Source organism: Nocardiopsis sp. NPDC049922, assembly GCF_040660275.1.
GTDB lineage: Bacteria > Actinomycetota > Actinomycetes > Streptosporangiales > Streptosporangiaceae > Nocardiopsis.
In genome coordinates this window covers 1-57,671 of sequence record NZ_JBFAME010000018.1, presented here as the reverse complement: position 1 = coordinate 57,671, position 57,671 = coordinate 1, and the positions used below count along the sequence as shown (strand labels likewise).

Here is a 57,671-nt window from a genome sequence, read left to right as displayed (position 1 = left end):
GGTGCCGAGAGTGACCCGCGTCACCCCTGTGTGACCTGCACTGGTGGCGTGCTTCTCGGGTCCTTCAACCGGGACTTAGGTCCTGATTTTCGTCTCTGCCCGCAGCGGGACCGTCACTCCAGGTAGTTCCTTCGATGAAATAGCCGCTGAAAGGCCACTTTGCGTTGCCTAAGGGGGGTCAGACCTACTAACTTGCGCAGGCGTCCGCCCTCTGCAAACGAGTAGAAATCCGAGGTGACCCGGCGTGGCCCTTCCTCCCCTCACACCCGAGCAGCGCAGTGCGGCTCTTGAGAAGGCCGCCAAGGCCAGAAAAGAGCGCGCTGAGGTCAAGAACAAGCTCAAGAACGGCGGCATCTCGCTGTCCGAGGTCCTCGCCGACGGGCTCAAGGACGACGTCATCGGCAAGATGAAGGTTTCGGCTCTGCTGGAATCCCTGCCCGGCGTCGGCAAGGTCCGTGCCAAGCAGATCATGGAGCGGCTCAACATCGCTGAGTCCCGCCGCGTCCGTGGCCTGGGCACGAACCAGCGTGCCGCCCTCGAGAGCGAGTTCGGGGACCTGACCAAGTAGGTCGTCCCCCGAGTAACACCGGCCCGTCCGCGTCCCCCACAGTCGCGGCGGAGACCGTTCCTCGCTCGCGCGGGAACGGCCGCGTGCCACAGCGGTGGCCGAACCCCCGGTGAGTCTTCGTCCGCGCCGCGGTCGGCGGACGCTCGACCCCAGGTCGACGCGTCCGCCGCGCCGCGGCGCGGTGGTATAAATGGAGCTTCCCGCGACCGCGGAGACCTCGAAGGGAAGCCCGATCCACCCATGCCAGACGCGCCCGGAGCCCAGTCCAGCCCGCAGGAGAAACGGCTGACCGTCCTGTCCGGCCCCTCCGGTGTGGGAAAGAGCACGGTGGTCGACGCAATCCGCCGCGACCACCCCGACGTCTGGCTCTCGGTGTCGGTGACCACCCGCGCGCCCCGGCCCGGTGAGCGCGAGGGCGTGCAGTACCGCTTCGTCTCCGACGCGGAGTTCGACCGCCTCGTCGCCGACGACGAACTGCTGGAGTGGGCCGAGTTCGCGGGCAACCGCTACGGCACCCCCCGCACCCCCGTGACCGAGCGGCTGGGCGCCGGGACCCCGGTCCTGCTGGAGATCGAGCTCCAGGGCGCCCGCCAGGTGCGCGCGTCCATGCCCGACTCCCTGCACGTCTTCCTCGCGCCGCCCTCCTGGGAGGAGCTCGTCCGCCGGCTGACCGGCCGCGGCACCGAGTCCGAGGAGGTCGTCCAGCGCAGGCTGGACGCGGCCCGGGTCGAACTCGCCGCGGAGAAGGAGTTCGACACCACACTCGTCAACACGTCCGTACGGGACGTATGCGACGAGCTGCTAGCGTTGATCAGAGCGCCCAAGGTGTGATACCGCCGCCCGCGGGCGCCCACCTGTCAATCACGTCACGGCTTTCGACGAGCCGGAGACCGTCCCTGGGGGTATACGAAGTGGCTGGTACCGAGCCCGTCGCCGAAGGCATCACCAACCCGCCGATCGACGACCTGCTGGAGTGCGTCGACAGCAAGTACAGCCTGGTGACGATGGCCTCCAAGCGGGCCCGCCAGATCAACGCCTACTACGCCCAGCTCGGCGAGGGCCTGCTGGAGTACGTCGGACCGCTCGTGGAGACCCACGTCCAGGAGAAGTCCCTGTCCATCGCCCTGCGCGAGGTCAAGTCCGGCCTGCTCACCGCCGAGCCCTACGAGGGCAACTGAGCGCAGCGGCGGCGCGCCTGGTAGAACTCGTTCCGTGAGTGAGAGAGAACCCGACCGCGCGCCCCAGGTGGTCCTCGGCGTCGGCGGCGGCATCGCCGCGTACAAGGTCTGCGAGCTGCTCCGACGACTGACCGAGTCCGGTCACCGGGTCCGGGTCGTGCCCACCGCCGACGCGTTGCGCTTCGTCGGCGAACCGACCTGGGCGGCCCTGTCCGGCCAGCCCGTCGCGACCGCGGTCTGGGACGGCGTGCACGAGGTGCCGCACGTGCGCATCGGCCAGTCGGCCGACCTCGTGTTCGTCGCCCCGGCCACCGCCAACATCCTGGCCAAGGCCGCCGCCGGTCTGGCGGACGACCTGCTGACCAACACCCTCCTGACCGCCCGGTGTCCGGTCGTGTTCGCCCCGGCGATGCACACCGAGATGTGGGAGCACCCCGCCACCCAGGCCAACGTGGCCACGCTCCGCTCGCGCGGGGCGATCGTGCTCGACCCGGCCGAGGGGCGCCTGACCGGCGCCGACACCGGCAAGGGCCGTCTGCCCGAGCCCGCCGAGCTGTTCGACGCGGCCCGCGCGGCCCTGCGCGGGGGCGCCGCCGACCTCGCGGGTCGGCGCGTGGTGATCTCCGCCGGGGGCACGCGCGAGGCGATCGACCCGGTGCGCTTCATCGGCAACCACTCCTCCGGCAAGCAGGGGTACGCCCTGGCCCGGACCGCCGCCGCCCGCGGCGCCGAGGTGACGCTCATCGCGGCCAACGTCGCCCTGCCCGACCCGGCCGGGGTCCGCGTCGTCCGCGTCGGGTCCGCGCTCGACCTGGCCGAGGCCGTGGCCGCCGAGCGGGCCGGGGCCGACGTCGTGGTCATGGCCTCGGCGGTGGCCGACTTCCGCCCCGTCACCAGCGCCGGGAGCAAGATCAAGAAGTCCGGCGGCCGGCCCGCGCCGATCGAGCTCACCGAGAACCCCGACATCCTCGCCGGGCTGGTCGCCTCCCGCGACGAGGAGGGGCTGGCGCAGACCATCGTCGGGTTCGCCGCCGAGACCGACGACGTCCTCGCCCACGGCCGCGCCAAGCTGGAGCGCAAGGGCTGCGACCTGCTCGTGGTCAACCAGGTCGGCGGCGGTCGCGCGTTCGGCACCGAGGACAACCAGGCGGTCGTCCTCGGCTCCGACGGCACCGCCGTGGAGGTCCCGTTCGGCCCCAAGGAGGACCTGGCCGACCGTGTGTGGGACCTCGTCGTCGCACGTCTGACATAAATCACCACGGCCCGGGACTGGATTCCTACCTCTGAGTACGCCACACTTCCTTCGGGAACCCGTGATCACGCGACCACGGGATTTCCACCCTCACCAGTCCCGTTACAGTGGAGCAACAACAACCTCGCCGGTCGGCCCCCGAGTCACCGGTCCATGTCAGCCAGCAGCCGCTGCAAGGAGTCAGGCAACGTGTCCCGCCGCCTTTTCACCTCCGAGTCGGTCACCGAAGGCCATCCCGACAAGATGGCCGACCAGATCAGTGACTCGATCCTCGACGCGATGCTCGCCAACGACCCCAGGAGCCGGGTCGCGGTCGAGACGCTGATCACCACCGGTCAGGTCCACATCGCGGGTGAGGTCACCACCCAGACCTACGTCGACATCCCCGCCATCGTGCGCGAGCGGATCCTCCGGATCGGGTACGACTCGTCCGCCAAGGGGTTCGACGGTGACTCCTGCGGGGTCAACGTCTCCATCGACGCCCAGTCCCCCGACATCGCCCAGGGCGTCGACACGGCCTACGAGGCGCGCGTCGAGAACGAGGACGACGACCTCAACCGGCAGGGCGCCGGCGACCAGGGCCTGATGTTCGGCTACGCCAACCGTGAGACCCCCGAGCTCATGCCGCTGCCGATCAAGCTGGCGCACGCCCTCGCGGAGCGCCTCGCCGAGGTCCGCCGCAACGGGACCGTCCCCTACCTGCGTCCGGACGGCAAGACCCAGGTCACCGTCGAGTACGAGGGCCAGACCCCCGTCCGCCTCGACACCGTCGTGGTCTCCAGCCAGCACTCCGCCGACATCAACCTCGACGAGATGCTCGCCCCCGACGTGCGCGAGCACGTCATCGAGCCGGTCGTGGCCTCCTACGGCCTGGACGCCGACGACTACCGGCTGCTGGTCAACCCCACCGGCCGCTTCGAGATCGGCGGCCCGATGGGCGACGCCGGTCTGACCGGCCGCAAGATCATCGTCGACACCTACGGCGGCTACGCCCGCCACGGCGGCGGCGCCTTCTCCGGCAAGGACCCGTCGAAGGTCGACCGCTCGGCCGCCTACGCCACCCGCTGGGTCGCCAAGAACATCGTCGCCGCGGAGCTCGCCGAGCGCGCCGAGGTCCAGGTCGCCTACGCCATCGGCAAGGCGCACCCGGTCGGTGTGTTCATCGAGACGTTCGGCACCGAGAAGGTGGCCCCCGAACTGATCGAGAAGGCGGTCAAGGAGGTCTTCGACCTGCGGCCCGCCGCGATCGTGCGCGACCTCGACCTGCTGCGCCCGATCTACTCCAAGACGGCCGCCTACGGTCACTTCGGCCGCGAGCTGCCGGAGTTCACCTGGGAGCAGACCGACCGCGCCGCCGCGCTCCGGTCGGCCGTCGGCGCCTGAGAGTCACCGAGAAGGACCCCCTCCGACCTGGAAATATAACACATTGCCACATATGATGTGCGCACAGTGATTCTGGTCGTCGGAGGGGGTCCGTCATGTCCGCGTTCACGGCGCTGTCCGCCGGAGGACTGGCGGCCCTGCTGATGGCCCCCGTCCCGGGCGCCGACTCCCTGCACGTCGTCCTGGAGTCCTCGGTCGAGGAGGCCCCCCTGCGCCCGGGGGGACACGTCGACTTCACCATCCGGGTCCGCAACTCCGGCGGCGAGAGCCTCCCGGAGGCCCAGGTGGTGCAGTTCCTCCCGTCGAGCATGACGATCCGGCCCACCTCGCCCGAGGCCGTCGCCGAGGGCGACCGGATCGTCTGGACCGGCGCGCTGGAACCCGGCGAACGCGCGGTCCTGCACGCCGTCGGCGAGGTCACGGGCGCCCCCGACGGAGCGCGCGCGGTCACCACCGTGTGCGTGCGGCCCGATCCCGACGCCGCGCTGGCGTCGTGCGCGTCGTCGGCCCAGAGCGTCCGCGGCCCGGTGCTCGCCCCGTGGATCATCGGCGGCGCGAGCCTGCTGGTGCTGCTGGCGACGGGTGCGATCGCCCTGTACCGGCGGCTGCGGCGACCCTCGACCGCCACGGAGGAGGAGTCGGGACCCCGGGAGCGCGGATCGGAGACGGCGCCCGGGGAGGAGGGACCGGAGACGGCGGCGGAGGCGGAGCGGAGGGCGGGGTCGGACGAGGAGCCCGCGCCCGCGAACGTCTACCACCTGGACTCACGCCGCTGAGCGCCGCAGGGGCGCGGGCCCGGCGGCACGGACCCGGAGTCCCTCCGTTCCCGCCCATGCCGACGGGCCGCACTCCCACCCACCACCGGGGAGCGCGGCCCGTCGTCGGGGTCGGATCAGCTCAGCTCGTTGAGCGCCTTCTCCGCCTCGGCCAGCCAGGCACGGCGCGCCTGCAGCGCGTCCTCGTGCTCCTTGATCCGCCGGGCGTCGCCGCGCTCGCGCGCCTTCTCCAGCTTCGCCTCCAGGGCGCTGATCGCGGACGCCAGCTGCTCGACCGTGGCCTGGGCGCGGGCCCGGGCCTCCGGGTTCGTGCGCTCCCACTCGGCGTCCTCGGCGCGCCGGACGCCGTCCTCGATCTGCCGGAAGGCGCCCTCCAGCTGGTCGCGCACGTCGCGCGGCAGCTCACCGGCCTCCTCCCAGGCCTCCTGGAAGTCGCGCAGACGCGCACGGGCACGGCGCGGGTCGGAGATCTGGGCGATCTCGTCCTTGGCCTCCGCCAGGATCCGCTCCTTGGCCTCGGCGTTGACCCGCAGCTCGGCGTCGCGTTCGGCGAAGACCGCGTTGCGCGCGTCGAAGAACTGGTCCTGCGCCGCCTTGAAGCGCGCCCACAGGCGGTCCTCACTGGCCCGGTCGGCGCGCCCGCTGCTCTTCCACTGCTGCATCAGGTCGCGGTAGGCGCGGGCCGTGGGCCCCCAGTCCTCCGAGGTCGCCAACGCCTCGGCCTCGGCGACGATGCGCTCCTTGGCCGCGCGCACCTCCTCGCGCTGCTGGTCGAGGCTGGCGAAGTAGGCCTTGCGCCGCTTGGAGAAGGAGTTGCGCGCCGCCGACATGCGCTTCCACAGGGCCTGCTCGGTCGGGCGGTCGGCGCGCGGGGCCTTCTTCCACTCCTCGATGAGCTGGAGCATCCGCTCGCCGCCGGACTTCCAGTGCGTGGTCTCCACCGCGACCCGCTCGGCCTCGGCGACGATCCGCTCCTTGATCTCGCGGGCGTGGCCGCGCGCCTGCTCCTGGGCGTGCTTCTGCTCGACCTTGCGCTCCTCGGCGCGCCCGGCGAGGGCGTCGAGACGTCGCGCCAGGGAATCGAGGTCGCCGACCGCGTGCGCCTCCCTCACCTGGGTGCGCAGCTTGTCGACGCTGGACATCGCCGAGGCGGCGGACAGGTCGGTGCTGCGCAGCCGCTTCTCCAACAGCTCCACCTGGGTGACCAGGGCGTCGTACTTCTGGCGGAAGAAGGCCAGGGCCTCCTCCGGGGCCCCCGCCTGCCACGATCCGACGACCCGCTCGCCTTCACTCGTGCGCACGTAGACCGTGCCGTCGTCGTCTACGCGGCCCCAAGGGTCCGTGGTCACCGTGTCCTCCTGCTGTCATGAGCCCGGCCGTAGGCGGGTTCGGGTCGTCGCGGCGTACCGCACCGGATCGTGATGGGAACCACCGTGCTCAGCACGATATCCATCAGTTGGGGCGGCATCGACGCGCCGTGATGCACTCTCGCGCGGATCACCGTGTCCGCGGCGGCGCCCTCGTGCGTCTGGCCGGGCCGGGGACCCGCCGTGGAGAGGCGCTGGTCGGCGGACGCGGCGCACACGGCACCGGTGACCAATATGGCATTACCACGCGGTTTGGCAAAGAGGCCGGACGCGTGCGGTGATCGAATGGTGATCAAAGCCGCGCACCCCCTCCGATGTCGGTTCGCCGCCCCTCCGAGGCGTCGGTAGGCTCTGGATACTCGTAGGGTACGTCCGCCCGGCCCGCCGGGACGGACCCGCGACGCGGCGTCGGCGGTCCCAGCGCCCTCCCGCCCCCGCAGCCCGACACACCCCGACCGAGGAACAGGACGACCCGCCGTGCTCATCGCCGCACTCGCCACCGGGCCCCTCGCCGCGAACTGCTACGTGCTCGCTCCGGCCCCGGGCGGTGACTGCGTCCTCGTCGATCCGGGCCAGGACGCCACCGGGCAGGTGGACGAGGCCCTCGCCGAGCACGGCCTGACCCCGACCGCCGTCCTGCTCACACACGGCCACTTCGACCACGTGTGGTCGGCCGCCGAGCTGGCCGACCGCGCGGGGCTTCCGGTCCACCTGCACGCGGCCGACCGCCGCCTGCTCACCGAACCCGGCGCGGGGGTCGACCCCGGCTTCGCCGCACAGCTGTCGGCGCTGCTCGGCCCGGGCCCGTTCCGCGAGCCGGAGCGCCTCGTGGAGGTCGACGGCGCTGACACCCTGACCCTGGCCGGGCTGGAGTTCACCGTCGAGCACACCCCGGGACACACGCCGGGGTCGGTGGTCTACCACCTGGCCGCGGGGGACGGCCGTCCGCCGGTCATGCTCGCGGGCGACCTGGTCTTCGCCGGGTCCATCGGCCGGACCGACTTCCCGGGCGGGGATCCCGCGGCCATGAACGCCAGCCTCGCGTCGGCCGTCCTGTCGCGCGGCGACGACACCCGGATCCTGCCCGGCCACGGCCCCGCCACCACCGTCGGACGCGAGCGGGCCACCAACCCGTACCTGCGCGCCCTCTGACCGAACGCCGACCGGTCACCGACCGGCGATCCCCCGCGCGGACGGGGGCCGCCGAGGCCCGGCGACCGGGCGGTCGGGTCACGGTCTTGGCGGTAGGATTCCAGAAGTCAAGGGGCATGCCGTGCCTCCGGCCGGACCCGCTACCGGGATCCCCGGCCTCCTCGCCCAGCCGTGTAGTTAGTGGACTTGGTAACTCATGCATCGTTACAGGACTCATTCGTGTGGTCAGCTCCGGAAGGAGCACGTCGGGCAGCAGGTGCGCCTTTCGGGCTGGGTGCACAACCGCCGTGATCTCGGTGGTCTGCTCTTCGTCGACCTGCGCGACCACTACGGCATCACACAGCTCATGGCGCGTCCCGAGTCCCCGGTGTTCGAGCAGCTCAGCCGCATCTCCAAGGAGTCGGTGATCCAGGTCACCGGCCACGTCTCCGCCCGCAGCGACGAGAACGTCAACCCCGGGCTGCCCACGGGCGAGATCGAGATCGAGGCCACGGAGATGGAGGTCCTGGGCACCACCGAGGAGCTTCCCCTCACCGTCTTCCCGGAGGACAACACCTCCGAGGAGCGCCGCCTCACCTACCGCTTCCTCGACCTGCGGCGCGAGCGGATGCACCGCAACATCATGCTCCGCTCCCAGGTGATCGCGTCGATCCGCGAGAAGATGACGAACCTGGGCTTCAACGAGTTCCAGACCCCCATCCTGACCAGCTCCAGCCCCGAGGGCGCCCGCGACTTCCTGGTGCCCTCCAGGCTCCACCCGGGGCAGTTCTTCGCCCTTCCCCAGGCGCCGCAGCAGTTCAAGCAGCTCCTGATGGTCTCCGGGTTCGACCGCTACTTCCAGATCGCGCCGTGCTTCCGCGACGAGGACAGCCGCGCGGACCGCTCGCCCGGCGAGTTCTACCAGCTCGACGTGGAAATGAGCTTCGTCGAGCAGGAGGACGTCTTCGAGGTCATCGAGAAGGTGATGACCGAGGTCTTCCGGGAGTTCTCCGACGGCTGGGAGATCACCTCGCCCTATCCCCGTATCGCCTACCGGGACGCCCTCGAGTGGTACGGGACCGACAAGCCCGACCTGCGCGTGCCGATGCGGATGCTCGACGTCACCGCGCTGTTCGAGAAGACCGACTTCCGCGCCTTCGAGGGCAAGAAGGTGCGCGCTCTCGCGGTGCCGGGGGTGGGCGACAAGCCCCGGAAGTTCTTCGACGGCATCGGCGACTTCGCCGTGGAGCAGGGCGCCAAGGGGCTGGCCTGGCTCAAGGTCGGCCCGGAGGGCGAACTCACCGGTCCCATCGCCAAGTTCGTCACCGACATCGGCGACGAGCTCCTGTCGACCCTGGGCGCCGGTCCCGGCTACGGCCTGTTCTTCTGCGCGAGCGAGGACGAGGCGGAGATCAACCGCATCATGGCGCCGGTGCGCGTCGAGGCGGGCAGGCGCGCGGACCTGTTCGAGGAGAAGGTCTACCGCTTCTGCTGGATCGTCGACTTCCCGATGTTCGAGATCAACGAGCAGGGCGACGTCGCGTTCAGCCACAACCCCTTCTCCATGCCGCAGGGCGGGATGAAGGCGCTGGAGACCCAGGACCCCCTGGACATCCTCGCGTGGCAGTACGACATCGTCTGCAACGGCGTCGAGCTGTCCTCCGGAGCGATCCGGAACCACTCGCCCGAGATCATGTACAGGGCCTTCGACATCGCCGGTTACGACAAGGAGGCCGTCGAGGCCGAGTTCGGCGGCATGCTCAGGGCCCTGAAGTTCGGTGCCCCCCCGCACGGCGGCATCGCGCCGGGCGTGGACCGGATCGTCATGCTCCTCGCGGACGAGCCCAACATTCGCGAGACCATCGCCTTCCCCCTGAACCAGAACGCGCAGGACCTGATGATGGGGGCGCCTTCCGAGGTCTCCGACCAGCAGTTGCACGAGGTGCACATCCGCACGGTCCTCCCCCCGACGGGGAAGTAGCCGCGGCGGCGTCGGCGGAGGGACCCGGCGGGGGCGGTGCGCGACGCGCGTGCCGCCCCCCTCGTGTGGCGGGGCCGCCGGACGCCGCGCGGTGGTGTGTCGTCAGCGCTTCATCGCTCCGCAGCGCTGGCAGCAGATGTCCTCGTCGTCCGGGTTGCTGTGGCTGCACAGTCGACAGGTCCAGTTCCAGGTGGTGCCGTGGGCGGTCGGGTCCACCGCGGCGGCCTCGCGTACCAGGTACATGAATGCGTCCTTGGGGCTTCGGCGAGTTTTCGAACCTGACATGTGGGGTGCCCGGATTCCTGGGACTTTGAACCTGCCACATTCGGCCACTTTCCGGTATTCGGGGATTATGGGGAGTGGCTCGCGCGCGGGAATTGCGGTCGGACTCGGTCGCGGACGACCTCCGCTTCCCCGTCACGGATGCGGATAGGCCCGTCATCCCCTACGGTTGGGGGCGAATCACCCTTTCCGAACCACGGTTCGCCCGTGCCAGGGAGTGAACACGGGCGTCGGCGGGTTCACCCGCTTTCGTGGTCGGATCGGTGGCCGAGTGCATTGTGTGCCAATGAGTCACACGAGCGTAACGATTTGCGCCCTGAGGTCGGTCAAAGTCCCACCTCAAGCGGGGTCGGCCGCTCACCCCCGCCCCAGGCCCCTTCTCCGCGGCCCGTGTCGCCCCAGGTCACACGGGTGGAGAAGGCACCGGTCGGCGGGCACGGCCGTAGGATCCCCGCCCGAGGCGGCTGGCCCCCGACACTAGAATGGCCCGAATCGGAACGTTCCGGGGGTACCGCGTCCGGGCGCGGGTGTGACGTCCGAGACGACATGAGGATGAGTCATACGTGAACGGAAAACGCGCCTCAGGCGACGGCTCCGAGAACGCGCTCGCCGGGGCGTTCTCCCACGCCCCCGAGCCCATGGTGCTGACCCGGGACGACGGCGCGATCCTGCACGCCAACCTGGCCTTCGCCGAACTGGTCGGCCTCGACGCCGAGGGTCTGGCCGGCCGCGTCTGGTACGACCTCCTCGACGGTGACGACGCCGCCCGGGGCGCCCGGATCCACGGCGTGGCCGCGGCCGGCCACCGCGCGGAGCGCACCCACCTGCGCCTGGCGCCCACGACCGCTCGCCCCGGTGTCGTCGAGGCCGAGCTGCGCCCGGTCCCCGGCCCCAACGGCGACCGGCCCGGCGCCCAGGTGGTCGTGCTTCTGCACGTGCTGTCCGCCAACGAGGCGGACCTGCGGGTCGTGGGCGAGCTGCGCACGGACAGCTCCGACTCCGTGCTCTGGAGCCTGGACCTGAGCACCGGGCGCCTGCGCGAACTGTTCGGCCCCACACCCCTGGGCGACCTCCTCGCGGGAGGGGAACGCCAGCTCGAGACCATCCTGGAGCGCGTGCACCCCGACGACATCGCCCGCGTGCGCGACGCGATGTCGGCCGCCTTCACCGGCCGCGACTACGAACAGCGCTTCCGCGTCTTCGACCGGCTCGGCGACGAGCGCTCCCTGCACGTGCGGGCCCGTTTCGTCCCCGGGCAGCCCGACCGCCTCGTCGGCATCGTCGACGACGTCACCGAACACGTGCAGCTGGTCCGCCGCCTGGCCGACCGCCGCCGCACCGAGGCCGAGCACGGCCGCCTGGTCACCGAGCTGTCCTCCAAACTCGTGTCGGCCACCACCGTCGACGACGTCATGGACCTGCTCAGCGAGGAGTTCCTGCCGATCTTCGGCGGCATGAACGCCGCCGCCCTCTACGTCCAGGACGGCCTGCTGCGCACCTCGCCCAGCGCGCGCTCGCGCGGCGGCAACATCGAGCAGCTCGACGGCCGCCGGGCCGACGACACCGACTTCCCCATGGGCGCCGTCATCCAGGACCGGCAGCCCCGCTTCTTCGAGAGCCGCGCCGAGATCATCAGCCGCTTCCCCGCCGCCGTCGGCCTCATGCGCAACGTGAGCGGACAGGCCTGGGCGACCGTCCCGATCTTCGGCGACGGCAAGGTCGCCCTCGGCGTGTGGCAGATGACCTGGGACCGGCCCCACCACGCCAGCCGCGACGAGCGCGCCCTCATGCTCACCTTCGCCGGTCTGGCCGGACAGGCGCTCCAGCGGATCAAGGCCCAACAGGCCGAACTCGAACTCGCCGACGCCGTCCAGCGCCGCATGCTGCCCCGCCAGGTCCCCAGCTTCCCCGACATGGCCATCGCCACCAAGTACCTTCCCTCCCGCGCCGACTGGCGGATCTGCGGCGACTTCTACGACGTCATCGAACTCCCCGACAACCGCGTCGGGCTGCTCGTCGGCGACGTGCAGGGCCACGGCGTCGAGGCGGCCGCCGCGATGGGGCAGATCCGCGTGGCCTTCCGCGCCTACGCCACCAACCAGTCCGACCCCGGCGTGGTCCTCGGCGAGACCAACCGGCTGCTCACCGAGACCGGCGAGATCGTCTTCGCCACCTGCGGCTACCTGGTCCTGGACCGGGAGACCGGCGTCATGCAGGCCGCCTGGGCCGGACAGCCGCCCGTCGTGCTGGCGTCCAAGGGCAGCTACGAGCTCTGGGAGCCCGAGACCGGCCCTCCGCTGGGCGTCCTGCCCGACACCGAGTACGACGTCACCACGCGCTCCCTCCCGCCCGGCGGCACCCTGTTGCTGTGCTCGGACGGTCTCGTGGAGAGCTCCGACCTGCCGATGGCGGACGGACTCGCCCTCGTGGGAGAGGCGCTGGCCGAGCACGGCGAGGACCCCGAGGCGGCCGCGGACCTCCTGGCCGAGATGGCGCCCGCCGGTCGCGGGGACGACATCGCCCTGCTCATCACGCGCATGACCGACGACGAGGACGCCGAGGGCGAACCCGGGAACTGACCGGCGCCCCGACGCGCGTGCCCTACCCTGGGTGGGTGTCCGAAACACTGTTCGACGACGCCGGAGCCGAGGCCGCCAAGGGGCAGGAACCACTCGCCGTGCGCATGCGTCCGCGCACCCTGGACGAGGTCGTGGGCCAGCGCCACCTGCTCGGTGAGGGCAGCCCGCTGCGCCGCCTCGTGGAGGACGACGCGCCCATGTCCGTCTTCCTGTGGGGGCCGCCCGGCACCGGCAAGACCACCCTGGCCACCGTGGTCAGCCACGTCACCAAGCGCCGCTTCGTGGAGCTGTCGGCGGTCAACGCCGGGGTGAAGGACGTGCGCACGGTCGTCGAGGAGGCGCGGCGACGGCTGGGCATGCACGGAACGCGGACGCTGCTGTTCGTCGACGAGGTGCACCGCTTCAACAAGACCCAGCAGGACGCCCTCCTGCCCGCCGTCGAGAACCGGTGGGTCAGCTTCATCGGCGCCACCACGGAGAACCCCTTCTTCTCGGTGGTCAGCCCCCTGCTCTCCCGCTCCCTGCTGCTGTCGCTGGAGTCCCTGGACGACGCCGACGTGCGCGTCCTGCTCGACCGGGCGCTGGCCGACGAGCGCGGGCTGGACGGCCGCTACGCGCTCGCCGACGACGCGGTCGAGCACCTCGTCCGCCTCGCCGGGGGCGACGGACGCCGCTCCCTGACCTACCTGGAGGCCGCGGCCCTCGTCGCCGGAGCCCCGGGGCCCGAGCCCGTCACCGTCACCGCCGCCCACGTCGAACGCGCCGTGGACCGGCACGCCGTCCGCTACGACCGCTCCGGCGACCAGCACTACGACGTCATCAGCGCGTTCATCAAGAGCATGCGCGGCAGCGATCCCGACGCGGCCCTGCACTACCTCGCCCGGATGATCGAGGCGGGGGAGGACCCCCGGTTCATCGCACGCCGCCTCGTCGTGCACGCCAGCGAGGACGTGGGCATGGCCGACCCCACCGCCCTCCAGACCGCGGTGGCCGCCGCCCAGGCCGTCGACCTGGTCGGTCTGCCCGAGGCGCGGATCAACCTCGCCCAGGCGGTCATCCACATCAGCCTCGCGCCCAAGTCGAACGCCGTGATCACCGCCGTCGACGAGGCCATCGGCGACGTGCGCGCGGGCCACGCGGGACCGGTTCCCGTCCACCTGCGCGACGGCCACTACAAGGGCGCGGCCGAGCTGGGCCACGGCGAGGGCTACCGGTACGCGCACGACTACCCGGGCGGGGTCGCGCCCCAGCGGCACGCGCCCGACGGGCTGGCCGACCGCGAGTACTACCGGCCCACCGGGCACGGCGCCGAACGCCGCTTCGGCGAGGTCCTGCGGCGGATCAAGGACGTCCTGCGCGGCGTCAGTCCGTGAACAGCTCCGTGACCGCCACGATCTCCCGGGGGCCGTCCTCCTCGGAGGACCCCTCCGCGAAGGTGACCTCCACGATCATCACCGGGCCCCACGACAGGTAGTCGATGAAGTCGGAGCCCGTCAGCTCCCACGTGCCGCGCCCGTCCACGTCGATGAACAGGTGGTCCGGCGCGGCGCAGAACTTCGCGCACAGCACCGCGGCGTCCTCCCGGACGACCGCCTCCTGGGGCTCGCCGCGCACGTCCCACTGCTCGGCCCACTCGTCGTGGGTCGGCACGCCCTGGCCGCGCACGGGTTCGTCCTCGCGGTCGACGGGGGTGAACACCCACGGCCCCTCCACCGGGTCCTCCTGCTCGGCGGGGTCGAACCGGACCACCATGGTCAGCGGTTCCTCCTCCTCGCTGGGCTCCGGCGAGACCTCCTCGGTCACCTCCGAGACCAGGGCGTCCTCCTCCTCGTCCTGGCCGAAGACCCCGAAGAGGAACCACCCGCCGCCGCCGATCATCCCGATCGCGAGCGCGGCGGTCCCGGCCATGACCAGGGCCTTGCGCGGTCGGTGGCGGGCCAGGCGGCCCTCCAACCGCACCACCTCGGGCACGCGCGCGGGGGGTTCGACGCCCTCCCACTCGTGCTCCAGCAGGCGCAGGAGCTCCGCGCGGTCGGGGACGGCGGAGGCGCCCTCCCCCGACACGTCCTCCTCCGTCTCCTCACCTGCCGCGCACTCGGCCGCCCAGACGGCGAGGACCGCCTCGACCGCCTCCGCCACGGTGGGTCGGCGGACGGGGTCCGGGTCCAGCGTCCGGGACACGACCGGGCGCAGGCCCGCGTGCAGGCCGCCGAGGTCGAACGCCCCGCGCGCGACGCGTTCGACGATCTCCTCCGGCTCGCCCGAGCCGAACGGCAGGCGTCCCGTTCCGGCGAACGCGACCAGGGCGCCCCAGGCGAACACGTCCGCCGCCGGAGTCGCCGCGCCGCCCCGCGCGCGCTCCGGGCTCGTCCAACTGGCCGCGGTGGCGCGCAGGCGCTCCGCGGAGGCCACCACCGCGCACTCCATCACGTGCGGCCCGTGCGGTCCCACCACCACGTCGCTGGGGCGCAGCGATCCGTGGGCGACGCCGCGCGCGTGCAGCGCGGACAGGGCCTCGGCCAGCCCGACGGCCAGGGCGACCACCTTGCCGCTGGCGAGCCCGCCCCTCGTCGAGACGTAGTGCGACAGGCGCGGCCCGGCGACGTAGGACAGGGCCACCCACGGCGGGTTGGCGTCGGAGTCGAAGGTCAGGGGCGTGACCACGCGCGTCGAGTCGACACCGGCCAGCGCGCGCAGACGCCGCTCGAGCGCGGGGTAGGCCTCGGGCGGATCGAGTTCCGGACAGACCAGCGTCTTCACCGCGAGCAGGCGGTCCCCGGGCGACGGCGCGCGCACGTCCACGGCCGCGTAGACCGTGCCGGTGGCGCCGTGGCCGAGTCGGCCCAGGACCAGGTAGGGGCCGATCCGCGCGGGGTCGGCGGGGTACAGGGGAGACAGGTCCGCGGGTACCAGTACGGAGATCTCTCGGGGAGGACGAGCGCTCATCAAGGGTCCTGTCGGTGCGTCCCGGGCGGTGGGGGCGGAGTGTCGGGACTTCATGGGGAAGATCCCACTCGGTGCAGATTCTTCCGGAATGCTGCCCGGCCGTCGATCCCTCGGACCGCTCACCAGCGCATTGGTGATGGACCCGTGACCGTTTCCTCCCGGGGCGCGCCGAGGTGCGCCCGGTCGAACGGTGTCCGGACGCGATAGGGTCAGCCGAAACCGGCGCGCCCCGACCCACCCCGGGGCCGCCCGGCACGGCTCCGGCGGCCCGACCCGGCGCAGTCGACGCCCGCACCCGGGAGCCTCCCTCGACGCCCGTGCGCGAGGGATCGTTCACACACCCTCGATTCATCCTCGATCTGCTCACGGAGCCCGCATGCTTACCGGAGGAGAGGTCGCCGCGCTCGTCGCCGCGGTGGTCTGGGCGGTGCTGGCCACGTTCATGTGCGTGGCACTCGTCAAACTCATCAAGCTCATCAACGCGGCCACGGCGGTGGTCTCGGACCTCGGGGAACGGACCCCGCCCCTGCTGGAGGACGTCGCCTCCACGGTGGAACGCACCAACACCTCGCTGGAACGGGTCGAGGAGATCACCGCCAACGTGCAGGCCACCTCCGAGGACGTGTCCACGATCACCGCGCTGACCCGCGCGGTGGTCACCGGTCCGCTCGTGCGCGTGGCGTCGTTCACCTACGCGGTGCGCCGGGTCGCGGGCCAGCGCCGGGCCCTGGCGGTCGTGCGTTCGCGCAGGCGGAAGGAGAGCCGGTGATCGGCAGACTGTTCTACCTCGCGGCCGGGGCCGCCCTGGGCGGGTACGTCGTCCACCGGGTCCACCGGGCGCGCCGCGCGCTCACCCCCGGCGGCCTCGCCGAACGGGTCGAGGGACAGGTCACGCAGTACAAGGGGGCCCTGCGCGAACTCAACGAGGACCTGGCCGAGGAGGTGCGCGCCCAGGAGGCCGAACTCCTCGCGCGGTACGCGCCGAGACGGGGCCGGTCCGCGCTGACCGCGCCGGGGGACGTCCCGGAGCGCCTTCCCGGCCGGTGACGGGGTCGCGCGGTGGTCGGCGGCGATAGCCTTGGACCAACACCCAAAGCCTCGGAACAACCAGGCTGCCGCCGTTGTCGTCATCAGCACGGGCCCCGGCGGCCACCGCAAACCACGTGCGCCGGCGGCGCGGTCCGCTCTACGATGGGCCGGTCACCAGGTCATCGCGTCACGACGGTCCCGAGGGACCCCCACGTCGCCCAGGGCGGCGCAGGCAAGCACAGGAGGGCATCCATGGAGACGGCAGAGATCGCGCGCCGCTTCCTCAGTTTCTTCGAGAAGAACGGACACACCGTCGTGCCCTCGGCAAGCCTGATCGCCGAGGACCCGACCCTGCTCCTGGTGCCCGCGGGCATGGTCCCCTTCAAGCCCTACTTCCTGGGTCAGCGCACCCCCCCGTACACCACCGCCACCAGCGTCCAGAAGTGCATCCGGACCAAGGACATCGAGGAGGTCGGCAAGACCTCCCGGCACGCGACCTTCTTCCAGATGCTCGGCAACTTCTCCTTCGGCGACTACTTCAAGGAGAAGGCGATCCCGCTCGCGTGGGAGCTGGTCACCACACCCGTCGAGGACGGCGGCTTCGGGATCGACCCCGAGAGGCTGTGGGTGACCGTCTACCTCGACGACGACGAGGCCGAGGCGATCTGGCGCGACGGGGTCGGCGTCCGTCCCGAGCGCATCCAGCGCATGGGCATGGAGGAGAACTACTGGTCCATGGGGGTCCCCGGCCCCTGCGGCCCCTGCTCCGAGATCTTCTACGACCGCGGCCCCGAGTACGGGGTCGAGGGCGGCCCGGCGGCGGACGACAACCGCTACATCGAGATCTGGAACCTCGTCTTCATGCAGTACGAGCGGGGTGAGGGCGGGGACAAGGGCGGCTTCCCGATCCTCGGCGAACTGCCCAAGAAGAACATCGACACCGGCCTCGGCCTCGAACGCCTCGCGGCCGTCCTCCAGGGCGTCGACAACATCTACGAGACCGACATCATCGGCCGCGTCCTGCACCGTGCCGCCGAGCTCACCGGCACCCGCTACGGCGACAGCCACGAGGACGACGTCAAGCTCCGCGTGGTCGCCGACCACGTCCGCAGCGCCGTCATGCTCGTCGGCGACGGCGTCAAGCCGGGCAACGAGAAGGCGGGCTACGTCCTGCGCCGCATCCTGCGCCGCTCCGTCCGCAACCTGCGGCTGCTGTCCGGGGAGAGCGACACGCTCTTCCTGCACGAGCTGACCGACGTCAGCATCGACGCGATGAAGGACATCTACCCCGACCTGCTGGACAAGGCGGAGGTCATCCACGGCGTCATCGACACCGAGGAGAAGAACTTCGCCGACACCCTGCGCGCGGGCACCGCCCTGTTCGGCCGGGCGGCCGAGCGCACCCGCGCGGCGGGCGGCGTCTTCTCCGGCGCCGACGCCTTCCAGCTGCACGACACCTACGGCTTCCCCATCGACCTCACCCTGGAGATGGCGGCCGAGCAGGGCCTGAGCGTCGACGAGGGCCAGTTCCGCGAGCTCATGCAGCGCCAGCGCGACACCGCCAAGGCCGACGCGCGCGCCAAGAAGCTCGGCAACGCCGACATCTCGCTGTACGCGCGACTGCACGAGAACGCGGGGGACACCGACTTCCTCGGCTACACCGAGTCCGAGACCGACGCGCGCGTGCGCGGGATCGTGGTCGACGGCGAGGGCGCGCCCGTGGCGCGCGCGGGGCAGAAGGTCGAGATCGTCCTGGACCGCACCCCGTTCTACGCCGAGAGCGGCGGCCAGCTCGCCGACAAGGGCACGCTCACCGTCGACGGTCGCGGCGTGGTGGACGTCGAGGATGTCCAGAAGCCGCTGCCGGGCCTGTTCGTGCACCGGGGCACCGTGCGCTCCGGCGAGGTCGTCCTGGACGACTCCGTGCACGCGGCCATCGACACCGGCCGCCGCCACGCGATCGAGCGCTCCCACTCGGCGACCCACCTCATCCACTCCGCCCTGCGCAACGCGCTGGGCCCCTCCGCGGGCCAGGCGGGCTCGGAGAACCGCCCCGGCCACCTGCGCTTCGACTTCACCGCCGACAACCCGCTCGGCGGCGAGCGCCTGGCGGGCGTCGAGGAGGAGGTCAACCACGTCCTCTCCGGCGACATCGACGTCCAGACCGAGGAGAAGAGCCTGGACGAGGCGCTGCGGATGGGCGCCCTGGCCATGTTCGGCGAGAAGTACGGCGACCGCGTCCGCGTGGTCGAGATGAGCGACTACTCCGTCGAACTGTGCGGCGGCACCCACGTCGCCTCCACCGGCAAGCTGGGCATCGTCAAGCTGCTCGGCGAGTCCTCCGTCGGCTCGGGCGTGCGCCGTGTCGAGGCCGCCGTCGGCGTTGACGCCTTCCGCCGCCTGACCAAGGAGTCGGCTCTGGTCGGCCAGCTCTCCGAGCAGCTCAAGACGCCGCGCGAGGAGCTGCCCGAGCGGATCGACGCCATGGTCTCCCGGCTGCGCGCCGCGGAGAAGGAGATCGAGCGGCTCCGCGCCGCCCAGGTCCTCCAGGCCGCGGGCTCCATCGCCGACGGCGCGCGCCGCCACGGCTCCGCGCTCGTGGTCGCCACCCCGGCGCCCGACGGCGCCGGTGCCGACGACCTGCGCAAGCTCGTCCTGGACGTGCGCGGCCGACTCGGCGAGGACGAGCCCGTCGTCGTCGCCATGACCTCCGTCCCCAAGGACCGCCCGGTCGTGGTGATCGCGGCGAACAAGGCCGCGCAGAAGGCCGGGATCAAGGCGGGCGAGCTGGTCGGCGTCGCGGCGCGCGCGCTCGGCGGCGGTGGCGGCGGCAAGCCGGACATCGCCCAGGGCGGCGGCAGCGACCCGAGCAAGGTCGACGAGGCGCTGCGCGCGGTCGAGGCGCGCGTGGCCGCCGTCTAGGACACCACCGCCCTGAGGAGCGCTGACGGCGACCTCGCGGCGCACGACACGCCAGGCGGGTGCGGGGGCCGACCCCGTACCCGCCTTCGCGTTCTCGCCCATCTGGGGGCGTGTCCATCCACGACGGTACGTAGTGGTACACGCCTACGGAAACCGGCCTGCCCGGACATCCCACGCGGGTGGCTTACACTCGGACGGTACGTCCGGGCCCCGGAACCGCCGCCCGTGTGGGTGACACCGTGTTCTCCGGTCCGCGACGGGCCGCTGCCCGGTCGTCGTTCGCGAGGCTGCGCACGGTCACCGAATCGGGCATACTGTGGCGCGTCACAGCCGATCACGCGGCTGTCCATGCGACGTTTCCCGCGATCCAGCTGACGAACAGGACCACCGTGTTGAGGATTTCCCAGCAGCGGTGCCGCGCCGTCAACGGCACGGCCCGCCCGCACGCCGTCCCCGGTCCCGGGGAGACACGTCCTTGAGGCACGGTGTGCGCCTGGCGATCGACCCCGGTAACGCCCGCATCGGGGTCGCGGTCAGCGATCCGAGCGGCGTGCTCGCCAGCCCGGTGGAGACCGTGCGGCGCGGCAAGGGTGACGTCCACCGCATCGCCGAGCTCGTCGTGGAGCGCGGGGCACGCGAGGTCGTCGTGGGCTACCCCGCCTCGCTGTCCGGCGAGGAGGGCCCCGCCGCCCGGTCCGCGCGCGAGTTCGCGACCGCCCTCGCCCGAACCCTCCACCCCGTCCCCGTCCGCCTGGTCGACGAGCGCCTCACCACGGTGACGGCCCAGTCACAACTGCTCTCGGGAGCCTCCTTCGCCAAGAAGGGCGCCAAGGGGGGCAGGGCGCGCCGGTCGGTGATCGACCAGGCGGCCGCCACCGTGCTCCTCCAGAGCACCTTGGACCAGGAACGGGCAACAGGCCACCCCCCGGGCGAGATCGTCCGCCCCAGCCAGGGAGAATCATGAACGACAGGGATGCCTACCCCGACGATCCCTCCCGTGGACGCGTCGACCGCGGTGACGACTACGACCCGCTCACCGACCCCTTCCCCAGCCAGCCGCGACCGCGCGGCCGCAGGGCCCGCCCCGAGCCCTCCCCGTCGGGCGAGCGGGCCGACCTCGGCGGGCGCCCCCAGTCACGCCGTGCCGCGGGTGATCCCCGCACTCCCGGCCGCGCCCCCCGCGCCGACGCGGGTGAGGACTCCCTGAGCGCGGACGCCCCCGCTCCGGGACGACGCCGCAAGCCCGGCCCTCCCGCCGAACCGCCGCGCCGCGGCGGTGCCGCCGACGCCCTGCGCGGCGGACGCGCCGCGCGGTCCGCCGCCAACCGCGGCCCGTCGCCCGACGGCGGGCAGCGTCCGCCAGCCGACCCGGGCCGTCGCACCGGGCCCGACGGGGGACGCCGCCAGGGCTCGGACGCCGGCCGTGGTGAGGCCCCCGGCACGGGACGTGCCCCGACCCACGAGGGCGCGGCGCCCCGACGCCGTGCCGCCGACCCCACCCAGGACGCGCTGGCCGCCCTCGCCGACCTCGGCGGTCAGGGCGCCGCCCCGACGACCCCCGCCGCCCCGCCCGAGGAGCCGTCCCGGCGCGGGCGTCGGGCCCGTCCCGGCCCGGAGGAGCCGGAGTCGCCGTCGCCGCTGTGGGATGAGGACGACGGCCCCATGCTGTCCTTCCTCGAGGAAGACCCCGAGCCGGAGCCCCGTCCCCGGCGCGGCCGTCGCAAGCGCGAGGCGCCGGCCGAACCCGCCGCCGGCCGCCGGGGCCGTCGGCGCCCCCCCGAGCCCGCCGCGGACGAGACCGACGCGATGTCCGGGGGGCCCGGCGACGCCGCGACCACCGGTTCCACGCCGGTGGTCGACGAACCCCGCCGCGGCCGCCGCAGGCGCGGCCGCGAGGAGGAACCGCCCCCCGCGCCGCCGGCCGACGAACCCACCGGTCGCCGGGGCCGCCGCCGTGCCTCCCACGGCGGCGCTCCGGAGGCCGCCGACAGCGGTTTCCTCGCAGACGTTCCGGCCGACACCGCCGCCCTGGCCGCGCTCGGCGGGCAGGGCGCGCGGGACGCGCACGACGGCCCCCGCCACGACGACGGCCACGCCGATGACGCGTACGGCGACGGCGCCTACGCCGACGACGGCTACGACACCGCCGACGCGGACGAGCCGCCCGCCGAGGAGCCCGCCGGTCGTCGCGGTCGCCGTCGGCGCGGCCGCGGGGACGAGGAGCCCGCCGGCCGCCGGGGCCGCCGCAGGCGCGGCAGGCGTACGGCCGCCGCCGACCCCGAGCCCGAGACGGTCGACGACGACCCGGTGGACGACGACGAGGACGACGGCTACGAGGAGCCCGACCTCAACGACATCGCCGAGGCCTACGGCGGCAGCCGCAGCAGCCGCAGGAAGCTCAAGCAGGCGCAGAAGGCCAAACGCGCGGGCGGGGCCAAGGCCCGCAAGCGCAAGGGCGGGAACAAGAGCCGGAAGACGACGGCCGCGGCCGCCGTCGCACTCGTCCTGGTCCTCGGCGCGGGCGGCTACGGCGCGTTCCGCTACGTCATGCCCGCCGACTACGGCGGGGAGGGCACCGGCGAGGTCGTCTTCGTCATCGAGGACGGTGACTCCGGAAGCGCCGTCGGGGAGCGACTGGTCGAGGCCGGTGTGGTCGCCAGCGTCCGGGCCTTCACCGCCGCCCTCGGCGCCGCGGAGCGCGAGGGCGGGGGCGGACTGGTGCCCGGCACCTACTCCCTGGCGCAGGAGATGAGCGGGGAGAGCGCCGTGGCCCACCTGCTCGACCCCGAGAACCGCCTCGGCGGACGGGTGACCGTCCCGGAGGGGCTGCGCGCCCAAGGCGTCGAGGGCCGCCCGGGGATCCTCGACACACTCTCGACGGACCTCGGGATCCCGTTGGCCGACCTCGAGGAGGCCTACGCCGACGCCGACTCCCTGGGACTGCCCGAGTACGCGACCCAGGGCCCCGAAGGGTACCTGTTTCCCGAGACCTACCGGTTCGACCCCGGCGCCGAGCCGGGTGCGGTGCTGCGCACCATGGTCACCGAGTTCCGCCGGGTCGCCGAGGAGACCGATCTGGAGGAGCGGGCCGCGGAACTCGACCTCACCCCCAACGAGGTCATGGCGATCGCCGCCATCATCCAGGCCGAGACCGGCAGGCAGGAGGACATGGCCAACATCTCGGCGGTCGTCCACAACCGTCTGGAGCAGGGCATGCAGCTCCAGATGGACAGCACGTGCTTCTACGTCCTCGACACGGAGGGCACGTTCCTCGACGACGAGCAGCGCTCGGCCTGCGAGGCCGATCCGCGGGGCTACGGCACCTACGGCACGACCGGGCTGCCCGCCGGGCCGTACGTGGCTCCCGGGCAGGATGCCATCGAGGCCGCTCTGGCGCCGTCCGGCGAGGACTACCTCTACTTCGCGCTCATCGACCCCGAGAGCGGCGAGACCGGCTTCTCCAGGACCCTGGACGAGCACAACCAGATGGTGGCCGAGAACCAGGCCGAGTGGTAGGGAAGGGGAGGGGTGCCGTGCGCGCCGCGGTCCTGGGCTCGCCGGTGGCCCATTCGCTCTCACCGGTCCTGCACACCGCCGCCTACGCGGCGTTGGGCCTGGACGACTGGTCCTACGGGCTGCACGAGTGCGACGAGGAGGGCCTGGCGCCCTTCCTCGACGGCCTCGGCCCCGAGTGGGCGGGCCTGTCGCTGACCATGCCGCTCAAGCGCCGCGCGCTGGACCTGGCCGTGGGCGTCACCGACCTGGCGCGTCAGGTCGGCGGGGCGAACACCCTCGTCCGCGCCGACGGCGGGTGGCACGCCCACAACACGGACGTCGAGGGCGTCGCGGTGGCGCTCACCGAGGCAGGGATCGGCGCCCCGCGCGACGCCGTCGTCCTGGGCGCGGGCGCCACGGCCGCCTCCGCGCTCGCCGCGCTGCGCCGCCTGGGCCTCACCTCGCCCGTCACGGTCCTGGCCCGGGACACCGCCCGCACCGGCGAGGTCACCGCCGCCGCCGAGCGGCTCGGGCACCCGGTCCGGGTGGCCCCGCTCGCGGAGATCGGCGACCACCTGGACGTGGACCTGGTCGTGTCGTCCCTGCCCTCGGGGGCGTCCGACCGGTACGCGGAGCTCCTGGCCACCGCACGCGCCGACCTGTTCGACGTCGTCTACGCGCCGTGGCCCACCGCCGCCGCGCGGGCGGTGTCCGCACGCGGCGGTCGTGTGGTCGGCGGCTTCCCGATGCTCCTGCACCAGGCGGTCGCCCAGGTCCGACTGATGACCGGGGTGGAGGACGTCCCGGTCGAGGCCATGCGCGCGGCCGGGGAGACGGAGCTGGCCCGGCGCGCGGCCGCCGCCACGTGACCGGAGCAGGTCACCGGTCCTGCTACAGTAGTTCCGTATCGACTTGGTCCGGTGTGCGCGCACACCGGAGCCGCAAGCGGAGAAGATCCTCCCACCTGCCGGGTGCAGCCCGCGTGGGTCCGGTTCGATGAACGGGCGAAGCGTGTCGTGCCCGCCAGGGGTCCCTCGGGGCTCCGGCGCACCCGCGTGCCCGTCATCGGGAACATCGGTCGGATCACCCCGCTTGCACATGCTGGCGGGGTTTTCGCTTTTCGAGGACCCCGACGCGGCCGGAGCGCCCGACGGTTCGGGATCCCCGGTCGAGCAGGCCGTCCTCCGCCCGGCGGACGGCCGGTCCCAGGTAATCGAGAAAGCTAGGGAGGGGTCTCATCAGCGCCGAGCCCCGCATCAATGACCGCATCCGGGTGCCCGAGGTCCGTCTTGTCGGACCCAACGGTGAGCAGGTCGGCATCGTCTCCGTGCAGGACGCGCTGCGTCTGGCGCAGGAGTCCGACCTCGATCTCGTCGAGGTCGCGCCGACCGCCCGCCCGCCGGTCGCCAAGCTGATGGACTACGGCAAGTTCAAGTACGAGTCCGCGGTGAAGGCGCGCGAGTCGCGCAAGAACCAGTCGAACACGATCATCAAGGAGATCAAGCTCCGCCCGAAGATCGATCCGCACGACTACGAGACCAAGAAGGGTCACGTCGTCCGGTTCCTCAAGAGCGGGGACAAGGTCAAGGTGACGATCATGTTCCGCGGGCGCGAGCAGTCCCGGCCCGAACTCGGGCGCCGGCTGCTGGCGCGACTGGCCGAGGACGTCCAGGATCTTGGCACGGTCGAGTCCCAGCCCAAGCAGGACGGCCGCAACATGGTCATGGTGATCGGCCCGCACAAGCGGCGGTCCGAGCACAAGGCCGAGGCCCGGGCAGCGGCGGGGGACAGGACCCGCCGCCAGCAGCGCGAACAGGCGTAGCGGCGTCAGGGGAAGTCCCCCACCGCCCGGTCGCCGTGTGAACGGAAGCCGGGTGGTGGGGTGGGCTGTGCGCGAACGGCCCGCGAGCGTCGGTCCGACGGCGCGCTGGGGCCCGCCATAGCAGCGGAAGAATCGCGTCACCAGCCCATCGCTGGTGGCGCGCCGACGGAGTAGGAGACGACGGCGACATGCCGAAGAACAAGTCCCACAGTGGAGCCAAGGACCGTTTCAAGGTCACCGGTTCCGGCAAGATCATGCGCCGCCGTGCCAACAAGAACCACATCCTTGAGCACAAGACCTCCAAGCGCAAGCGCAAGCTGAGCAACGAGGCCGTGCTTGCTCCGGCCGACACCAAGAGCATCAAGAAGCTCCTCGGCAAGTAGGCCGAACCCCTTCTCCTCCCGTCTGGGAGTGCCCGCGCGCCCGACGCGTTCGGCGCGGTGACGGCACCCGGAGGAGAACCACCTGAAGCGACCACGGCCGCCGGGCTCGTCCGAGCCGGGCCGGTCGGCGCGCCGTGCGCGCCGGAAGAGACAACGAGGGAGTCACAGTGGCACGCGTGAAGCGGGCTCTCAACGCCAAGAAGAAGCGCAAGGTCGTCCTCGACCGCGCCAGTGGTTACCGCGGTCAGCGTTCGCGCCTGTACCGCAAGGCCAAGGAGCAGATGCTCCACTCGATGACCTACTCCTACCGGGACCGCAAGGACCGCAAGGGGCAGTTCCGTCGTCTGTGGATCCAGCGCATCAACGCCGCCTCCCGCGCCAACGGCCTGACCTACAACCGTCTCATGCAGGGCCTGAAGCTGGCCGGCATCGAGGTCGACCGTCGCATGCTGGCCGAGCTGGCCGTCAACGACGAGGCCGCGTTCGCCGCCCTGGTGGAGAAGGCCAAGCAGGCCCTCCCCGCCACCGCCGCGGCCTGACGCCCTCGGGAGACGACGCGATGGCGAGCCACGAGTTCACGAGCATCCGTTCACCCAGGATCAAGGGGGTTCGGCGGCTCGCCAAGCGCACCTTCCGCCAGCGTGAGCGACGCTTCCTGGCGGAGGGGCCGCAGGCGGTCCGGGAGGCCCTGGCCGCGGCGGCCGACGACGGCCGGTCCCACGCGGGGACCGGCGCCGGTGTGGTCGAGGTCTTCGCCACGGCGGAGGCCATGCAGCGCCACATCGATCTGGTGGACGCGGCCCGCGCGGCCGACGTCCCCACCCACCAGGTCAGTCTCGACGTGATGTCCGAGCTGGCCCAGACCGTGACCCCCCAGGGGATCCTCGCGGTCTGCGAGTTCGTCGACGTGCCCCTCGACCGGGTCGGCGACGTCCGGCTGGCGGTCGTGCTCTCCCATGTGCGCGATCCCGGCAACGCGGGCACCGTCCTGCGGACCGCCGACGCGGCCGGGGCCGACGTCGTCGTCTTCACCGACGCCTCCGTCGACCCCTACAACGGCAAGTGCGTGCGCGCCTCCGCGGGAAGCCTCTTCCACCTGCCGGTGGTCGTCGGCGTTCCGGTCTCCCGGGCCGTGGACTTCCTGCGCGAACGCGGCGCCGCCGTGTGGGCCGCCGACGGCGGCGGCCCGCGCGACCTGCACGGGGTCGCCGACGGGGGCGATCTCGACGGCCCGGTGGGCTGGGTCTTCGGCAACGAGGCCTGGGGGCTGCCCGAGGAGACCGTCGCCCTCACCGACGGAGCGGTCAGCGTCCCGATCTACGGCGGGGCCGAAAGCCTGAATCTGGCCACGGCCGCCGCGGTCTGCCTCTACACCACCGCCCGCCAGCAGCGACGCTCCCGGAGCGCCGGAGACTGACCCCGGTCGCCCGAGGCCGACGGGGTCCGCGCTCACTCTCCGTGACGCCCCACCGCGTCCGCGATGTACCGGTGGCGTCCGATCCCACGTCATCGCGTCGGAACACGCCTGCGCGTGCGGCGGGTACCGATAGGGTCGTGCCGAAGCCACCGCGGCCTATGCGGATTCCGCGTAGCCGCCCGTTCGCCGACCCGCGTGACGGGTGAGGTGGTGCGGTGGACCGCCGTCGCCGGGCAGGCTTGACGACACCGTGTGAGCACGCGTCGCGCCGCCCGGGGAGGAGCCCGGCTCGCGGGACGCTCGGGAAGTGCTTGTACGCTCGTCTACCGTCGAACGTCCCGAACCCGGTCCACCAGGCGTACCAGGTCGGAGTGCAGGGTAGACAACCTGCGGTGGCGCTCGCGGACGTGGGCCGCGCGCCACCGACTCGCGGTCCTCGGCCCGGAGGCGTACGGTCGTGGATCTTCAAGGGGAGCGGGGAGAGGCGTGGGCATCGGCCGGCAGGCGGATCACCCGGCGGAGGAGTCAGGCGACGGGACCGGGCGCTCCACGGGGGACCCCGGGCGGGGGGCCGATCCAGCTACCGACATTCCCCATGAATCGGAGAATACGCACGATCCGGGCGTTCGTTTCGCGCGTGCGACGGGCGCCGACGCCACCGACCTGTGGGAGGTCGACGGCGCGTCCGGCGGGCCCGGCGGAGCGCCCCTCCACGCGGACGACCTCCCCGACGGGGTGGTGGCCGCCGACGCGCGCGGCCGCGTCGTCCTGTTCAACGCGCAGGCGGCGCACCTGACCGGCACCCTCGCCCGCGCCGCCCTGGGCCGGGACTTCCGCGAGGTCCTTCCCCTCGTCGGCCCCGACGGCCACGACTGGTGGGAGGCCAGCGACCCCTACGGCGGCGACCGCGACCGCGTCCGCCAGACCGAGCGCGCCCTCTACCTGCCCGACGACCGCGAGATCCTCGTCGCGGCCCGCTACGTCCGCGCCCGCCCGGGCGGGGACCTCATCCGCCTCGTCATCACCCTCAGGGACGCCGCCACCAGCGCCGACCGCAGCCGCGCCGACCTCGTCTCGGAGGTCGCCCACGAACTCCGCTCCCCCCTGACCAGCGTCAAGGGCTTCACCTCCACCCTGCTGACGAAGTGGGAACGGCTCACCGACAAGCAGAAGCTGTTCATGCTGGAGACGGTCAACGCCGACGCCGACCGCGTCACACGCCTGATCCACGACCTGCTCGACGTCTCCCGGATCGAGTCCGGCCGCCTGGAGGTGCGCCGCCAGGTCGTCGACCTTCCCGACGCGGTGCGGCGGGTGGTCGCCGGGCGGGTCGCGGCCGGGGAGCCGGAGGAGCGGTTCCGGGTCGAGACGCGCGGCGAGCTCCCGCAGATGTGGCTCGACTCCGACAAGCTCGGCCAGATCCTGTCGAACCTCGTGGAAAACGGGGTGCGGCACGGCGCTGGTACTGTCAGTGTGGTGATCGAGCCGTGTGAGGGAGGAGCAGCGGTGTCGGTGCGCGACGAGGGCCAGGGCATAGCGCCCGAGACCATTCCGCGCGTCTTCCGCCAGTTCTGGCGCAGCAAGCACCGGAGCGGGACCGGCCTCGGGCTGTTCATCGTCAAGGGCCTCGTCGAGGCCCACGGCGGCACGATCACCGTCGGGCGCGCCCCCAGCGGCGGCGCCGAGTTCCGATTTACCATGCCCGCCGGGACACCCGAGTTCGTCTGAGTCCTCAGACCTTCGGCCCCGGTGGGCGTTCCAGCGTGCCCGGGCCCGGCGGTGGCCCCGTCACCCGGGTGCCCCGCTCGTGCTCGTCCTGTCGGCTTCGTCCGCCCCCGAGGCGGACCGTGACTGCCGCCCGCCCCCGTCGCGGGGTCCGGCGGCGAGGCAACCAACCATGTCTGCACCGAATGATTCCTTCGACCCCGTCGAGGTGACCCCCCTGCACCCCGACGAGGTCGCCCGTATGCGTGAGGAGGCTCTGGCCGCCATCGAGGCAGCCCGAGACCTCGACGAACTCAAGCAGGTCCGGCTCGCGCACGCCTCGGACCGCTCCCCGTTGGCGCTGGCCAACCGGGAGATCGGCGCGCTGCCCCCGGCCGCCAAGGCCGACGCGGGCAAGCGCGTGGGCGGGGCCCGCCGCGACGTGGGTCAGGCCCTCAAGGCCCGCCAGGCCGTCCTGGAGGTCGAGCGCGACGAGCGCGTCCTCGTCGAGGAGCGGGTCGACGTCACCCTGCCCTGGGACCGCACCTCCCGCGGGGCGCGGCACCCGCTGACCACCGTCGCCGAGCGGATGGCCGACATCTTCGTCGGCATGGGGTTCGAGATCGCCGAGGGCCCCGAGGTCGAGGCGGAGTGGTTCAACTTCGACGCCCTCAACTTCCTGCCCGACCACCCGGCCCGCACCATGCAGGACACCTTCTTCGTGGAGGGCCCCGACGGCGGCGAGTCCGGGCTGGTCATGCGCACGCACACCTCTCCGGTACAGGTGCGCGCCCTGCTCGACCGCGAGCTGCCGGTCTACGTGGTCGCGCCCGGCAAGACCTTCCGCACCGACGAGCTCGACGCCACGCACAGCCCGGTCTTCCACCAGCTGGAGGGCCTGGTCGTGGACGAGGGCATCACCCTGGCGCACCTGCGCGGCGCCATCGACGCGTTCGTGCACGGCATGTTCGGCGAGGGGCTCAGGACCCGGTTCCGCGCCTCCTACTTCCCGTTCACCGAGCCGTCCGCCGAGGTGGACATGGAGTGCTTCGCGTGCCGGGGCGCGTCCGTGGGCGACCCGGACGCGCCGTGCCGCACCTGCTCCAGCGAGGGCTGGATCGAGATCGGCGGCTGCGGAGTGGTCAACCCGCGCGTGCTCACCGCCGCCGGGGTGGACCCCGAGGTGTACAGCGGCTGGGCCTTCGGCCTGGGAATCGAACGGACACTGATGTTCGCGCACGGCGTGCGCGACATGCACGACATGGTCGAGGGCGACGTCCGCTTCACCTCGGCGTTCGGGAGTGAGAACTGATGCGCGTCCCCATGACCTGGCTGCGGGAGTACGTCGACCTGCCGTCCGACGTCACCGCCCGCGACCTCGCCGCCCGGCTGACCCTGGCCGGACTGGAGGTGGAGACCGTCGACGAGCTCGGCTCCGACCTCAGCGGCCCGATCGTCTTCGGCCGTGTGCTGGAGATCGAGGAGCTCACCGGCTTCAAGAAGCCCATCCGGTTCTGCCGGGTGGACGTCGGACCGGCCAACGGCACCGGGGAGCCGCAGGAGATCGTCTGCGGCGCCCGCAACTTCGTCGAGGGCGACCTGGTCGTCGTGTCGCTGCCCGGCGCTGTGCTGCCCGGCGGCTTCAGCATCGGCGCCCGCACGACCTACGGCAGGATGTCCGCGGGCATGATCTGCTCCACCCCCGAGCTGGGGCTGTGGGAGGACCCCGACGGCATCATCGTCCTGCCCGAGGGCTTCGGCGAGCCCGGCGCGGACGCGATGGGCCCGCTCGGCCTGCGCGAGGACGTCCTCGACATCGCCGTCACCCCGGACCGCGGCTACGCCCTGTCCATGCGCGGTGTCGCCCGCGACGTCGCCGCCCTGTACGGGGTGGACTTCCGCGACCCCGCGGCGATCGAGGTGCCCGCGTCCACCGGTGAGGGACACCCCGCCGAGATCGACCCGGCGCTGTGCGGCCGCTACGTCCTGCGCGGCGCCACCGGGTTCGACCCGCAGGCCCCCACCCCGCTGTGGATGCGGCGCCGCCTGCACCAGAGCGGTGTGCGTCCCATCTCCCTGGCCGTCGACGTCACCAACTACGTGATGCTCGAACTCGGCCAGCCGCTGCACGCCTGGGACCGCAGCCGTCTCAGGGGCGGCCTCGCCGTGCGGGCCGCCGCGCAGGGCGAGAAGCTGGAGACCCTGGACCACGCCCAGCGGGCCCTGGACCCCGACGACATCGTCATCGCCGACCCGTCCGGGCCGATCAACATCGCGGGCGTCATGGGCGGCCTGACCACGGAGATCTCCCTGACCACGACCGAGGTCCTGGTGGAGGCCGCGCACTTCGAGGCGATGCGCATCGCCCGCACCTCGCGCCGCCACCAGCTGTCCTCGGAGTCCTCCCGCCGCTTCGAGCGCGGCGTCGACTCCGACGTGCAGCTGGCCGCCGCCACCCGCGCGGCCCAGCTGCTCGGCGAGCTCGGCGGGGCCACCGTCGAGGGCGCCTACACGCACGTCGACCGGTCCACGCCCCGCGAGGCGATCCGGATCGGCGCCGCCCACGCCTCCTCCGTCGCCGGGGTCGACTACCCCGAGGGCGCCACGGAGAAGTGGCTCGGCCTCATGGGCTGCGCGGTCGAGGCCGACGGCGACGAGCTGGCGGTCACCCCGCCGACCTGGCGGCCCGACCTGACGGACCCGAACGACCTGGCCGAGGAGGTCATCCGGTTCGAGGGCTACGAGAACATCCCCTCGATCACGCCGCGTGCCCCCGCCGGGCGCGGGCTGACCGCCAGCCAGCGGCTGCGCCGCGCGGTCGGGCGGGCCCTGGCCGCCACCGGGTTCGACGAGGTGCTCAGCTACCCGTTCGTCGGCGAGCGCGACCTCGACGGGCTCCAGCTGCCCGCCGAGGACGCGCGCCGCACGAGTCTGCGCCTGGCCAACCCGCTCAACGACGAGGAGCCGCTGCTGCGCACCACGCTGCTGCCGGGCCTGTTCAAGGCGCTGGCCCGCAACGTGGGCCGTGGTTTCGCCGACGTCTCCCTCTTCGAGATGGGCCTGGTCTACCGGCCCAAGCCCGGAGCGACCCGCGCCCCGCTGCTGCCGGTCGACCGCGGTCCCAGCGTGGAGGAGCTGGCCCGGATCGACGCGGCGCTGCCCGACCAGCCGCGCCGGGTCGCCGCGGTCCTGGCGGGCGACGCCGAGCGCGCGGGCTGGTGGGGACCGGGCCGCGCGGCCTGCTGGGCCGACGCCGTCCAGGTCGCCCGTGAGATCGCCCGGATCGCCGGGGTCCCGCTGGAGGTCGAGGCCGACCAGCACGCCCCCTGGCACCCCGGCCGGTGCGCCGCGCTGTTCACCCGGGTGGACGGCGAGCGCCTGCTCGTCGGGCACGCCGGTGAGCTGCACCCGCGCACGGTCAAGGCGTTCGGCCTGCCGGAGCGCACGGCCGCCGTCGAGGTCGACCTCGATCGGATCGAGCGCGCGCGCACGAAGACCGTGGCGCCCGAGGTGTCCACCTACCCGGTGGCCATCCAGGACGTCGCCCTGGTCGTGGACGAGTCGGTCCCGGTCGCGGCCGTGAACGACGCCCTGGCCGAGGGTGCGGGCGAGCTGTTGGAGAGCGTCCGGCTGTTCGACGTGTACACGGGCGAGCAGGTGGGGGAGGGGCGCAAGTCGGTCGCCTTCACCCTGCGCTTCCGGGCCCACGACCGCACGCTGACCGCGGAGGAGGCCACCGCCGCGCGTGACGCGGCCGTGGCCGGGGCGGTCGAGCGCACGGGGGCCGCGCCGCGCGCGTGACCCGATGGGCCCAAGCCAGGCGCGGGCCCGAGACGGCACGGCGGGGCCGGTCGTTCCATCTGGGAACGACCGGCCCCGCCGCCGTCTGTTACGGGGGTGCTTCGCGGGCGCCCCGGCCCCCCGGTGCACCGCGAAAACCTCGCTGCGCGGACACCGGTTCCGATCGGATTTTCGCCCTGTTTTTCCTGCGTGGAGGGGGTTTTGGCGACGATCACCAAGGGTAGCGCGCATGAAGTTTGGGTTTCGGGGCATGAAGGCACGTTTTGGCTCTTGCTAGCGGCCGGGTGGAGAACTTAGCCTGCAAGCACCTGACACACTCTGGGGCCCGGGTGTGGGTCGGTTCAACCTGAGTTTTCCGCTGCGCTCATGCGCATGACTCGGCTCGGAGGTCGCCATATGACCGAAACGGTTGTCTCGTCCGCGCTCATCCCGAAGGAACACCGGGAGCCCAGCCGCCTCTGGCACACCTTCTGCGACATGAACACGGTGGCCGCGGGCCCCGAGTTCGTCGTGGAGCGCGCGGAGGGCGTGTGGCTCTGGGACACGGCCGGGGACCGGTACCTGGACGGCACGTCCAGCCTCTGGTATTGCAACGTCGGGCACGGTCGCACCGAGATCGCGGACGCGGTCCACCGCCAGATCAGTGCCCTCGACGCCTACACCGTCTACGGCGACTTCAGCAACCGGCCCGCACGGGAGCTGAGCGAGCGCCTGGCCGCGCACGCGCCGGTCGACGACGCCAAGGTGATCCTGACCTGCGGGGGCGGCGAGTCGATCGAGACCGCCACCAAGCTCGCCCGCCGCTACTGGGACGTCCTGGGCCAGCCCCAGCGCACCCACCTGATCAGCCGCACCGGCGGGTACCACGGGTTGCACGGCTTCGGCACCAGCGTCATCGGCATGGAGCGCTTCCGCACGGGCTACGGCCCGCTCGTCGAGGACACCTCGGTGGTACCGCACGACTCCGCCGCCGCGCTGGAGGCCGAGATCCTGCGCGTGGGTCCGGACCGGGTGGCGGCCTTCTTCGCCGAGCCGGTCATCGGGGCCGGGGGCGTGTTCCCGCCGACCGAGGGCTACTTCGCCGAGGTGGCGCGGATCTGTCGCAGGTACGGCGTGCTCTTCGTCGTGGACAGCGTCATCTGCGGTTTCGCCCGCATGGGGAACTGGTTCGGCATCGAGCGCTTCGGCGTGAGCCCGGACATGATCGTCTTCGCCAAGGGCGTCTCCAGCGGCTACCTGCCCCTGGGCGGTGTGGTGACCAGCGGGCGGATCGCCGACCCCTTCTGGAACGAACCGGGCAACACGTTCCTGCACGGCACCACCTACGCCGGGCATCCCGCGTGCTGCGCCGCGGCCATGGCCAACCTGGACATCCTGGAGCGCGAGGACCTGTTCACCGTGGCGCTGGAGGTCGAGCGCCACCTCGACAGCGCGCTGCGCACCCTGTCCGACCACCCGCTGGTGGCGGAGGTCCGCTCGGGGGTCGGCGTCATGGGCGCCGTCGAGCTCACGGAGGAGGCGCTCACCGACCGGGGGATCACCACGGCGGAGGTGTTCGCCGAGGCGCGCGCCCGCGGCGTCATCCTGAGGCCGGTGCCGAGGGCGCTGCTCGTCTCGCCGCCGCTGGTCATCGCGTGGGAGCAGATCGACCACCTGGTCTCCACGCTCGCGGCCGCGCTGGACGCGGTGGCGGCGCGGCACTGAACGGCCGTGTCCCCGCCGTCGTCCGGGGCACGGCGGGGACACGGCCGAAGACGTTCCTCTCCCTCCGGCGGTCGCCGCCCCCGCGCGCCCCCTCCGTCCCGCGGGTGCGTCGTGTCCGATCGTGCTGGCTCACCTCTCCTCCATCGAGTAATATTTTCTGGGAAGATACTTCTTGTGGGTGAGATGGACGTGACACGTCCATGAGGGGGACGGGGACATGACCGCGGGGACGACGGCCACCAGGGCGGGCGCGGGTGCCGAACCGCCCAGCGACGACGACCTCATCACCGCCTGGGGGCTGGTGCACGAGGCGGTGAACGCCCTGCAGCCCAAGCTGCTCGGGGGGGTGACGCCGGACGGCCGGGACATGGCCGGTCCCTGGTTCGAGGTGCTCATACGGCTCCAGCGCACCCCCGGACACCGCCTCCCGATGAGCCGCCTGGCCCGCGAGGTCAGTCTGAGCACGGGCGGCTTCACCAAACTCGCCGACCGACTGGAGCGCGAGGGCTACCTGGAGCGGGCGTCCTGCGACTCCGACCGCCGGGTCGTGTACGCGACGCTCACCGACGCCGGTCTGGCCTTCATCGGCGAGGTGCGCGTCAAGCACGTCGAACGGCTGCGCGAGCACGTCCTGGGCCCCCTCGGCGCGGACGGAGTTCGACAACTGGCCGCCCTGGCTCGTACTCTCCGTGACAGCGCCTGCCACTGAGGGCCCGCACGGGCCGGACGCTGCGTAGTCGTTTCCCTCCGACACTCCCACGGCGATCCGCCCGAACGTGTCGAAAACATCCCACGCGCCGCCGTTCCCGTGTAGGTTGGCGGGAGTTCTCGGGTCCCAGGCGGGGTGGACCGCGAGCGATGAGGTTCCGGGGGGAATGATGAGACTCTTCACGACTGCGGCGCAGATGAGGCCGATTCCCCGGTCCTCGCGCTTCTGCAACGGCGCGGTCTCCTTCTGGTTCCGCGAGTCCGGGCTGCCCGAGCGCCGTACCGCCCTGCCCGGCGACGCGGACTACGACGTCTGCGTGGTCGGCGCCGGTTACACGGGTCTGTGGACCGCCTACTACCTCAAGAAGGCCCAGCCGGACCTGCGGGTGGCCGTCGTCGAGCGCGAGTTCGCCGGATTCGGCGCCTCGGGCCGCAACGGAGGGTGGCTGTCCGCCGAGTTCGCCGGCTCCCGCGAACGCTACGCGCAGTCACACGGCAAGGCCGCCATGATCGCCCTGCAACGCGCGATGATGGCCACCGTCGACGAGGTCGTCTCCGTGACCGAGGCCGAGGAGATCGAGGCCGACATCGTCAAGGGCGGCATGCGCCTGGTCGCCACCAACGCCGCCCAACGCGAACGCCTGGCCGAGGAGATCGACTATCTCCAGGAGTGGGGCTACTGGCCCGACGACATCCACCTCGTGGAGGCCGACCACGAACCGCGCCTGGCGGTCCACGGCGCCGTCGCCGCCGCCTACTCCCCGCACGCCGCCCGGGTCCAGCCCGCCAAGCTCGTCACCGGCCTGGCCCGCGTGGTGGAGACGCTCGGCGTCCACATCTACGAGGACACCGCCGTGCGGGAGATCCGTCCCCGCAGCGGCGCCGCCCGCCCCGCCGCCGTCACCGACCACGGCACCGTCTACGCGGACCACGTCGTCCGCGCCACCGAGGGCTTCACCTCCACCCTGCGCGGCCAGCGCCGCGAGTGGCTGCCGATGAACTCCTCGATGATCGCCACCGAGCCGATCGCCCCCGCCCTGTGGGAGAAGATCGGCTGGAGCGGACGCGAGGTCCTGGGCGACACCGCGCACTCCTACGTCTACGCCCAGCGCACCGCCGACGACCGCATCGCGATCGGCGGCCGGGGCGTGCCCTACCGCTTCGGCTCCGCGCAGGACCGGGACGGCGCCACCCAGCCCCAGGCGATCGCCGAACTCTGGCGCGCGCTCGTCCGCATGTTCCCCGACGTGGCCGACGTGCCGGTCGAGCACGCCTGGTCCGGGGTGCTGGGGGTGCCCCGCGACTGGTGTCCGACCGTGCACCTGGACGCCGAGACCGGCCTGGGCTGGGCGGGCGGCTACGTCGGCAGCGGCGTGGCGACCAGCAACCTCGCCGGGCGGACCCTGCGCGACCTGATCCTGGGCCGGGAGACCGACCTGACCCGCCTGCCGTGGGTCGGCCACCAGGTCCGCGGCTGGGAGCCCGAACCCCTGCGCTGGGTCGGCACGCAGGTCATCTACGGCCTCTACCGCACCGCCGACCGCCGTGAGTCCCGCACCCCCGAGGAGCGCGCCCACACCTCCCGCTTCGCCGGACTGGCCACGCGCATCGCGGGCCGCTGAACCCCACGCCCCGGCTGGATCGGCCGGGGGCTCTCCCGTGTACGTTTGCATAAACTTGCAGAGGCGTGCATGATAGTTCAGTCAGGTTCGAATGGGGGAGCACCATGGGATACACCGCCGCGATCGCCGGAGCCAGCGGATACGCGGGAGGCGAACTGCTGCGCCTGCTGCTCGGCCACCCGGAGATCGAGATCGGCGCCCTCACCGCCGGCGGCAACGCCGGGTCCCCCCTCATCGAGCACCAGCCGCACCTGCGCCCGCTCGCCGACCGCGTCCTGGCCCCCACGACCGTGGAGGAACTGCGCGGCCACGACGTCGTCTACCTCGCCCTGCCGCACGGCCAGTCCGCCGACATCGCCCAGCAGCTGGGCGACGACGTCCTGGTCGTCGACTGCGGCGCCGACTTCCGGCTGAACGACGCCACCGCCTGGGAACGGTTCTACGGCACCCCGCACGCGGGCACCTGGCCCTACGGTCTCCCGGAACTGCCCGGACAGCGTGAACGGCTCGCCGGCGCCCGACGCGTCGCCGTGCCCGGATGCCACGTCACCGTCGCCACCCTCGCCCTCTTCCCCGGCCTGGCCGAACAGCTGGTCGAGCCCGACCTGACCGTCGTCGCCGTCACCGGCGCCTCCGGCGCGGGCAAGGCGCCCAAGCCCCACCTCGTCGGCAGCGAGATCATGGGCGCCCTCAGCCCCTACGGCGTCGGCGGCGCCCACCGGCACAACCCCGAGATCGTCCAGAACCTGACCTCCGTCACCGGCGAACCGGTCCGGCTGTCCTTCACCCCGGTCCTCGCCCCGCTGCCGCGCGGCATCCTCGCCACCTGCACCGCGCCGCTGCGCCCCGGCGTCACCGTCGACCAGGTCCGCGCCGCCTACGAGACCGCCTACGCCGACGAGCCCTTCACCGCCCTCCTGCCCGAGGGCACCTGGCCCAGCACCGCCATGACGCTCGGCGCCAACACCACGCTCGTCCAGGTCACCGTGGACCCCGACGCGAACCGGATGGTCGCCGTCGCCGCCCTCGACAACCTCACCAAGGGCACCGCGGGCGGCGCCGTCCAGAGCACGAACCTCGCCCTCGGGCTGCCCGAGACGACCGGACTGCCGCTCACCGCGGTCGCCCCGTAGAACAGGAAGGCACACCGTGAGTGTCACCGCACCCCGGGGCTTCCGCGCCGCGGGAGTCGCCGCGGGCCTGGCGGCCGACGGCGCCCGGGACGTCGCCGTCGTCGTCAACGACGGACCCTCCCGCGCGGCCGGCGCCGTGTTCACCGAGGCCGCCGACCGTGCGGCGCCGGTCCTGTGGTCCGCGCAGGTCGTCGCGGGCCGACGCGTGCGCGCCGCCGTCCTCAACTCCGACGGCGCCAACGCGGGCACCGGCCCCCTCGGCTTCCAGGACGTCCACGCCGTCGCCGAACACGCCGCCGACGCCCTGTCCGACTCCGCCGCCGAGATCGTGCTCTGCTCCAGCGGTCCCCCCGCGGTCCGGCCGTCCCTCGACGCCCTGCGCGACGGCGTCACCGCCGCGCTCGACGAGGCGGGCCGGAGCGGGGGCCTGGCCGCCGCCGACGCCATCCGCACCACCGACACCGTCGCCAAGATCGTCTTCAGACGAGGGGACGGCTACACGGTCGGGGCGATGGCCAAGGGCCCCGACGCCTCCGTGGCCTCGGTCCAGTGCGTCATCACCACCGACGCCGACCTGACCGCCGAGCACTGCCAGGAGCTGCTGGTCGCCGCCATGGCGAAGACCTTCGCTCCGCTGACCGCCACCAACGACACCGCCCTGCTCATGGCGAGCGGCGCCAGCGGTGTCCAACCCGCCCCGGACGCCTTCTCCGCCCTGCTCACCGAGGTGTGCGCCGACCTGGCCGCCCAGGTCGGCGCCGACACCCCCGGCGACGCCGCGCCGACGACCGCCGTCCCCGCCACCGACCACGGAACCTCCGCATGATCTCCCGACCACCCCAGCACGGCACGAGCCCCGCACCCGACCGAGACCCCGGGGACGACCGGGCACGGGCCATCGACAAGGCCGCCAACCTCATCGAGGCGCTGCCCTGGCTCTCCCGCTTCCACGGCCGCACCGTCGTGGTCAAGTACGGCGGCAACGCCATGGTCAGCGAGGAGCTGCGGGTCCGCTTCGCCGAGTCCGTCGTCTTCCTCTACTACGCCGGTCTGCGCCCCGTCGTCGTCCACGGCGGCGGCCCCCAGATCAGCGCGCAGCTCGAACGCGCGGGGGTGGAGTCCACCTTCACCGCCGGGCTGCGCGTGACCACCGACGAGGCCATGGACATCGTCCGGATGGTCCTCACCGGCCAGGTCAACCGGGAGATCGTCGGACTGGTCAACCAGCACGGCCCGTTCGCCGTCGGGCTGTCCGGGGAGGACGCCAACCTCCTCACCGCCGAGCGCAAGACCGTCACCGTCGACGGCGAGACCGTCGACATCGGACGCGTCGGCGAGGTGACCGGCGTCGACCCCGGAGCCGTGGCCGCCCTCATCGCCGACGGCAGGATCCCCGTCGTCTCCAGCGTGGCCCGCGCCGACGACGGCGGCGTCTACAACGTCAACGCCGACACCGCGGCGTCCGCGCTGGCCGTCGCCCTGGGCGCCAGCAAGCTCATCATGCTCACCGACGTCGAGGGCCTGTTCGCGGACTACCCCGACAACACCGAGCTGATCAGCCGCCTGAACGTCGACGAGCTGCGCTCCCTGCTCCCCACCCTGTCGTCGGGCATGCTGCCCAAGATGGAGGCCTGCCTGCACGCCGTCGAGGGCGGCGTGCCCCAGGCGCACATCATCGACGGCCGCGTCCCGCACTCGCTCCTGCTGGAGGTCTTCACCGACCAGGGCGTGGGCACGATGGTCGCCGACGAGGAGCTCGAAGCCGCCCTGTTCGCCGGGAACGGCCACCACCCGCGCCCCTGGCGCCCCACCGACACCACAACCCACAGCACAGGAGGCGTGAAGTGACCAACGGTGCCACCCTGCGCGAGCGGTTCTCCGCCGCGCTCATGCCGACCTACGGGGTCCCGCCCATCGCGCTCACGCTCGGGCGCGGATGCGAGGTCTACGACGCCGACGGCCGCCAGTACCTCGACCTCATCGCCGGGATCGCCGTCTCCAGCCTCGGCCACGGGCACCCCGCCCTCGTCAAGGCCGTCGCCCACCAGGCCGCCACGCTCGCCCACACGAGCAACCTGTTCGTCCACGAACGCGAGGTCGAGCTCGCCGAACGGCTCGTCGGGCTCCTGGGCGGCGACGCCAAGGTCTTCTTCGCCAACTCCGGCACCGAGGCCAACGAGGCCGCGCTCAAGCTCGTCAAGCGCGCCGCCGGACCCGGCCGCCACTACTTCGTCGCCGCCACGCGCGGCTTCCACGGCCGCACCTCCGGATCCCTCGCCCTGACCGGCAAGGAGGCCATCCGCGAACCCTTCGGCCCCTACGGCATGGACGTGCGGTTCGTCCCCCACGGCGACCTCGACGCCCTCACCGCCGCCGTCGACCAGGGCTGCGTCGCCGTCTTCACCGAACCGACCCAGGGCGAGGCCGGGGTCGTCCCCGCACCCGAGGGCTACCTGGCGGGGGTGCGCGCCGTCTGCGACGACACCGGCGCGGCCTTCGTCCTCGACGAGATCCAGAGCGGCATCGGCCGCACCGGGCACTGGTTCGCCCACCAGGACGCGGGTACGCGCCCCGACGTCCTCACCCTCGCCAAGGGGCTGGGCGGCGGGCTGCCCATCGGCGCCTGCGTCGGCTTCGGCCGCTACGCCGACGCCTTCCAGAAGGGCGACCACGGTTCCACGTTCGGCGGCAACCCCGTCGCGTGCGCCGCCGCCCTCGCCGTCCTCGACACCATCGAGAGCGAGGGCCTGCTCGCCCACACCGCCGTCATGGGCGACCTGCTCGCCGAACAGCTCGAAGCCATCGACCACCCGCTCCTGGGAGGCCAGCGCGGCAGCGGTCTGTGGCGGGCGCTCACCCTGACCGCCCCCGTCGCCGCCCACGTCCAGGAGCAGGCCGCCGTGCGCGGCTTCCTCGTCAACGCCGTGGGCCCCGAGACCATCCGCCTCGCCCCGCCCCTGGTCATCACCCCCGAACAGATCGGCGTGTTCATCGAGGCGCTGCCGACCGTCCTCGACGCCGCCGAGGCCGCAGCCAGCAAGGAGACGACGACGTCATGACCCGGCACTTCCTGCGCGACGACGACCTCTCCCCGGCCGAACAGGCCCGGGTGCTCGACCTCGCCGACGCGATGAAGAAGAACCGCTTCGACCACCGTCCGCTCGCGGGGCCGCGGACCGTCGCCCTCCTGTTCGACAAGCCCTCCACCCGGACCCGGCTCTCCTTCAGCGTCGGCGTCTGCGACCTCGGCGGCGCCCCGCTGGTGGTGGACACCGCCACCACCCAGATGGGTCGCGGCGAGCCCCTGGAGGACACCGCCCGCGTCCTCGAGCGCCAGGTCGCCGCCGTCGTCTGGCGGACCTTCGCCCAGGCCGACCTGGAGACGCTCGCGCGGTCGAGCTCGGTGCCCGTCGTCAACGCCCTCACCGACGAGTTCCACCCCTGCCAGATCCTGGCCGACCTCCAGACCGTGCGCGAGCACAAGGGCACCCTGGCCGGGCTCACCCTCGCCTACCTCGGCGACGGCGCCAACAACATGGCCCACTCCTACCTCCTGGGCGGAGCCACGGCCGGACTGCACGTACGCGTCGGAGCGCCCGAGGGCTTCCATCCCGACGCCGACGTCCTGGCCCGCGCCGCCGAGATCGCCGCGACCACCGGCGGATCGGTCACCGTCACCACCGACCCCCGCGAGGCGGCCGACGGAGCCGACGTCCTGGCCACCGACACCTGGGTGTCCATGGGCCAGGAGGACGAGGCGGCCGACCGCGAGGCGCCCTTCCGCCCCTACATCGTCGACTCCGCCCTCCTCGCCGCCGCCCACCCCGAGGCGGTCGCCCTGCACTGCCTGCCCGCCTACCGGGGCAAGGAGATCGCGGCCGAGGTCGTCGACGGCCCCCAGAGCGTGGTGTGGGACGAGGCGGAGAACCGCCGCCACGCCCAGAAGGCCCTCCTCGCCTTCCTCCTCGACTCCGACGCGGACGCCGGAGGCGAGCGCCGATGACCAACGAGGGCGGCACCGCGCCGATGACCAAGGCGGCCCGGCACGCCCGGATCACCGACGTCCTCACCCGCGAGGACGTCCGCTCCCAGGGCGATCTGGCCAAACGCCTGGCCGCGGCCGGGGTCCAGGTCACCCAGGCCACGCTCTCCCGGGATCTGGACGAGCTCGGCGCGGTCAAGCTCCGCACCGCCGACGGGCACCTGGCCTACGTCCTGCCGGGGGAGGGCGGCGAGCGCCTGCAACGCACCCGCCCCGACACGCTCGACCTGTCGGAGGCCTCCGGCGCCCGCCTGACCCGTCTCGCCGAGGACCTGCTGGTGTCGGCCGAGGCCTCCGCCAACATGGTCATCGTCCGCACCCCGCCCGGAGCGGCCCAGTTCCTGGCCTCGGCCATCGACCACACCGACTTCCACGCCATCCTGGGCACCATCGCCGGGGACGACACGATCCTGGTGATCTCCCGCGATCCCCAGGGCGGCGAGGACCTGGCCGACGCGCTGCTGCGCCTGGCCGACCGAAGATGACGGGCGCGGCGCCGCCGCACCCCCGCACGTCCACGACCACGTTCCACCGAAGGAGACCACCATGGCCGATCAGCCCGGCACCGAGACGCCAGGCGCCGGCCAGCCCGAGGCCCTGCGCCTGTGGGGCGGCCGCTTCGAGGGCGGCCCGGACCAGGCGCTGGCCCGGCTCTCGCTGAGCACCCACTTCGACTGGCGGCTCGCCCGCCACGACATCGCCGGATCACGCGCGCACGCCCGCGCGCTGCACCGGGCCGGGCTGCTCACCGCCGACGAACTCGACCGGATGATCGAGGGGCTGGACCGGCTGGAGGCCGACGTCGCCTCGGGCGCGTTCACCCCCGTCTTCGAGGACGAGGACGTGCACACCGCCCTGGAGCGCGGCTTCATCGAGCGGGTCGGCCCCGAACTCGGCGGCCGGTTGCGCGCCGGACGGTCCCGCAACGACCAGATCGCCACCCTCGTGCGCATGTACCTGCGCGAGGAGGCCCGCTCCATCGCCGACGAGGTCCTGGCGCTGGTCCGGGCCCTGGCCGACCAGGCCGCCGCGCACCCCGACGCCGCCATGCCCGGCCGCACCCACCTCCAGCACGCCCAGCCCGTGCTCCTCGGCCACCAGCTGATGGCGCACGCCTGGCCGCTGCTGCGCGACGTCGAGCGCCTGCGCGACTGGGACCGCCGTGCCGCCGTGTCCGCCTACGGGTCGGGCGCGCTCGCCGGGTCGTCGCTGGGCCTGGACCCGGAGGCGGTCGGCGCCGAACTGGGCTTCCCCGCCTCGGTGGAGAACTCGATCGACGGCACCGCCGCCCGCGACGCCGTGGCGGAGTTCGCGTTCGTCACCGCCATGATCGGCGTGGACCTGTCCCGCCTGTCGGAGGAGGTCATCCTGTGGGCGACCAAGGAGTTCTCCTTCGTCACCCTCGACGACGCCTTCTCCACCGGCTCGTCGATCATGCCGCAGAAGAAGAACCCCGACGTCGCCGAACTCGCCCGGGGCAAGGCGGGCCGCCTCGTCGGCGACCTCACCGGTCTGCTCACCACCCTCAAGGGGCTCCCGCTCGCCTACAACCGGGACCTCCAGGAGGACAAGGAGCCGGTCTTCGACGCCGTCGACAGCCTCCACCTGCTGCTGCCCGCGATGACCGGCATGGTCGCCACGCTCACCTTCCACACCGACCGCATGGCGGAACTGGCGCCACAGGGCTTCTCCCTGGCCACGGACATCGCCGAGTGGCTCGTCCGCGAGCGGGTGCCCTTCCGTGAGGCGCACGAGATCGCCGGGGCCTGCGTGCGTGTGTGCGAGGAGCGCGGGATCGACCTGCCCGACCTGGGCGACGAGGACTTCGCCGCCGTCTCCGAGCACCTGACGCCGAAGGTGCGCGAGGTCCTCACCGTCCAGGGCTCCCTCGCCTCCCGCGCGGGCAAGGGCGGCACCGCCCCCGTCCGCGTCGCCGAGCAGCTGGAACGGCTGCGCGCCGGAGCCGCCGGGCACCGGGACGGCTGGCTCGCCGCCCCGCTCGCCGAGTAGCGGCCGACGACACCGTCGACGGGCGCCTTCCCCCGGGGGAAGGCGCCCGTTCGTCGCGCTCCGCCCGCCCGTCGCCCACCACCGCCCTCGAACGACGCCTCCTCTGACGTTCGCGCACCCTCCCAGAACGTCCGCTTCCACGGCCCGGACCGCCCACTCCGCGCCCATTTTGGCGTTCCCCCAGCACCCGGAAGGCGAGTGCGGTAGCGTCCTGAGTCTGCGGGCACCCCACGTGGCCTTGTCTGTACTCCCCGCACACAGCGGGACCGCGCGTGCTTCCGTGGGCGCGGCACGGCCACGCCGAACCGGGTGCCCACGACCAGTCGGTGGGGAGGAGTGCGATGGGACAGCCGGGCGCCCCCGGGCACGGCATCAGAGCACAGCTCAACAGGATGGTGCTGATCCCCAGCATCACCTTCCTGGCCCTGTTCGCCGTCCTGAGCACGGCCACGCTCGTCCAGGCGGTCTCTCTCCGGTCGGCCGTCAACGACGGACGCGACGGCATCGAACTCGCCGACGCGCTCGGCCGCCTCCAGGAGGAGCGCCGCCTCAGCGTCGAGTTCCTGTCCGACCCCGGCCCCGAGTCGCGCCGGGCCCTCGCCGACGCCGCCGAGGCCACCGACGCCGCCCTCGACCGCGTCCGCGACCTGCGCGGCAGCCTCGGGGCCCGGGACGAACCGGGAGTCGCCGACCTCACCGACGCGTTCTTCGCCTCCCTGGACGAGGTCGAGACCACACGGACCGACAACCTCGTCGACCCCGGTGAGACCGAGGCCACCCTCGCCGCCTACACCGCCGCCGTCCACCAGGGCATCCGCCTCTACTCCAGCATCGCGCGCGCCCTGGACGACGGCCCCGCCTCCGCCGAGGCCTCCGCCGCCACCGACCTCATGTGGGCGATGGAGAGCTTCAGCCACGCCGACGCGCGCGTCAGCGCGATCCTCGTCCGGGACCGCCTCACCCGCGAGGACCAGCTGCGCGTCGCCGAACTCGCCGCCGACACCCGCCACCGCGTGACCACCACCCGCCCAGGGCGGGCCGCGCTCGACGCCGAGGCCCCCACCGCCCTCGCCCTCGCCGAGAGCGACGCCTGGAGCGCGGCCCTCGACATCACCGACACCCTCGCCCGCCACGAACCCCCCGTCACCGTCGACCCCCTGACCGCCGAGCCGACCCGCGACACCACCCCGCCCCCGGGACTCGACGGATGGCGGGAGGCGGCCGACCGCGTCACCGCCGACCTCGGCGCGGTGATCGACACCCGCACCTCCTCCGTGGTCGCCGCCGGCGAGGACGCCAGCTCCTGGATGCTCACCCTCGCCCTGGGCGGCGGCATCATCTCCCTCTTCGCGGGCACCCTCGCCTACGGTGTGGCCGCCCGCTCCGCCAGCAGGCTCACCTACCGCCTCGCCAAGCTGCGGGCCGAGACCCTCGGCACCGCCCGTTCCGATCTGCCCCGCATCGTCCGACGCCTGGAGGCGGGGGACACCGTCGACCTCGACACCGAGATGAAGCAGCTCGACCACGGCGACGACGAGGTGGGGCAGGTGGCCGACGCGTTCAACATCGCCCAGCGCACCGCGGTCAGCGCCGCCGTCAAGCAGGCCGACCTGCGCGCGGGGGTCAACCGGGTGTTCCTCGGCATCGCCCACCGCAACCAGTCGCTCGTGCAGCGCCAGATCCAGCTCCTGGACCGGGTGGAGCGCGAGGAGGAGGACCCCGACCTGTTGGAGAGCCTCTTCCAGCTCGACCACCTGGCCACCCGGGGCCGCCGCCACGCGGAGAACCTCATCATCCTGGGCGGGGCCCAGCCGGGTCGCCGCTGGCGCCACCCCATCCCCCTCATGGACATCCTGCGCGGGGCCATCTCCGAGACGGAGGAGTACGCGAGGGTGCGGGTCACGTCCGCGCCCGAGCTCTCGCTGGCCGGGGCCGCGGTCGCCGACGTCATCCACCTGCTCGCCGAACTCGTCGAGAACGCCACCGCCTACTCCCCGCCGCACACCGAGGTCACCATCGCCACCGAGACCGTGCCCAAGGGCGTCGCCGTCGAGGTCGAGGACCGCGGGCTCGGCATGACCGAGGACGCCCTGGCCAAGGCCAACACCACCCTCAGCGAGGCGCCGGAGTTCGACGTCATGGGTCCGGGCACCGACGCCCGGCTCGGCCTGTTCGTCGTCGCCCGCCTCGCGCACAAGCACGGCGTCGGCGTCCAGCTGCGCTCGTCGCCGTACGGCGGGACGCGCGCGGTGGTACTCATCCCCTCGGCCCTCATCACGTCCACCCCCGGCGCGGTGTCGGAGCGGCCCAGGATCGGCGGTGTGGCGCGCACCGGCGCGCACGCCGTGCGCGGTCCGCGCGAGGCCGACCGGTCGCAGGACCTCCTCGCGGCCGCGGGCGGACCGTCCGGACGGCAGCGTCCCCTCCTGCGTCCGGTGCCGCCCCACGCCGACGGCGACGGTGGCGTGGACCGCGCTCCGCGCGTGCCCGGGGCGCCGATGCTCCGGCAGGTGCCCGACCTGGCGGTCGCGGACGGCGGGGACGACGGCCCCCGCGACCACGGTCGGTCGGGCCCCACCGTCACCGCCGAGGACACGGGCCCCCGTTCGGCGGGCGACGCCACACCCCTGCCGCGGCGCGGGATCGACGGCGCTCGGGGCGGCGGCCGGGTGGGCACCGGCCCCGACCGGCCGGGGCTGCCCAGACGCAGGCGGCAGGCCAGCCTGGCGCCACAGCTCCAGGAGGAGCGGGGCACGGAGTCCGCGCCCAGGGCCGCGGGCAGGAGTCCGGAGCAGGCCCGCCGCATGATGGACGCCTTCAGCGCGGGCACCCGGCGGGGCCGGGCCGAGGACGTCGACGGGAGCGAACACGGAAGTGACGGTCAGGTCGGTGCGAGCGCCGACGATCACACGGGAGAGAGCGACTGAGATGGTGGGCAAGAGCAAGACCGCGGACAACCTGGACTGGTTGTTGGACGACCTGGTGGACCGCGTCGTCGGTGCGGACCACGCGATCGTGCTGTCGGCCGACGGGCTGTCCCTGGGACGGTCCCGGGCGTTGACCGCCGCGGACGCCGAACACCTGTCGGCACTGGCGTCCGCGTTCCAGAGCCTGGCGCGGGGGACCGGGCGGCACTTCGGCGGCGGAGAGGTCCGTCAGACCGTGGTCGAGATGGAGCACGCCTACCTCTTCGTCACCGCGGCGGGGGCGGGGGCCTGTCTCGCGGTGCTGGCCAGCGAGGACGCCGACGTCGGTCTGGTCGCCTACGAGATGAACCTGCGGATCACGAGGGTGGGGCAGTTCCTCACGGCCGCGCCCCGGCGGCCCGCCGGACTCAGCGCCATGGGAGGGACCGGCTCGTGAACACGTCGGGCGAACAACGGGGCCTCGCCCCGCCGGGGCCGGTGCCCGCGGAGGGGGCGGGTACCGGACCGTCGGGGGCGGGGCCGGACGGCGGCTCGGTCGAGCCCTGGTACCGGGGGCGGACCCACCCCACCTCCGAGGGGCCCTCGGCGGGCGTGCTCGCGGGCGAGGCCCCGGGGGGATCGCTGGTCCGCCCCTACACGATGACGCGCGGGCGCACGCGCCCCAGCGACTGCGGGCCGCGGCTGGACATGATCACCATCGTGGTCGCCGCCCGCGGCCGGGACGAACGGCCCCTGGAACCCGAACAGCGGGAGATCATGCGGCTGTGCCGGCGGCCGATCTCGGTCGCGGAGATCTCGGCGCGGCTCGACGTCCCCCTGACCGTGGTGAAGGTGCTCCTGGGCGACCTCGTCGCCGAGGGGGACGTTCGCACCCGGGCCGCCGTGCCCGTGACCCAGCTTCCCGAGAAGAAAGTACTTCAGGCGGTACTCGATGGCATCCGCAGACTCTGAGACCCGGCCGGGGGCACGGGAACCGATCCAGCAGGAACCGATCCCGCGGGCGGTCAAGATCATCGTCGCCGGGGGGTTCGGCGCGGGCAAGACCACGATGGTCGGCGCCGTCAGCGAGATCGCCCCGCTGAGCACCGAGGAGGTCATGACCGAGGCCAGCTACGGGGTGGACGACACCGGAGGGGTGGAGGACAAGACCACGACCACGGTCGCCCTGGACTTCGGCCGCATCACGATCAACGAGGACATCGTGCTGTACCTGTTCGGGACGCCCGGTCAGGACCGGTTCTGGTTCATGTGGGACGAGCTGTCCGAGGGGGCGCTCGGCGCGGTCGTCCTCGCCGACACGCGCAGGCTCGACACCTGCTTCCACGCGGTCGACTTCTTCGAGCGGCGGGGGGTGCCGTTCGTGGTGGCGGTCAACCGGTTCGACGGCGCCGCCGACTACGGGGTGGAGGAGGTACGCGAGGCGCTGGACGTCACCGAGGGGGTGCCGGTCCTGCTGGCCGACGCCCGCGTTCGCGAGTCGTGCAAGGAGGTGCTGGTCGAGCTGATCACGCACGTGCTCAGGGTGCGGAGTCCGGCGCTGAGCGGATGAGTCGGGCCGCCCCCGGCGCCCGGCGGGCGGGTGGGCCCGGTATACGTTCGGAAGACACGCCCGTGAATGCGGTGTTGAACGCTACAATGTCGCGGCAGTGACCTTGGCCGCGATCTGCCCTGATCGCCCCATCCGCCTCTCATCTGAATCCTGGTATGCGAAACTCAGACCGACTTCCTCCACGCGAACTCCCCAAGCGTCGTTCCGGTCGACACCGCAACCCGCTGTCCTTCGACAACTGGTTCGGTACCCCCGCCCTCGTCATGGCGGTCCCGGGTACGGCCGAACAGGCCAGGGACGCCGACGGCGGGTCGATCGGTGCGCGGATGGCCGATCTCGTGCGTGCCTACCGACCCGAGGTCACGATCCGGTTCGGGCACACCGAGGGTGACGAGCAGACGCTCACCGAGGCGCTCACCGGTCTGGACGAGGGCGAGGAGCGGCCGCTGAGCGGGATCGTGGTGCCGCTGGTCACCGCGCCGCACGAGGGCGTGGCCCGGGCGATCTCCGCCGCCGTGGACGCCACCGGCGCCGACGTGCGCGTCACCGAGGGGCTCGGCCCGCACCCGATGCTGGCCGAGGTCCTGCACCTGCGCCTGGCCGAGGCCGGGTACGTCCGGGCCGACCGCATGCGTCTGATCAGCGTGGTCGCGCGTGACACCACGATGGCGGACGGCGTCGTGGTCGGTGCGGTCGGCGGCGAGGGCGCGGTCGGCGCGGCCGGGGTGAGCGCGGTCCTCCTCGCGGCCCGCCTCGGGTTGACCGTCCTGCCCGCCGACCTGGACAGCGAGGCCTCGCTGGAGCAGACCGTCGGCCATCTGCGCCAGGGCGGGTGCCAGCGTCCGGTGATCGCGCCCAGCGCCCTGGGCCCGGAACTGCGCCGGGCGGAGCTGACGGCGCTCGCCGAGCGGTTCGGGGCACGGCTGGGCACACCGTTGGGCGCGGACAGCCTCCTGGGCAAGATCGCCGCCCTGCGCTACGCCGAGGTCCTCAACTCGCTGGGGGTGGAGCAGCCGCCGACCGTCGACGAGCTGCCCGCGCCGGTGGGTTCCCGGCACCGCCCGGAGTCCTGATCGGGGTACGCGCACCGGAGGACCGGGCGCGTCGCGGGTGGGGGCGCGACACGCCGTGTCCCCGAGGAGAACAGCGGTGAGGGCCATCCGTTCCACGGGTGGCCCTCACGCGTGTCCGCGCCCGTGATCAGGGGGCGAAGCGGACACCGCGGGCGTTGGCGCACGTCCGCGGCGTCGCGCTCGCACCAAAGGATAACTGGTCGTGATTGTTTGACAGCGTAGGGCAAGGAAACTCCGATAGCCTCGCATCGACCGCACTCCGCCGACGCACCCCGCCGAGGAGCTCGGCGGACCCACAGGCTGGAGGGGGCCATGCGTAGAATCCGCGACCGCGCGCCCACGATCCGCGCGCAGCTCACCCGTATCGTGCTGATCCCGAGTCTGTGCTTCCTCGCGCTGTGGCTCGTCGTGGCCGCCGTCGGCACGGTTCGCGCGGTCCAGCTGATGGGCGCGGTCTCCCAGGCCAGGGACGGCTCGCGCGCCTACGCCGAGGCCGCCAACGAACTGCGCGCCGAACGGCGCCTGTCCGTGGTCCACCTCGGCCTGCGCGAACGGGGTGTGGCCGATGACCAGCTGCGCGCCGCCCTCGACGAGCAGCGCGAACGCACCGACTCCACACTTGCCGAGGCGGTCGGCACCGCGGCTCGGACCCGGACGACGGGCGACGACGTGGTCGAGCGCAGCGCGGCCGCCGTCGAGGAGGCACCCGCGTCGGTGGCGGAACTGCGCACGGACATCGACGGACGGGGCGCGGGACGCGCCGAGGCGCTGCTGCGCTACGGCGACGTCCTCGACGACGTCCAGGACGCCACCATCGCGCTCATCCACTCCACCGACGGCGGCGAGAACCTGACCGACGCGGTCCTGACCCAGGAACTCCTGGGCGCCCGGTCGGACTTCGCCCGGGCCGACGCGCTCCTGGCCGGGGTCATCGCGGCGGGCGAGATGAGCTACGAGGAGACCGCCCACTTCACCTACCTCACCGCCGCCTACCGCGACGCCCTGGAGAGCGCCGGCCCGGCCATGCACCCCGCAGTGAGGTCCCGCTACGAGGAGATGCTCGACCTGGACTCCTGGACCCGCGCCGAGCGGCTCAGCCGCGGTGTGGTGACCCGGCCGCCGATCGTCGAGACCGACGCGGGGGAGGGCGACCTCGTGGTCGGGCCGGCGTCCGCCGGGTGGAACACCGACATCGAGGTCACCGGCATCGAGTGGGACGGCTCCTCGGCCGCCGCCGCCCTGGTGCTGGACGGGTTGGCCAGGGCGCAGACCGAACGGACCGTCGACCTGGCGTGGAGCGCCGCGTTGCTGCGCGTCTCCCTCGGCGTGGCCGCGGCGGTGGCCACCCTGGGCATGGGGGTCGCCGCGATCGCCGTCGTCGGCCGCTCCTCGCGTCGCCTCACCGACCGCCTGGCACGGCTGCGCGAGCAGATCCTGGACCGCGACGAGGACCTGCCCGACATCCTCGACCGGGCGCAACGGGGGCAGCGGGTCGACGTGCACGAGGAGCTGCCCCTGCTGGACGAGTGCGGGGACGACGAGATCGGGCAGGTGGCCGAGGCCCTGGACAGCGCCCAGGTCGCCGCCGTGGAGGCGGCCGTCCGCCAGGCGGAGATCCGGCGCGGCGCCAACCGGGCCTTCCTCGGCGTGGCCTTCCGCAACCAGACGCTGGTCCAGCGCCAGCTGCGCCTGCTCGACGAGATCGAGTACCACGAGCAGGACCCCGAGGCGCTGCGCAGGCTCTTCCGGCTCGACCACCTGGCCACGCGGGCCCGCCGGTACGCCGACAACCTCATCATCCTCGGCGGCGGGCAGTCGGCGCGGCGGTGGCGCCACCCGAGGCCGCTCGTGGACGTGCTGCGCGCGGCGATCGCCGAGACGGAGGACTTCGAGCGGGTGCGCCTGACCTCGGCGCCGCGCGCGCTCATGCAGGGGCAGGTGGTCGAGGACGTCGTCCACATGCTGGCCGAGCTGATCGAGAACGCCACCCAGTTCTCGCCGGCCGGAACACCCGTCGACGTCAGCTGTACGCCCGTGGTGGACGGGCTCATGGTGGAGGTCGAGGACCGGGGCCTGGGCATGTCCGAGCACGGGTACGCGGCGGCCGAGCGGACGCTGAACCAGCCTCCGGAGTTCGACGTGATGGCCATGCCGGAGGATCCGCGTCTCGGGCTGTTCGTCGTGGCCCGGCTCGCCGGCCGGCACGGTGTGCGGGTCTGGTTGCGCCCCTCCCCCTACGGCGGGACACGGGCGACCGCGCTCATCCCGGACACCCTCCTGGAACCCTCGGAGAACCCGGTGCCCGAGCCCGCGCCACCCGCGCCCGCCCAGGGGCCGCCCGGCCCGGTACGGCCGCCCGACGTGACCTCGGCGGCCCCGGCGCCGCCCCCCGTGCGCGCGCCCGAGGATCCCGTGCCCGAACCGGGATGGCGTCCCGACCCCGCCTACGCGGACTGGGGAGGCGGCCCCCACGGAACGGCGCACTCCCACCCCCGCCCCGAGCACCCGAGCGGGCCGCAGGCCACGCACCGCTCGCCACCGCCCGGGGGCGACGGTGAGCACTGACGGCTCCCGGGCCCGGTCCACGCGGTCCCCGTCGGTCCGCGCTCACTCCGACCCGCCCCGGGGCGGAGCCGCCCGGCGCGGTGTTGCTAGCGTTCCGCCATGCGCAGCACCGAACACATCGGCGTCATCGGGGCCGGAATCGTGGGACTGGCCCTCGCCCGGCGGTTGACCCTCCAGCGGCCCGGCGTCCGCGTCACGGTCCTGGAGAAGGAGGACCGGGTCGCCGCGCACCAGACCGGCCACAACAGCGGCGTCGTCCACGCGGGCCTGTACTACCGGCCGGGCTCGCTCAAGGCCACCCTCTGCCGACGCGGCGTCGGCCTGCTCAAGGACTACTGCGCCGAGCACGGCCTGCCCTACCGGGAGGTCGGCAAGGTCCTGGTCGCGGTCGACGCCCACGACCGGGCACGGCTGGAGGACATCGAGCGGCGCGCCGAGGACAACGGCGTCCCCGGTGTGGTCCGCCTCGGCCCCCAGGGTCTGCGCGACGTCGAACCCCATGCCTCCGGGGTCGCCGCGCTGCACTCGCCCACCACGGCGATCACCGACTTCGTCGCGGTCGCCGAACAGCTCGCCGACGACGTGCGCCGCTCCGGAGGACGGGTCCTGCTCCACACACCCGTCATCGACCTGCGCCAGGACACCGACGGCGTCGAGGCACTCACCGGAACCCCCGAGGGCGAACGGCGCATCCACCGTTTCGACCGCCTCGTGGTCTGCGGCGGCCTGCACAGCGACGAACTCGCCCGGATGGCGGGGGCGGCGCCCGACCCCAGGACGGTGCCGTTCCGCGGGCACTACCACGAACTCGTCCCCGAGCGCCGCCACCTCGTGCGCGGCCTCGTCTACCCGGTCCCCGACCCCCGCTACCCGTTCCTGGGCGTGCACCTGACCCGCCACGTCCACGGCGAGGTCATGGCCGGACCCAACGCCGTCCTGGCGGCCGCGCGCGAGGGCTACCGCGGCCGGGACCTCGTCCCGCGCGAGCTCGCGCAGACCCTCGCCTGGCCCGGGTTCTGGCGGCTGGCCCGACGCCACTGGACGATGGGCGCCCGAGAGGTCCTCGTGTCGTCCTCGCGCGCGGTGTTCGCGCGCCAGGCGCGTCGGCTCGTGCCCGAGATCACCGCGGCCGACCTGCGCCCCGCCGAGTCCGGCGTCCGCGCGCAGGCCCTGGGACGGGACGGCGGCCTGCTCGACGACTTCCGCGTCGACACGCACGGGCGGGTGGTGTGCGTGCGCAACGCCCCCTCGCCCGCGGCCACGTCCTCGCTGGCGATCGCCGAGTTCCTCGCCGACCACCACGTACCGCGACGCTGAGGCGGGAGCGGGCCGGGGGTGTGTCGGAACGGAGTTGTCCACAGGTTCGAGAGCACCCTGGTGGAGGGCCCGGAGCGGTCGGACCATGGAAGGGGACGGAGGATCGGGAGGGGCCCGTGACCTCCGTCGGAGGTGCCCATGACCATGGTCGGACGGCTCGTCACGGCGCTCGTCGCCGTGCTCGCGCTGGTACTCGTGGCGGCCCCGGCCGCCGGTGACCCCGGAGGAGGAGACGTGGACGGCTTCACCGTCGGCTACCTGCCCGCGCAGGTCGACGAGCGGACGTCGGAGGACGAGTTCGACTACGAGTGGGGGGACGTGTCCTTCGCCACCCGTGTGTGGGAGAAGCCCCGGGAGGGGGGAGGGGTCAGGGTCGTGCTCCAGGTCCTGGTGATGCGCGGGGAACGGCTCACCGACCTGGACGCCGTCCGCGCCTTCCTGGCCGAGTACCACGAGCGCGCCCCGGACACCTGGGAGCTCACCCCGTTCGACAACCGGGGCACGCCGGCGCTGCACGGGGAGACCGAGGCCTTCTGGAGCCCCGAGGCCGGGGTCGCGGTGGAGGTCCGGGACACCTTCGGACTCCTCGGCCGGGAGGAGTTGTTGGCCACCGCACGGGGGATCAGCCCGACCGCTCCCGGCGACTCAGCAGCCCGAGAGCACCCCGCGTAGGGCCTCCTCCTCGTCCGGGTCGACGGTCAGGTCCCAGGTGTGCTTGACCTCGATCCAGGACGCCGCGTAGTCACAGTGGAAGGACTCCAGCGGGGGCAGCCAGTCACTCGGGTCCGCGTCGCTCTTGGACCGGTTGCTGGACGCGCTGACCGCCCAGAGCTGGGAGCTGTCGAGGTCGTTGGCGAACCGCCGGCGCTCCTCGGTCGACCAGGCGTCCGCCCCCGAACGCCACGCCTCGTTGAGCGGGACCATGTGGTCGATGTCCAGGTCCCCCGCCTCGGTCAGGGTCTCGCCGTCGTAGACGCTGTACCACGAGCCGGACACCGGCTGGCAGTCCTCGTCGACCTCCACGTCCTCGCCGTCACGCAGGAGGACTGCCTGACGGGTGGTGCAGTCGTCCCGCACGCCCGTGTCCCAGTGGGGGAAGAGCGACCGGTCGTAGCCGGGCGGGTCGTTCTCCTCCGCCACACGCAGCTCCTCCAGCAGAGCGAGCGACGTGCCCGCGTCGGAGGACCCGGCCGCGTCCGAACCGTCGCCGTCACCGGAGGCGGGTCGGTCGGTGGGGGTCGCATCCGCCGAGGTGTCGCCGGTTCGCTGCGGGCCGGTCTCGTCCGGCGCCAGGTCGATGACGCCGAGTCGGTAGAGAGCGAGCGCCGCGACGACGACGAGGACACCGGCGACACCGGTCAGGATCTTCTTGGACATGGGGGACTCCAACACGGGCCGATCTCCCCGGGCGCGGGGGTGCCCCGGGCACCACCAGCTTGGCGCATCCCGATGCCGTATGGGAACAGCGGCGGAGGTCAGGTAGGTCTCACCGTCCCGGCCCGCGCGGACGCGGCGTCGGGCCAGTTCTGGACGGCCCGCACGAACCCCTCCACCAGGAGTTCGTAGCTCTCGTCCACGTCCTCGGGCAGGCCGAAGCCCCCGCGTGTCTCCAGGTCCACGAACCCGTGCAGCGCGCTGCGCAGGGCGCGGACGGCGTGCACGGCCTGACCGCCGCCGATGCCGAAACCGGCCAGCACGGCCGTGAGCACCTCGACCGGTACGGCGGAGACCTTCCGTGCCTCGTGGTCGTCGTCGCCCGGCGCTCGCTGGAGGGCGGCGTACCGGCCCGGGTGGGCGTGCGCGTAACGGCGGTAGGCGGCGGCCACGGCGCGCAACGCGTCGGGTCCGGCGAGTCCGGTGGCGGCCGTGCGCAGCCGTTCGCCGAGTTCGGCCGCGCCGAGTAGGGCGACCTCGCGCCGCAGCCCGGCCAGACCGTGCACGTGCTTGTACAGGCTGGGGACCGCGACACCGAACCGCTTGGCGACCGCGGCGAGCGACAGGGCGTCGAGCCCCTGTTCGTCGATGAGCCGTGCGGCCTCCTCCGCCACCAGCCGTGGGGACAGTCCCGCCCTAGGCACCGGCGCCCACCTGCCCGGCCAGGCGCAGGAGCGCGGGCACGACGACGTCCGGCCGCTGGGACTGGGGGTAGTGCCCGCACTCGGGGACCATCTCCACGGACCCGTTGACCACGGAGGCCACCCAGGCGGCCTCGGCCGCGGGGTCGGGCCAGTCGGGGTCCTGCTCGCCGACGATCACCGTGGCTCGGGCCCTGAGATCGCCGGCCTCCAGGATCTGCTCGGAGCGGGCGAGGACGGTGGCGACGACGGAACGGTAGCGGGCGCGCGGGCGCAGCATGTCGCGGATCCGGCGCCTGTGTTCCCCGTGGTCCCGCGGCGTCCGGCCGACGTTGAGCTTGTCGTGGAAGGCCACGAGCATCGGGGGACCCCACGGGCGCATGAGCATGAGCCGGTACACCAGCCGCTTCAGCGCGCCGCCTCCCTCGTTGCGCAGGAAGGGCGCGAGGAGGGCGATCCCCGCGACGAGGTCGGGGCGTTCCCGCGCGGCGATGGTCACCGCGGCGCCACCGAGCGAGTTGCCGACCATGATCACGTCCGTGCCGCCTAGTTCTTCGGCCAGGGCGACGGCGTCGGTCGCGGCGGCGCGGTTGGTGTGGTCGTCGAAGGTGGCGTCGCTGTCGCCGTGACCCCGCAGGTCCATGGCGGCGACGCGGAACCCGCGGTCGGCGAGGGCGGAGCCGACGAACCGGAACGAGGCGCGGTGGTCGAACATCCCCGGGACGCAGACGACGAGGGGGCCGTCGTTGTCGGCGCCGTAGAGGTCGTAGGCGATCCGTCCCCGGGGACGTCGCAGGCGGTGCATGGCTGCCTCCTGTGGCTAGTGCCTGTAGCCCAAAAGCTAAGGCTATTAGCTTGTGGCTGTCAAGAGCCCCGGTGCGCGACTCGTGAACGTGCGATCGCCGGATAGCGTGGGGGTGAGGGAAAGTCGGGTGACCATCCGCAACACCCGCCCTACACTTCCAGGCAGATCGGGCCCGGGGCCCGCCCTATCGACAGAGAGCACCACAGTGACCGACATCATCGACGAACTCCAGTGGCGCGGCCTGCTCGCGCAGACGACCGACCTTGACGCACTGCGCAAGGCGCTCGCCGATGGTCCGATCACCCTGTATTGCGGATTCGACCCGACGGCGGGCAGCCTGCACGTCGGTCACCTCACCCAGATCCTCACGCTGGCCCGCTTCCAGCAGGCCGGGCACCGACCGATCGCCCTGGTCGGCGGCGGGACGGGGCTGATCGGTGACCCCAAGCCCACCGCCGAGCGTCAGATGAACCCGGTCGAGACCGTGCGCGGCTGGGTCGACAATCTGGCCGCGCAGCTGTCGGCCTTCCTGCGCTTCACCCCCGAGGGCGAGCAGCCCGAGCCGGCCGACGCCATCCTGGCCAACAACGCGGAGTGGCTCGGGGAGATGAGCGCGATCGAGCTGCTGCGCGACGTCGGCAAGCACTTCAGCATCAACCAGATGCTCGCCCGTGAGACGGTTCGCAGCCGTCTCGACGGTGAGGGGATGAGCTACACCGAGTTCAGCTACGTGCTGCTCCAGTCCTACGACTACGTCCAGCTCTACCGCCGGTTCGGGTGCACGCTCCAGACGGGCGGCTCGGACCAGTGGGGCAACATCACCGCGGGACTGGACCTGGTCCGCCGGATCGACGGCAACGAGCCGCACGGCCCGGCGCACGCGCTCACCACCAACCTGCTCACCAAGGCCGACGGCACCAAGTTCGGCAAGACCGAGACGGGCAGTGTCTGGCTCGACCCCGAACTGACGTCGCCGTACGCCTTCTACCAGTTCTGGTTCAACGCCGACGACCGCGACGTCGTCCGTTACCTCAAGGTGTTCAGCTTCCGCGAGCGGAGCGAGATCGAGGAACTGGAGCGCCAGACCGAGGAGCGACCGCAGGCGCGTGCCGCGCAGCGGGCCCTGGCGGAGGACCTCACGACGCTCGTGCACGGCGAGGAGGAGTGCCGGAAGGTCATCGACGCCAGCCTCGCACTGTTCGGCCGGGCCGACCTGGGCGACCTCGACGCACGCACACTGGACGCCGCTCTCTCCGAGGTGCCCAAGGCCGAGGTCTCCGGGCCGGTGGAGGAGCTGCCGACCGTCGCCGAACTGTTCGCCCAGAGCGGTCTGACCAACAGCAAGTCCGCCGCCCGCCGTGCCATCCAGGAGGGCGGGGCGTACGTGAACAACGTGAAGGTGACCGACGTCGAGGCTCGGCTCTCCGCGGACGACGTCCTCCAGGGGCGGTTCGTCGTGCTGCGCAGGGGCAAGCGCAACATCGGTGGGGTCGTCCTCACCGGGAGGTGACCGACGCTCGCGTCCGTGTCGGCCGGGGCCGGCGTCCTTCGGGGCGCCGGCCCCGGCGCGTCAGGGAGCTGGGCGGACGCGGGTGCGGTCGGCGGTGCCCCGAGGATCGTCGGGGCATGGGGGTTTCGATCGGGAATGTCCGGGGCACCTAGCAGGTTGACAGTGACAGTAGCTGGCGCGAGCACCCGGTCCTGGTGTGAGGACCGTACGCGCCAGGGGCCTTCAGAAGCCGCCCGTGAGGGGCGACGAGGCCCCGGATCGACGGGTTCCCACCCGATCCGGGGTCTGGTTTGACGTCTGGCCTCTTCCTCCCTATACTCGAGAGAGTCGCTGCGGGACGGCGATCGGCCTGCGTGGTCGACTCGGAACCGGACCGCGAAGCACGACTTCCCCCGGTCGACATGGTTCGAGCACTGGTTCGGGCCCGGTAGGCTCGGGGAGCTGAATTCGAACCCCGGCGGACATTCGCCGGGATGAATGAAGCGAAACGGGTGCTTTACCCCGTTCGGTTGATCCGGAACCGCCGATTTGGCGGGACACGGAACACCTGATAAAGTAAAGACACAACAAAGCGGAAACGCAGACGCCTTCCACGGAAGAGCGACCGGACACACC

Annotated in this window: 48 protein-coding genes; 42 read left to right on the top strand and 6 right to left on the bottom strand. The window is 72.8% G+C overall.

Translation table 11 applies throughout. From position 1 onward, the window contains the following. The first annotated feature begins 244 nt into the window (after positions 1-244). The 6 genes from mihF to AB0I72_RS25055 all read left to right on the top strand — a co-directional run bounded on the left by mihF (position 245) and on the right by AB0I72_RS25055 (position 5,157). The gene (gene mihF, locus AB0I72_RS25080; protein ID WP_075924976.1) at positions 245-568 is read left to right on the top strand and encodes an integration host factor, actinobacterial type; all 324 of its coding nucleotides are present in this window, start codon (positions 245-247) and stop codon (positions 566-568) included. 240 nt (positions 569-808) lie between these two features. Next, positions 809-1,399: a guanylate kinase gene (gene gmk, locus AB0I72_RS25075; protein WP_358572832.1), complete on the top strand. Its 591-nt coding sequence runs from the start codon at positions 809-811 to the stop codon at positions 1,397-1,399. A gap of 80 nt (positions 1,400-1,479) precedes the next feature. After that, a complete protein-coding gene (gene rpoZ, locus AB0I72_RS25070) occupies positions 1,480-1,746 on the top strand; it encodes a DNA-directed RNA polymerase subunit omega (protein ID WP_268643286.1) in 267 nt (88 codons plus the stop codon). Positions 1,747-1,813: 67 nt separating this feature from the next. Next, positions 1,814-2,998: a bifunctional phosphopantothenoylcysteine decarboxylase/phosphopantothenate--cysteine ligase CoaBC gene (gene coaBC / locus AB0I72_RS25065; RefSeq protein WP_358572885.1), complete on the top strand. Its 1,185-nt coding sequence runs from the start codon at positions 1,814-1,816 to the stop codon at positions 2,996-2,998. A gap of 189 nt (positions 2,999-3,187) precedes the next feature. Then, complete coding sequence (metK, locus tag AB0I72_RS25060; RefSeq protein ID WP_358572883.1) at positions 3,188-4,381, top strand: methionine adenosyltransferase; 1,194 nt, start codon at positions 3,188-3,190, stop codon at positions 4,379-4,381. Between the two features lie 95 nt (positions 4,382-4,476). Beyond that, the gene (locus AB0I72_RS25055) at positions 4,477-5,157 is read left to right on the top strand and encodes a hypothetical protein (RefSeq protein WP_358572830.1); all 681 of its coding nucleotides are present in this window, start codon (positions 4,477-4,479) and stop codon (positions 5,155-5,157) included. A 116-nt stretch (positions 5,158-5,273) separates the two neighbouring features. Here the strand turns inward: AB0I72_RS25055 and AB0I72_RS25050 are convergent, their stop codons facing one another. Continuing rightward, positions 5,274-6,506 (bottom strand): DUF349 domain-containing protein, encoded by a 1,233-nt coding sequence (locus tag AB0I72_RS25050; RefSeq protein ID WP_358572828.1) that lies wholly within the window; start codon positions 6,504-6,506, stop codon positions 5,274-5,276. A 495-nt stretch (positions 6,507-7,001) separates the two neighbouring features. On the opposite strand from AB0I72_RS25050, the gene AB0I72_RS25045 reads away from it, so the two are divergent. Further along, a complete protein-coding gene (locus AB0I72_RS25045) occupies positions 7,002-7,676 on the top strand; it encodes an MBL fold metallo-hydrolase (protein WP_358572826.1) in 675 nt (224 codons plus the stop codon). Between the two features lie 196 nt (positions 7,677-7,872). Beyond that, positions 7,873-9,636 carry an aspartate--tRNA ligase gene (gene aspS / locus AB0I72_RS25040; protein ID WP_358572824.1) on the top strand — a complete coding sequence of 588 codons (1,764 nt, stop codon included), beginning with the start codon at positions 7,873-7,875 and terminating at the stop codon, positions 9,634-9,636. 102 nt (positions 9,637-9,738) lie between these two features. On the opposite strand, the gene AB0I72_RS25035 is transcribed toward aspS, so the two are convergent. Then, positions 9,739-9,879, bottom strand: coding sequence for a hypothetical protein (locus tag AB0I72_RS25035; protein ID WP_358572822.1), 141 nt, complete (start codon positions 9,877-9,879; stop codon positions 9,739-9,741). 602 nt (positions 9,880-10,481) lie between these two features. Between AB0I72_RS25035 and AB0I72_RS25030 the strand changes: the two genes are divergently transcribed. Both AB0I72_RS25030 and AB0I72_RS25025 read left to right on the top strand, forming a co-directional pair. Continuing rightward, a complete protein-coding gene (locus AB0I72_RS25030; RefSeq protein ID WP_358572820.1) occupies positions 10,482-12,497 on the top strand; it encodes a SpoIIE family protein phosphatase in 2,016 nt (671 codons plus the stop codon). Between the two features lie 35 nt (positions 12,498-12,532). After that, the gene (locus AB0I72_RS25025) at positions 12,533-13,870 is read left to right on the top strand and encodes a replication-associated recombination protein A (protein WP_358572818.1); all 1,338 of its coding nucleotides are present in this window, start codon (positions 12,533-12,535) and stop codon (positions 13,868-13,870) included. Here the strand turns inward: AB0I72_RS25025 and AB0I72_RS25020 are convergent. Then, the gene (locus AB0I72_RS25020; RefSeq protein WP_358572816.1) at positions 13,860-15,443 is read right to left on the bottom strand and encodes a serine/threonine-protein kinase; all 1,584 of its coding nucleotides are present in this window, start codon (positions 15,441-15,443) and stop codon (positions 13,860-13,862) included. The genes AB0I72_RS25025 and AB0I72_RS25020 overlap by 11 nt on opposite strands. Before the next feature lie 376 nt (positions 15,444-15,819). Here AB0I72_RS25020 and AB0I72_RS25015 point away from each other — a divergent pair, with 376 nt between their 5' ends. The 31 genes from AB0I72_RS25015 (at position 15,820) to AB0I72_RS24865 (ending at position 53,338) form a co-directional block, all read left to right on the top strand. Then, positions 15,820-16,212, top strand: coding sequence for a DUF948 domain-containing protein (locus AB0I72_RS25015; RefSeq protein ID WP_358572814.1), 393 nt, complete (start codon positions 15,820-15,822; stop codon positions 16,210-16,212). Next, positions 16,209-16,490, top strand: coding sequence for a hypothetical protein (locus AB0I72_RS25010; RefSeq protein ID WP_358572812.1), 282 nt, complete (start codon positions 16,209-16,211; stop codon positions 16,488-16,490). Before AB0I72_RS25015 ends, AB0I72_RS25010 begins: the two co-directional genes overlap by 4 nt. A 234-nt stretch (positions 16,491-16,724) precedes the next feature. Further along, a complete protein-coding gene (alaS, locus tag AB0I72_RS25005) occupies positions 16,725-19,394 on the top strand; it encodes an alanine--tRNA ligase (RefSeq protein ID WP_358572810.1) in 2,670 nt (889 codons plus the stop codon). Positions 19,395-19,869: 475 nt separating this feature from the next. Then, complete coding sequence (gene ruvX / locus AB0I72_RS25000) at positions 19,870-20,358, top strand: Holliday junction resolvase RuvX (protein ID WP_358572808.1); 489 nt, start codon at positions 19,870-19,872, stop codon at positions 20,356-20,358. After that, positions 20,355-22,910 carry an endolytic transglycosylase MltG gene (mltG, locus tag AB0I72_RS24995; RefSeq protein ID WP_358572806.1) on the top strand — a complete coding sequence of 852 codons (2,556 nt, stop codon included), beginning with the start codon at positions 20,355-20,357 and terminating at the stop codon, positions 22,908-22,910. The genes ruvX and mltG overlap by 4 nt, the downstream gene beginning before the upstream one ends. A 17-nt stretch (positions 22,911-22,927) precedes the next feature. Then, entirely contained in the window at positions 22,928-23,758 is an 831-nt protein-coding gene (locus tag AB0I72_RS24990) for a shikimate dehydrogenase (protein WP_358572804.1), read from the top strand. Positions 23,759-24,126: 368 nt separating this feature from the next. After that, the gene (gene infC / locus AB0I72_RS24985) at positions 24,127-24,711 is read left to right on the top strand and encodes a translation initiation factor IF-3 (RefSeq protein WP_083924251.1); all 585 of its coding nucleotides are present in this window, start codon (positions 24,127-24,129) and stop codon (positions 24,709-24,711) included. Between the two features lie 188 nt (positions 24,712-24,899). Continuing rightward, positions 24,900-25,094 carry a 50S ribosomal protein L35 gene (gene rpmI / locus AB0I72_RS24980; RefSeq protein ID WP_017599963.1) on the top strand — a complete coding sequence of 65 codons (195 nt, stop codon included), beginning with the start codon at positions 24,900-24,902 and terminating at the stop codon, positions 25,092-25,094. Between the two features lie 167 nt (positions 25,095-25,261). Next, positions 25,262-25,633: a 50S ribosomal protein L20 gene (rplT, locus tag AB0I72_RS24975; protein WP_358572802.1), complete on the top strand. Its 372-nt coding sequence runs from the start codon at positions 25,262-25,264 to the stop codon at positions 25,631-25,633. A gap of 20 nt (positions 25,634-25,653) precedes the next feature. Continuing rightward, on the top strand, positions 25,654-26,511 hold the full coding sequence (locus tag AB0I72_RS24970) for an RNA methyltransferase (RefSeq protein ID WP_358572800.1): 858 nt from the start codon (positions 25,654-25,656) through the stop codon (positions 26,509-26,511). Between the two features lie 663 nt (positions 26,512-27,174). Further along, positions 27,175-28,239, top strand: a complete 1,065-nt coding sequence (locus tag AB0I72_RS24965) for an ATP-binding protein (RefSeq protein ID WP_358572880.1) — start codon at positions 27,175-27,177, stop codon at positions 28,237-28,239. 169 nt (positions 28,240-28,408) lie between these two features. Further along, a complete protein-coding gene (gene pheS / locus AB0I72_RS24960) occupies positions 28,409-29,527 on the top strand; it encodes a phenylalanine--tRNA ligase subunit alpha (protein WP_358572798.1) in 1,119 nt (372 codons plus the stop codon). Then, positions 29,527-32,016, top strand: coding sequence for a phenylalanine--tRNA ligase subunit beta (pheT, locus tag AB0I72_RS24955; protein WP_358572796.1), 2,490 nt, complete (start codon positions 29,527-29,529; stop codon positions 32,014-32,016). The genes pheS and pheT overlap by 1 nt, the downstream gene beginning before the upstream one ends. Positions 32,017-32,493: 477 nt before the next feature. Further along, positions 32,494-33,720, top strand: coding sequence for an aspartate aminotransferase family protein (locus AB0I72_RS24950; protein WP_358572878.1), 1,227 nt, complete (start codon positions 32,494-32,496; stop codon positions 33,718-33,720). A gap of 217 nt (positions 33,721-33,937) precedes the next feature. Then, positions 33,938-34,429 (top strand): MarR family transcriptional regulator, encoded by a 492-nt coding sequence (locus tag AB0I72_RS24945; RefSeq protein ID WP_358572794.1) that lies wholly within the window; start codon positions 33,938-33,940, stop codon positions 34,427-34,429. Positions 34,430-34,625: 196 nt separating this feature from the next. Then, positions 34,626-36,050, top strand: coding sequence for an FAD-binding oxidoreductase (locus tag AB0I72_RS24940; RefSeq protein WP_358572792.1), 1,425 nt, complete (start codon positions 34,626-34,628; stop codon positions 36,048-36,050). 104 nt (positions 36,051-36,154) lie between these two features. Next, positions 36,155-37,183 (top strand): N-acetyl-gamma-glutamyl-phosphate reductase, encoded by a 1,029-nt coding sequence (gene argC, locus AB0I72_RS24935; protein ID WP_358572790.1) that lies wholly within the window; start codon positions 36,155-36,157, stop codon positions 37,181-37,183. A 16-nt stretch (positions 37,184-37,199) separates the two neighbouring features. Beyond that, positions 37,200-38,009: a bifunctional ornithine acetyltransferase/N-acetylglutamate synthase gene (locus tag AB0I72_RS24930; protein ID WP_358572788.1), complete on the top strand. Its 810-nt coding sequence runs from the start codon at positions 37,200-37,202 to the stop codon at positions 38,007-38,009. Continuing rightward, complete coding sequence (gene argB, locus AB0I72_RS24925; RefSeq protein ID WP_358572786.1) at positions 38,006-39,031, top strand: acetylglutamate kinase; 1,026 nt, start codon at positions 38,006-38,008, stop codon at positions 39,029-39,031. Before AB0I72_RS24930 ends, argB begins: the two co-directional genes overlap by 4 nt. Next, on the top strand, positions 39,028-40,242 hold the full coding sequence (locus AB0I72_RS24920; RefSeq protein WP_358572784.1) for an acetylornithine transaminase: 1,215 nt from the start codon (positions 39,028-39,030) through the stop codon (positions 40,240-40,242). The genes argB and AB0I72_RS24920 overlap by 4 nt, the downstream gene beginning before the upstream one ends. Then, positions 40,239-41,186, top strand: coding sequence for an ornithine carbamoyltransferase (gene argF / locus AB0I72_RS24915; protein ID WP_358572782.1), 948 nt, complete (start codon positions 40,239-40,241; stop codon positions 41,184-41,186). The genes AB0I72_RS24920 and argF overlap by 4 nt, the downstream gene beginning before the upstream one ends. Then, on the top strand, positions 41,183-41,710 hold the full coding sequence (locus AB0I72_RS24910; protein WP_358572780.1) for an arginine repressor: 528 nt from the start codon (positions 41,183-41,185) through the stop codon (positions 41,708-41,710). Before argF ends, AB0I72_RS24910 begins: the two co-directional genes overlap by 4 nt. 61 nt (positions 41,711-41,771) lie before the next feature. Beyond that, entirely contained in the window at positions 41,772-43,235 is a 1,464-nt protein-coding gene (argH, locus tag AB0I72_RS24905) for an argininosuccinate lyase (protein WP_358572778.1), read from the top strand. A gap of 341 nt (positions 43,236-43,576) precedes the next feature. Continuing rightward, complete coding sequence (locus tag AB0I72_RS24900; protein ID WP_358572776.1) at positions 43,577-46,162, top strand: nitrate- and nitrite sensing domain-containing protein; 2,586 nt, start codon at positions 43,577-43,579, stop codon at positions 46,160-46,162. A 1-nt stretch (position 46,163) separates the two neighbouring features. Further along, positions 46,164-46,598: a roadblock/LC7 domain-containing protein gene (locus tag AB0I72_RS24895; protein ID WP_358572774.1), complete on the top strand. Its 435-nt coding sequence runs from the start codon at positions 46,164-46,166 to the stop codon at positions 46,596-46,598. Continuing rightward, complete coding sequence (locus tag AB0I72_RS24890) at positions 46,595-47,113, top strand: DUF742 domain-containing protein (RefSeq protein ID WP_358572773.1); 519 nt, start codon at positions 46,595-46,597, stop codon at positions 47,111-47,113. Before AB0I72_RS24895 ends, AB0I72_RS24890 begins: the two co-directional genes overlap by 4 nt. Continuing rightward, complete coding sequence (locus AB0I72_RS24885; protein ID WP_358572771.1) at positions 47,094-47,711, top strand: ATP/GTP-binding protein; 618 nt, start codon at positions 47,094-47,096, stop codon at positions 47,709-47,711. The genes AB0I72_RS24890 and AB0I72_RS24885 overlap by 20 nt, the downstream gene beginning before the upstream one ends. 155 nt (positions 47,712-47,866) lie before the next feature. Continuing rightward, positions 47,867-48,784 (top strand): cobalamin biosynthesis protein CbiX, encoded by a 918-nt coding sequence (locus AB0I72_RS24880; RefSeq protein ID WP_358572769.1) that lies wholly within the window; start codon positions 47,867-47,869, stop codon positions 48,782-48,784. A 312-nt stretch (positions 48,785-49,096) separates the two neighbouring features. Continuing rightward, on the top strand, positions 49,097-51,349 hold the full coding sequence (locus AB0I72_RS24875) for an ATP-binding protein (RefSeq protein WP_358572767.1): 2,253 nt from the start codon (positions 49,097-49,099) through the stop codon (positions 51,347-51,349). Positions 51,350-51,448: 99 nt separating this feature from the next. Further along, complete coding sequence (gene lhgO / locus AB0I72_RS24870) at positions 51,449-52,666, top strand: L-2-hydroxyglutarate oxidase (protein WP_358572765.1); 1,218 nt, start codon at positions 51,449-51,451, stop codon at positions 52,664-52,666. A 138-nt stretch (positions 52,667-52,804) separates the two neighbouring features. Further along, positions 52,805-53,338, top strand: coding sequence for a hypothetical protein (locus AB0I72_RS24865; protein ID WP_358572763.1), 534 nt, complete (start codon positions 52,805-52,807; stop codon positions 53,336-53,338). Here AB0I72_RS24865 and AB0I72_RS24860 read toward each other — a convergent pair. From AB0I72_RS24860 to AB0I72_RS24850, 3 genes are all read right to left on the bottom strand, one after another. Continuing rightward, the gene (locus AB0I72_RS24860; RefSeq protein ID WP_358572761.1) at positions 53,312-54,043 is read right to left on the bottom strand and encodes an HNH endonuclease family protein; all 732 of its coding nucleotides are present in this window, start codon (positions 54,041-54,043) and stop codon (positions 53,312-53,314) included. The two genes, AB0I72_RS24865 and AB0I72_RS24860, sit on opposite strands and share 27 nt — an antisense overlap. Positions 54,044-54,141: 98 nt before the next feature. Continuing rightward, complete coding sequence (locus AB0I72_RS24855) at positions 54,142-54,744, bottom strand: TetR/AcrR family transcriptional regulator (RefSeq protein WP_358572759.1); 603 nt, start codon at positions 54,742-54,744, stop codon at positions 54,142-54,144. Further along, positions 54,737-55,546 carry an alpha/beta fold hydrolase gene (locus AB0I72_RS24850; protein ID WP_358572757.1) on the bottom strand — a complete coding sequence of 270 codons (810 nt, stop codon included), beginning with the start codon at positions 55,544-55,546 and terminating at the stop codon, positions 54,737-54,739. Before AB0I72_RS24850 ends, AB0I72_RS24855 begins: the two co-directional genes overlap by 8 nt. A 205-nt stretch (positions 55,547-55,751) precedes the next feature. On the opposite strand from AB0I72_RS24850, the gene tyrS reads away from it, so the two are divergent. Next, positions 55,752-57,056 carry a tyrosine--tRNA ligase gene (gene tyrS / locus AB0I72_RS24845; RefSeq protein ID WP_358572755.1) on the top strand — a complete coding sequence of 435 codons (1,305 nt, stop codon included), beginning with the start codon at positions 55,752-55,754 and terminating at the stop codon, positions 57,054-57,056. Positions 57,057-57,671: the final 615 nt, after the last annotated feature.

Excerpts from the sequence above, each read along its gene's own strand:
- argC (WP_358572790.1), top strand. The coding sequence starts at position 36,155 with ATGGGATACACCGCCGCGATCGCCGGAGCCAGCGGATACGCGGGAGGC.
- AB0I72_RS24875 (WP_358572767.1), top strand. The coding sequence starts at position 49,097 with ATGCGTAGAATCCGCGACCGCGCGCCCACGATCCGCGCGCAGCTCACC.
- AB0I72_RS25035 (WP_358572822.1), bottom strand. The coding sequence starts at position 9,879 with ATGTACCTGGTACGCGAGGCCGCCGCGGTGGACCCGACCGCCCACGGC.
- AB0I72_RS24970 (WP_358572800.1), top strand. The coding sequence starts at position 25,654 with ATGGCGAGCCACGAGTTCACGAGCATCCGTTCACCCAGGATCAAGGGG.
- AB0I72_RS25015 (WP_358572814.1), top strand. The coding sequence starts at position 15,820 with ATGCTTACCGGAGGAGAGGTCGCCGCGCTCGTCGCCGCGGTGGTCTGG.
- AB0I72_RS24940 (WP_358572792.1), top strand. The coding sequence starts at position 34,626 with ATGAGGCCGATTCCCCGGTCCTCGCGCTTCTGCAACGGCGCGGTCTCC.
- pheS (WP_358572798.1), top strand. The coding sequence starts at position 28,409 with ATGTCTGCACCGAATGATTCCTTCGACCCCGTCGAGGTGACCCCCCTG.
- AB0I72_RS24880 (WP_358572769.1), top strand. The coding sequence starts at position 47,867 with ATGCGAAACTCAGACCGACTTCCTCCACGCGAACTCCCCAAGCGTCGT.
- mltG (WP_358572806.1), top strand. The coding sequence starts at position 20,355 with ATGAACGACAGGGATGCCTACCCCGACGATCCCTCCCGTGGACGCGTC.
- argB (WP_358572786.1), top strand. The coding sequence starts at position 38,006 with ATGATCTCCCGACCACCCCAGCACGGCACGAGCCCCGCACCCGACCGA.
- AB0I72_RS25020 (WP_358572816.1), bottom strand. The coding sequence starts at position 15,443 with ATGAGCGCTCGTCCTCCCCGAGAGATCTCCGTACTGGTACCCGCGGAC.
- lhgO (WP_358572765.1), top strand. The coding sequence starts at position 51,449 with ATGCGCAGCACCGAACACATCGGCGTCATCGGGGCCGGAATCGTGGGA.
- AB0I72_RS24910 (WP_358572780.1), top strand. The coding sequence starts at position 41,183 with ATGACCAACGAGGGCGGCACCGCGCCGATGACCAAGGCGGCCCGGCAC.
- AB0I72_RS24850 (WP_358572757.1), bottom strand. The coding sequence starts at position 55,546 with ATGCACCGCCTGCGACGTCCCCGGGGACGGATCGCCTACGACCTCTAC.
- gmk (WP_358572832.1), top strand. The coding sequence starts at position 809 with ATGCCAGACGCGCCCGGAGCCCAGTCCAGCCCGCAGGAGAAACGGCTG.
- argH (WP_358572778.1), top strand. The coding sequence starts at position 41,772 with ATGGCCGATCAGCCCGGCACCGAGACGCCAGGCGCCGGCCAGCCCGAG.
- AB0I72_RS24865 (WP_358572763.1), top strand. The coding sequence starts at position 52,805 with ATGACCATGGTCGGACGGCTCGTCACGGCGCTCGTCGCCGTGCTCGCG.
- alaS (WP_358572810.1), top strand. The coding sequence starts at position 16,725 with ATGGAGACGGCAGAGATCGCGCGCCGCTTCCTCAGTTTCTTCGAGAAG.
- rpmI (WP_017599963.1), top strand. The coding sequence starts at position 24,900 with ATGCCGAAGAACAAGTCCCACAGTGGAGCCAAGGACCGTTTCAAGGTC.
- AB0I72_RS24885 (WP_358572771.1), top strand. The coding sequence starts at position 47,094 with ATGGCATCCGCAGACTCTGAGACCCGGCCGGGGGCACGGGAACCGATC.
- AB0I72_RS24950 (WP_358572878.1), top strand. The coding sequence starts at position 32,494 with ATGAACACGGTGGCCGCGGGCCCCGAGTTCGTCGTGGAGCGCGCGGAG.
- argF (WP_358572782.1), top strand. The coding sequence starts at position 40,239 with ATGACCCGGCACTTCCTGCGCGACGACGACCTCTCCCCGGCCGAACAG.
- AB0I72_RS24860 (WP_358572761.1), bottom strand. The coding sequence starts at position 54,043 with ATGTCCAAGAAGATCCTGACCGGTGTCGCCGGTGTCCTCGTCGTCGTC.
- AB0I72_RS24900 (WP_358572776.1), top strand. The coding sequence starts at position 43,577 with ATGGGACAGCCGGGCGCCCCCGGGCACGGCATCAGAGCACAGCTCAAC.
- pheT (WP_358572796.1), top strand. The coding sequence starts at position 29,527 with ATGCGCGTCCCCATGACCTGGCTGCGGGAGTACGTCGACCTGCCGTCC.
- AB0I72_RS25055 (WP_358572830.1), top strand. The coding sequence starts at position 4,477 with ATGTCCGCGTTCACGGCGCTGTCCGCCGGAGGACTGGCGGCCCTGCTG.
- AB0I72_RS24895 (WP_358572774.1), top strand. The coding sequence starts at position 46,164 with ATGGTGGGCAAGAGCAAGACCGCGGACAACCTGGACTGGTTGTTGGAC.
- AB0I72_RS24945 (WP_358572794.1), top strand. The coding sequence starts at position 33,938 with ATGACCGCGGGGACGACGGCCACCAGGGCGGGCGCGGGTGCCGAACCG.
- aspS (WP_358572824.1), top strand. The coding sequence starts at position 7,873 with ATGCATCGTTACAGGACTCATTCGTGTGGTCAGCTCCGGAAGGAGCAC.